This is a genomic window from Sphingopyxis sp. H073 (assembly GCF_001468395.1).
Taxonomy (GTDB): domain Bacteria; phylum Pseudomonadota; class Alphaproteobacteria; order Sphingomonadales; family Sphingomonadaceae; genus Sphingopyxis.
On the sequence record NZ_LNSG01000008.1, the window covers coordinates 1 to 57671 of the forward strand.

Genomic DNA, 57671 nt, shown 5'->3' on the forward strand with positions numbered 1-57671 from the left:
GGTCATGGCGACGGAGTTAGCACAGCGGGGGCGGCGCGCATGCCCGCCCCCGCCGACGTTGCGCGCCGCCCCCGCTGTGCTAACTCCGTCGCCATGACCAGTCACGAGATGCTCGATAGCGACTTCGCCACCCTGCCCGACCTCGTCCGCGCACATGCGACCGAGCGCCCGAATGCCATAGCCGCAGCCGATCCAGTGCGGCGGCTGAGCTGGTCCGAACTGGACGCAATGATGGACCGCATCGCGGCGCGGCTGCAGGCCGACGGCTTCGCCAAGGGCGATCGCACCGCGATCGCGGGCCTCAACAGCGTCGAGCAGATGGCGGTCATCCTCGCGACGCTGCGCGCCGGCGGCGTCGCGGGGCTGATCACCAACAGCGCGACGGGCGAGCAGATGGCGGCAATGATCGCCGACACCGGGGCGCGCCACCTGTTCCTCGATGCCGCCGCGTCGGCGAGCCTCGAAGGCCAGCATGTCACGGCGACAGACCGGATCGCGATGGACGGCAGCACCGTCGGCGCGCCGCTGGAGGCCTGGATGGCGCCCGACGGCGCGAAGCCCGAACCGGTCGCGATCGATCCGCTCGACGGCTTCAACATCATCTATTCGTCGGGGACGACCGGTACGCCCAAGGGCATCGTCCACAGCCATGCGATGCGCTGGCAGCATATCCAGCGCGGCAAGCCCGCCTATGGCGCGCAAGCGGTGACGATCCTGTCGACGCCGCTCTATTCGAACACGACAATGGCGAGTTTCCTGCCGACCGTCGGGTCGGGCGGGCAGGTCGTGCTGATGAAGAAATTCGACGCGCGCGGCTTTCTGGAGCTTGCCGAGCGCGAGCGCGCGACGAACACCATGCTGGTGCCGGTGCAATATCGCCGCATCATGGCGCTGGAGGATTTCGACCGCTTCGATCTGTCGAGCTTCGTCGTGAAATATTGCACGTCGGCGCCTTTCCCCGCGGCGCTCAAGGCAGAGGTGCTCAAACGCTGGCCGGGCGGGCTCGTCGAAATCTATGGCATGACCGAGGGCGGCGCGGCCTTCATCCTCGAAGCGCATCAATTCCCCGACAAGCTCCACACCGTCGGCAAGCCCGCGCCGGGGCATGTCGCCAAGGTGATCGACGAGGACGGCAACGAGCTGCCGCAGGGGTCGGTCGGCGAGGTCGTCGGCCGCTCGCCGGCGATGATGACGGGCTACAACAACCGCCCCGACGCGACCAGGGCGATGCACTGGTACGACGCCGACGGGAATCTCTTCTATCGCCACGGCGACATCGGGCGGATCGACGAGGACGGCTTCCTGACCCTGATGGACCGCGCCAAGGACATGATCATCTCGGGCGGGTTCAACATCTTTCCGAGCGATCTCGAAGCGATCCTGCTCGCCGACGAGCGCGTCGTCGAGGCGGCGGTCGTCGGGATGCCGAGCGAGGAATGGGGTGAGACCCCGGTCGCCTTCGTCTTGCTGACGCCCGGTGCGGATGCGGAAAGCGTGCGGGCCGACTGCAATGCGAAGGTCGGCAAGACGCAGCGGCTGAGCGGGATCACCGTCGTCGACGAATTGCCGCGCAGCGCGATCGGCAAAGTGTTGAAGCGCGAGCTCCGCGATGCCTATGCGGGGTGAGGCGCAGGGTTCGGGTGAAACCAGCCGTCGCCCCCGCCAAGGCGGGGCCGCCCTCGATTTACGCGGCGCGGCCGAGCAAGGCGGCTAGGGGCTCCCGCCTTCGCGGGGGCGCGGGTTAACGCACCATCCGCTCCCCACCCAAATCAGCCATCGACGCAGCCGTCACCCCATGACGAAGGCGTTGAGCTTGTTCCCGTCGGGGTCGCGGAAATAGCCCGCGTAAAAGCCCTCTCCGCGCGGTCCGGGAGGGCCTTCGCAGGTGCCGCCGTTGGCGAGCGCGATGTCGTAGAGCCGCTGCACCTGCGCCTCATCCTTCGCCTCGAGCGCCACCATCACGCCATTGCCGACGCTTGCGGCATTGCCGTCGAAGGGCTTCGTCAGGCCGATTCCGGCCCCGCCGCCCTCCTTGCCCCACGCGATGAAGCCGTCATATTCCATCATCCGCGGCACACCCAGTTCGCCCGCGATCGCGTCGTAAAATACCGCCGCGCGGGCAAGGTCGTTCGTTCCCAGCGTCACATATCCGATCATCGTTCCATCTCCCGACTCGTATCGATGGAACATAATAGGAACATATGCCGTCGCAGGCAACAAAAAGGGCGCCGGACCCGAAGGTCGCGGCGCCCCTGTTCCCGTGTTGGAAGAGGCCTCAGGGCTTGAGGCGGATCGCGATGAACTGCGACGGCCCGCCGCGGCGCAGAATTTCGAGCAGAACCGCGTCGCGGCCCGCCTTCTTCGCGTCCGCGACCACCTTGGCGAGCGCTTCGCTCGTCGTCACAGGCACGCGGTTGGCGGTGACGATCACGTCGCCGCGGCGCAGCCCCTTGCGACCGGCATCGCTGTTCGCCGACGCGGCACCGATCACCAGACCCTTGGTGCCGACATCGACCCCGACCGCGCGCGCGATGTCGGCGGTGAGCGTCTGAACCGACAGGCCAAGCTCGTTCTGGACCGCAGTGTCGGCGGTTCCCTTCGGATCCTCGGGCACTGCCTGATCGTCCTCGGGGTCGAAATTCGCGCCCGCGAGCTGGTCCTCGGGCGGGCGCGTCGCGACGACGGCGTAGAGCGTCACCGTCTTGCCGTCGCGCACGACCTCGAGCGGGATGCGCGAGCCGGGCTTGGTGTTGGCGACGATGTACGACAGCGTCTGCGAGGGTGTGACCTCCTTGCCGTCGACCTTGGTCACGACGTCGCCGCGCTTGAGCCCGGCCTTCGCCGCCGCGCCATCGTCCTCGACGCGCTGGACGAATTCGCCGCGATCCTTGGGCAGGCCGAGCGCCGCCGCCAGATCCTCGTCGACCGGCGCGATGCTGATGCCGAGATAGCCGCGCTGGATCTTCTCGCCCGCCTTAAGCGCGTTGATCACCGGGATCGCCGCTTCGGCCGGGATCGCGAAATTGACGCCGATGTTCGCGCCGACGGGCGAGATCAGCATGTTGTTGATACCGACGACATTGCCATGCAGGTCGAACAGCGGGCCGCCCGAGTTGCCGCGGTTGATCGCGGTATCGGTCTGGATGAAGCGGTCATAGGCGCCGCCCTGGCCAAGGTTGCGCTGCACCGCCGAGATGATCCCCGCGGTCACCGTCGAGCCGAGCCCAAGCGGGTTACCGATCGCGACGACCCAGTCGCCGACACGCGCGCGGCTCGAATCGGCAAATTTCACGAAGGGCAGGCCGGTCGCGCTGATCTTGAGCAGCGCAAGGTCCGACTGCACATCGCGCCCGACGATCGTCGCCTTATACTCTTTGCCGTTGGTCAGCGTGACCGTGACCTGGTTCACCGCCTCGCCGCGCGGGCCGCCGGTGACGACATGGTTGTTGGTGACGATATAGCCGTCGTCGGAGATCAGGAAGCCCGAGCCGCCGCCCTGCTGCTCCTGCGTCACCGGCTCGCGCGTCCCGGCGAAGGGATCGAGCCGGACGCCGAGCGTGACTTCCTGCTTGGTCGAGATATTGACCACCGCAGGCTGGAGCTGTTCGACGAGGTCGGCGAAGCTTTCGGGAGCGCCGGCGCGCGGCACAGCCTTGGCAATCTCGCTGCGCTCGTTCTGCGCAACCTGCGCGATCACGGGCGACTGGGTGACCAGCGCCAGCGCGGTACCGCCCACCAGCAGGGCCGAAGTGATGCCATAAACATAACGCACGATCGCAATTCCTTTTCTCTTGCGAATAATTCCAACCCCGGCACGGCGCTATCTGCGCACCGCAGGCTGAACGGTGTTTGAACATGAACGGAGCCTGCAGGTTCCGTTCATGCCCCAATTTTCAGGATCAGCCGCCGCGGAAGTGGCGCAGATACTCGTTATCGGGCGACAGGATCACCGACGTCCCGCCCTGGTTGGTTTCACCGAGGAAGGTCTGCCGGTAGCTCTGCATCGCGCGATAGAAATCATAGAATTCCGGATCCTTGCCGAAGCTCGCGGCATAGATGCGCGCGGCCTCGCCGTCGGCGGTACCGCGGATGATCTGCGCTTCCTTCTGCCCCTCGGCGCGGATCGTGATCGCTTCCTGCTCGCGCGCGGTCCGCATCCGGTTGTACGCCGCCTCGAGCGTTGCGCCCTCGGGCAGGTCGGCGCGCTTGATGCGGACGTCGATGATTTCGGCGCCATATTTGTTCGCCTCGCGGTTCAGCGCGACCTGGATATTGTCCATCACCGCCCCGCGTTCGGGCGACAGCAAGGTCGCAAAGGTCCGCTTGCCGAGCTCGTTGCGCAGCGACGACCCGAGGATGGTCGCGAGCTGCTGCTGCAGCCGCTCCTCGGTGCGGATCGCGGTGTACATCCGCACCGGATTGGTGATGCGGAAGCGCGCGAAGGCATCGACCTGCAAGCGCTGCTGGTCGGTCGAGAGCACCTGCTGGCGCTCCATGTTGATGCCGAGGATGCGCTTGTCGATATACTGGATGCTCTCGAAGAAGGGGATGCGCAGCGCAAGGCCGGCGCCCGAGCGACCGAATTCTTCCTTCGGCCTGTAGCGGTTCACGGTGCGCTCGATTTCGCCGAAACGCAGGATCAGCGCCTGCTGGTCCTCGCGCACGATCGAGACGGTCTGCGACAGGATCACGAGCAGCGCGAGCGCGCCGACGAGCCAGCGCATGGGATGACGGGTGAGACCTTCGAACATCACTGGCCTCCCTTGGTCGTCGCTTCGGGAGCCGGGGCGACGCGCCGCTGGACTTCATTCAGCGGCAGATAGGGGGTTACCCCTCGCGCCTCGACGATCGTCTTGTCGGTATTCGACAGCACGCCCTCCATCGTTTCATAGTAAAGGCGCTTGCGGGTCACGTCCGGCGCAAGCTTGTACTGTTCATAAATCTTGTCGAACGCCGCAGTGTCGCCGCGCGCGCGTTCGAGCACTTGCTGTTGATAGGCGCGCGCGAGGTTGATGTCCGATTCGCGCTTCTGGCGCGCCGCGGTCACTTCCTTGAACGCCTCGTCGACCTGGCTCGGCGGGTCGGCCTGACGGATCGCGATGCCCTGGATCGTCACGCCGGCGCGATACTGGTTGAGCAGATCCTGCATCCGCAGCTGCACCTGCCGTTCGATCTCGACGCGCCCGGGGCCGATCGCCTGGACGAGGTCGAAATTGGCGACGGTCGCGCGCATCGCGCTTTCGGCGACCTCGCGGATCGTCCCGTCGGGGTCGGCGAGCTGGAAGATGTAAAGCTCCGGATCGCGGATCGACCAGCGGACCTCATAGGCGAGATCGACGATGCTCTGGTCGCGGGTGAGCACGAAATTCTCGTCGGTCGCGTTCGGCGATCCGATCTGCATCGTGCGAATCGCGCGGACGTCTTCGAGGCGGATACGCTCGATCGGCGCCGGCCAGGTGAGTTTCACGCCCGGCCCGACGGTGCGCGAATAGCTGCCGAGCTGCGTCACCACGCCCTCTTTTTCGGGCGGGACGATGTGGAAGGAGGAAAAGAGGAACCAGGCGACAACCAGCGCGCCGACGCCCCATTTCCACAGGCCCGCCGAATCGCCGAGATTGAAGCCGCCGCCGGAACCGCCCGAACCGCCGCCGCCGAAGCTGCCGCGCCCCTTGCGCAGCAACTCGTCGAGCGCCGAGGGGCCGCGCGGCTTGCGCCCGCGCGCGGGATCGGCGGGATCGGGGGTCACCCACGGATTGCGCGGCCCCGTGCGGTCGCCGTCGCCGTCTTTTCCACCCTTGTCGCCCTTGGGGCCGCTACCCCAGGGGCTGTTCGCCATCAGGCTGATCTGGTGGAAAAATTGCCGCACACCCCCCGGGCTGCGGCCTCCCATGCTGCCTTCATTTTCGTTCGTCATGCCTGCTTTTATAGGGATGACCAGCGCGAATAACAGGGGGGCAAGTGAAAATGGCTGGCAATCCCCCGCGCCATGCCTATCTCGCGCGGACATGACCGACACTGCTCCCCTCGCCAGCATCGCGACCGACCTCAGCGGCGGCCGCACCTCGGGCCTCCGCTTCCTCGACGAAAACGGCACGCTCGCGATCGTCCTCGACGTGACGGGACTTGCCGAGGACGAGCGCAAACCGCTCGAGGACAAGCTGCGCGCCGGCCTGATGACGAAGCCGGGCGTCACGTCGGTGCGCGTCGCGATGACCGCCGAACGCAAGGGGCTGACGATCATCGCGGTCGGCAGCGGCAAGGGCGGTGTCGGCAAATCGACCCTCGCCGCCAATCTCGCCGTCGCGCTGCAGCGGCGCGGCGTGAAAGTCGGGCTGGTCGATGCCGACATTTATGGCCCCTCGCAGCCGCGCCTGATGGACAGCGAAGGCGTGAAGCCCGAAGCACGCGGATCGAAGCTCGCACCCGTCCCCAACGCTTATGGCGTTCCCATGCTCTCGACCGGCCAGATCGCCGCGCCGGGGCAGGCGATCGCGTGGCGCGGCCCGATGGCGGGGCGCGCGCTCGAACAGCTGATCGACGCGAGCTGGGGCGATATCGACACGCTGATCGTCGACCTGCCTCCCGGCACCGGCGACGTGCAGCTCACGATGATCCAGAAGCACAAGCCCGCGGGCGCGGTGATCGTCTCGACCCCGCAGGATCTGGCGCTGATGGACGCGACGCGCGCAATCGGATTCTTCGAGCAGGCCGATGTGCCGCTGATCGGGCTCGTCGAGAATATGGCGGGCTATGCCTGCCCGCATTGCGGCGAGGTCAGCGACCCGTTCGGCAGCGGCGGCGCCGAGGCGGCGGCGAAGGTGATGGGGCTCGACTTCCTCGGCCGCATCCCGCTGTCGATGGGCATCCGCCTCGCGAGCGACGGCGGGGTGCCGCCGGCGGCCGGAACCGATCCGCAGGGCGAGCCGTTCCACGCGATAGCGGCGAAGGTCGCCGACTGGCTCGCGGCACGAAAGGGCAAATGATGGCGATCAACGACGAAGGCGAAATCCGCGAGTTGCTGGGCCAGCCGCGCCGCATTGCGGTCGTCGGCGCCTCGCCCAACCCCGCGCGCGCGTCGAACGAGGTGCTCGCCTTCCTCATCAGCCAGGGCCATGATGTGATCGCGGTCAACCCCGGCCACGCCGGCAAAACGATCCACGGCGCGCCGGTCGTCGCAACGCTCGCCGATGTCGAACCCCCCGCCGAGATCGTCGACATCTTCCGCAACAGCGCGGAGGCCGGCGCCGCCGTCGACGAAGCGATCGTCCACGGCGCGAAGGCGGTGTGGTTGCAGATCGGGGTGATCGATCAGGAAGCGGCGCGGCGTGCGAACGACGCGGGGCTCGCCGTCGTGATGGACCGCTGCCCCAAGATCGAAATTCCCCGCCTCGGGCTCTTGCGCTGATTTTCTTTGCGCCGATTCCCGGGGCTGACTATCAGCAGCGGGCATGACCGGCATCAGGGACAAAGTGGGGCAAAACAGGTCGCGCCTGCCGCACGTCAGCCGTCGTTCCTTTCTGGTCGGCGCGACCGCCGCAGGCGGGCTTGCGCTTGCCTGGTCGGTCTGGCCGCGCAGCTACGATACCAACCTCACCGCCGCCGAGGGCGAGCATGTCTTCAACGCCTTCCTGAAGATCGGCGACGACGGCCATATCGGCGCGATCGTCCCGCAATGCGAGATGGGCCAGGGCGTCACGACGCTGCTGCCGCAGATCATGGCCGATGAACTCGGAGCCGACTGGCGCACGATCGCGGTCGAGAGCGCGCCGATCAGCCCGCTTTACGCCAACACGCTGCTCGTCGACGAGGACAGCGGTACCTTCATGCCGCGCAGCCTCGTTCCCGATTTCGTCGCCGATGTACGAAGCTGGGCACGCCGCGAATGGGCGGTGCGCCATGCGGTGATGCTGACCGCCAACTCGTCCTCGGTTCGCATGTTCGAGGGGCCGTGCCGCGCCGCCGCGGCGCAGGCGCGCGCGCTGCTGATGATGGAGGCGGCGCGGCGCTGGGACGCCGACTGGCAGGAATGCGACACGCAGGACGGCTTCGTCATCCACGGCAAGAAAAAACTCCGCTTCGCCGAGGTCGCGGCCGGCGCCGCCGCGCTCGAGCCGCCCCCCGAACCCGTCTATCGCGCGCCCGTCGCCGATCCGCTCTATGGCAAGGAACTGACGCGGCTCGACCTGCCGGCAAAGGTCGACGGTTCGGCGAACTATGCCGGCGACATCCGCCTGCCCGACATGGTGTTCGCGGCGATCCGGCAAGGCCCGCTCGGCGCGACTCGCCTCAAGAGCATCGACCGCAAGGCGGGGATGAAATCGCCCGGCCTGCTGCATATCGTCGAGCATGAGCGGTGGCTCGCAACCGTCGCGCGCAACTGGTGGGCGGCAAACCGCGCGCTCGACCGCTTTGCCCCGGTGTTCGAAACGAATGGCCCGCCGGTTTCGACGACGCGTGTCGACAAGGCGCTGAAGGCCGCACTAAAGGAGGACGGCTTCCGCATCCGCCAGCAGGGCGACGTCGGCGCCGCGATGGAGGCGCGCACGAAAATTTCGGCGCACTATGCCGTCGCGCCCGCGCTCCATGCGCCGATCGAGACGCGCACCGCGACCGCCGCGCCCGATCGCGGGCATGTGCGCGTCTGGGTCGCGACGCAGGCGCCAGCGCAGTGCCGGGACGCGATCGCCCGCGCGACCGGGCTTGCCCCATCCGAGGTCACGCTGTTCCCGATGATGGCGGGCGGATCGTTTGACGCCTGCCTCGATCACAGCGTCGCGGTGCAGGCCGCGATCATCGCGCTCCAGATCGAACGACCGGTGCAGCTCGCGTGGTCGCGCGCCGAGGAGATTATGCGAGATATCCCGCGCGCGCCCGCTCGCGCAAAGATGACTGCGACGCTTGACGCGGCGGGCGGGATCGACGCACTCGTCGCGCGCATCGCGGTGCCAGCGACGAACCACGAGTTTCGCGCGCGGCTGTTCGACGGCACGCCTGCCGACGTTGCGCAGCGCGAAGCGGCCGGTACGCCCGACGCGGTCTCGGTCGAGGGCGCACTCAGCACCTATGACATCCGCCATTTCGCGGTCGATCATTGCCCCGCCGACATCGGCCTGCCGACCGGCCGCTGGCGCGGCAACGCCGACAGCTACACGGCCTTCTTCACCGAGTGTTTCATCGACGAGATGGCGGCGCGCTCCGGGTCCGATGCGCTCTCCTATCGCGTCGCGATGCTCGGAGGATCGCCGCTGCTCGCGCGCTGCCTGCTCACCGCGACCAGCCTCGGCGGCTGGGAAGGCGGCGTCGCGGGCACCGCGCAGGGCCTGGCCTGCCATTCGATGCGCGGTAGTCACATCGCGCTGATGGCAACCGCGCGGCCGAGCGAAAACGGATTGCAGGTGCAGCAGCTCGTCGCCGTGGTCGACGCCGGCCGCCTCGTGAACCCCGCGGTCGCACGCCAGCAGGTCGAGGGCGGGCTGATCTTCGGCCTTGCCGCCGCGACCGGCGCGACGACCGACTATGCGGGCGGGATCGCCACCGCGCGCAAGCTCGGCCAACTCGGCTTGCCGCGCCTGTCGCAATCGCCCGAGATCATCGTCGAATTCGTCGACAGCGACCGCGACCCCGGCGGGCTTGGCGAGATCGGCGTTCCCGTCGTCGCACCCGCGATCGCCAACGCCATCGCCGCCGCGACCGGTCGCCGCATCCGCCGGCTTCCACTCTCGGCGAACCCCGCATGACGAGACGCCCCGACGATCATCCGGCGGTTCCCGACGCGCGCGTCGGCGTGCTGCTGGTCAATCTCGGCACGCCCGACGCCCCGACGGCACCGGCGGTCCGCCGTTACCTCGCCCAGTTCCTTTCCGACCGGCGCGTGGTCGAAATTCCGGCCCTGCTCTGGCAACCGATCCTGCGCGGCGTCATTCTGGCCGTGCGTCCCCGGAAGTCGGCCCATGCCTATGCGCAGGTCTGGACCGAACAGGGATCGCCGCTTGCCGCGATCACGAAGCGACAGACCGAAGCGCTGCAGCGCCTCTTGGGAGACGATATCAGCGTCGCCCATGCGATGCGATACGGCCAGCCCGCGATCGCCCCCGCGATCGACGCGCTGATGGCCGAAGGGTGCCGCCGTATCCTCGTGGCGCCGCTCTATCCTCAATATTGCGCTGCAACCACCGCGACGGTGGTCGACGCCGCCAATGCTCATCTTGCAACGCTTCGCTGGCAGCCGACCCTCCGCTTCCTGCCGCCTTATCCCGACGCGGCGGCCTATATCGAGGCCCTCCAAACGTCGCTGGAGCAGGGGCTGGAGGCGCTCGACTTCGTGCCGGACACAATCATCGCGAGTTTCCATGGGATGCCCGAGCGCACGCTCCGGCTTGGCGACCCCTATCATTGCCAATGCCGAAAAACCGCACGCTTGCTGTCGGAAGCGATCGGCCGCCCGGTCGAAGTCGCGTTCCAGTCGCGCTTCGGCCGCGCCAAATGGCTGGAGCCCGCAACAGACGTGACGCTCGAACGGCTGGGCCGCGAAGGACGTAACGTCGCGATATTCGCGCCCGGCTTTGCCGCCGACTGCCTCGAAACGCTGGAGGAAATCGCGATCCGCGGCCGCGAGCAGTTCGTCGCGGCCGGCGGCCAGAATTTCGCCTATCTGCCCTGCCTCAACGACAGTGCGCCCGGCATGGCAATGCTCGAAACGCTGGTTCGCCGCGAGCTGGCCGGCTGGCGCTGATTTTTCCGACGCTTACCTCCTGTTTAGGTCCGCTCGCTAGGGTCGATCCGCGCGGGGCCGGGATCGCGCGTTGGAAGGAACATCATGAGCGATCTGACTCAGGCGGCACTGATCCTCGCGGGCTTTACGCTCGCCTTTCTGTTTGTCGTCTATGCGGTCTACCGGAAGCGCAATCCACGCCCCGTGACCGCCGCACCACGGATGCCCAAATTGCCGAGCCTGGCGTTCGAGGCGCGCCTGCCGCGCCTGTCGCGCAAACCCGAGATTGAATTCGAACCGGTCGAAATCGCGCCCTGGCGGCTCGCACGCATCAGCAAGCGGCCGGTCTACGAGCCACTCGAAGAGCCGGTCGAAGCGGTCGAAGCGGAGGCCGTCGCCGCCGAGGTGCGCGAAGAAGCTTCGCCATTCGAGGCCGCTGAGGAGCCCTTGGCCGCCATCGAACCCGCAGCCGCGCTCGAGCCGGTGACCGAACCCGCAACCGAAGCCGCGGCCCCTGTCATCGACGAGCGGATTCTTCAGGCTCTCGCCACCGAAGTTGAGGCGCAGGCACACGAGACCGAATTCGCTGAACCAACGCATGAGCCACCCGCACCTCTTGCCGCCGTTCCAACCGGCCCGACCGTGCGGCTGGTTCCGCAGTTTCCGCCGCGCGACGTCATCTTGCGCAAGCACTGGCTCGGCGGGCGGCCGTATCTGCCTGCCGGTGCCGGCTGGCCAAAGGTCGACGGGCGCGACGGCGATTTCCTCGCCCAGATTGCCTGCACCGACCTCCCGGCCGGCTTGTGGGACGGGCTCGGCCCGCGTTCGGGGTCGCTCGCCTTCTTCGCCAATCCGGATACCGGTGCGGTCATGGCACTGCACCTCGTCGAAGACGGCGTGCCGCACGATCCGCCGCACCCGCCCGGCCCGGCCTATTTCCGCCCATGGGGCCTCGCATCGGCAACGCTTGCGCCACTCGCCGTACGCGCCTTTCCAGAATGGCCCGTCGACGCGGTCACCGCCGAGGCGTCCGTGGCGACGGCTGGCACCGGCCGAGCCGCGATTGAGGCGCTGTTCGCCGCCGACTATGATATCGGCGATCCGGCTTTCCATCCTTTCGACTGGCCGACCATGCTGGCAATGGCCGACATTCTCGAAAGCCATGTCATGGCAGCACCGACCGATGGCGCAGCTCCCCCGGATGCGAACGACGAGCTGGTGGAAGCGATCGCCGACGCCGCGGCGAGCAATCGCGAGGCGCAGGCCAAGCTGGCCGAGATCATTGCGATCATCCACGAAAGCGCCACCCCCGGCGCGAGCTTCGCGCCGTCCGACGCGACCGCAGTCATGGCGGCGCTGCATGCGATCCGCTGGACCGGCGTCACCGCAACCTCGAACCCCGAAAGCGGCGAGGACCAGGTCGAGACGCTGACGCTTCCGCTCACCCGTCGCCGCCCCGACAGCGACCTGTGGGTCGACGACTTCCGGCTGGTGCTGTTCGATCACGCCAAGCACGCCTGGTCGACGAACCCCGACCGGCTGTCGGCTCCTGCGCGTGCCTTTTTCGAACCTGTTTGGCAGGCCATGGCGGCGGACGAAACCGCATTGATCGGCGGCTTTCCGTCGCGTCATGCCCCCGGCTTCAATGACGAATTCGACGTCGTGATACTCGAACTCCCGGCGAGCGCGCTGCTCGGACTCGCGCACCGCGATGGCGGCCATCTCGTCCTCGCGATGCGCAAGGCCGACCTCGCGAGTGGCGATTTCACACAGCTCCGCGCGATCGCCTGCAACTGATTGGACAGTCTGCCCGAATTGTCGCCTGATTGACGTTACGGTCATCTTGCGGGGTGCGCGCGCGCACCTTAAGCATGGGACCGAGAACATTTGGGAGACCGGGAACATGGCACGTATCGCAGTCGTCACAGGCGGGAGCCGCGGCATCGGGGAGGCGATCAGCCTCGCGCTGAAGGATATGGGCGCCACTGTCGTCGCCAATTACTGCGGCAACGACGAAAAGGCGCGCGAGTTCACCGCGCGCACCGGGATCCCCGCCTATAAATGGGACGTCGGCGACCATCAGGCATGCCTCGACAGCTGCGCGCAGATCGCAGAAGAAGTCGGCCCGATCGACATCGTCGTCAACAACGCCGGCATCACCCGCGACGGCACCCTTGCGCGGATGCAATATTGCGACTGGGACGATGTGATGCGCGTCAACCTCGGCGGCTGCTTCAACATGGCGAAGGCGACCTTCCCCGGCATGGTCGAGCGCGGCTGGGGCCGCATCGTCAACATCGGATCGATCAATGGGCAGGCGGGCCAATATGGTCAGGTCAACTATGCCGCGGCGAAATCGGGCATCCACGGCTTCACCAAGGCGCTTGCGCAAGAGGGCGCGAAGAAGGGCGTGACGGTGAACGCGATCGCCCCCGGCTATATCGACACCGACATGGTCGCCGCAGTGCCCGCGCCCGTGCTCGAAAAGATCGTCGCGAAGATCCCCGTCGGCCGCCTCGGCCACGCCGAGGAAATCGCCCGCGGCGTTGCCTTCCTGTGCAGCGAGGATGCGGGCTTCGTCACCGGATCGACGATGTCGATCAACGGCGGCCAGCATATGTATTGAGCGGGCGGGATTGCATCCGCCCGTCAAACGCTCGATCACCATCGCCGGTCACCCGACGTCGATCAGCCTCGAGCCGATATTCTGGGAGGCTTTGGAGGAAGCGGCTACGCGCCGGTCGTTGCCGGTGAACGCGTTGGTCGCGCGGATTGATGTCGAACGAATGGAGGCGGAGGATCCGCCGAACCTGACGTCGGCGATCCGGCAATGGCTGTGGCGGAACCGGCGGACTGACTAGATCGCGGCGTAGATCGCCCTGCCGAACGCCGCCCCGCTGTCGGGCGCATGGTGGAGGAACAGTGACGGCTCGATCAGCTCCAACTCCATGATGTGGAGCTTGCCCGTCGCATCGCCGACCATGTCGACGCGCGCATAGACGGGGGGCGCGGGTGCGGCGGCGAGCGCAGCGGCGGCAAGCGCCTGCGCCTCCGCGCTCGCATCCCAGTCGCTCTCGCACCCGCCGAACTGTTCCTGCACGCGAAAGTCGCCCGAGGCGGGGCGCTTGACGATCGCGTGGCTGAACTGGCCGTCGAAGAAGAAGAGCGAATATTCGCCCTCGGTCAGGATGCCGGGCATCAGGGGCTGGACGAGCCGGCGCTGTCCGAGCGCGTCGGCGGGAACAGCCGCGCCCGCCGCGATGCGGTGCGTGCCGTCGGCGCCGCCCGAGATCGCGGGCTTGATCACGACCTCTTCGGCATCGAGCTCGGCGCGCGCGGCAGCGAGAACTGCGTCGTCGAGCGCGGCGACCTCGATCGTCGGCACCACCGCGACGCCCTTCGCGCCCAGTTCGGCGAGATAGGCCTTGTCGCTGTTCCAGCGCAGCACCGGTACCGGATTGACCACCGGCAGGGCTTCGGATTCCAACCGGTCGAGCAGCGCGTACCAGACCGCGACATCGCGCTGATAGCCCCACGCGAAGAGCGGCAGGATCAGGTCGTATCCCGACAAGTCGCCCGGATCGGTCCACACGCGCTGTTCGACGATCAGGCCGACAGCGGTGAGAGCAGCCGCCTTGCGTGCAAAGGCGGGCTGCCACTTCTCGTAATAGTCAGGCGTCGGGACGAGGATTGCGACGCGGGGCTGGAACGGCATTACCGCCCCAACAACCCGCGTGCCTGCCCCGCGATATGCGACAGCATCGCGCCGTTCGGATTCGGGATCATCCGCGCGCGATCGACGGTGGCCCGGAATTGCGCGACGCGCTGGCTGTTGTCGGCGAGCCATTTGATCACCGCCGCGTCGAGGTCGCCCTTCGGCAACCCGGCAAGGAAGGTCAGGCGCATCTGCTGGAAATCGCGCGCGAGGCTGTTGACGAGCAGGCGTTCCCACGGATCGGCGGGGCTCATATGCGCAGCGAGCGTCTGCGCCCAGTCGAGACCCAGCGCTTCGCCGAGGTGGGTGAAGGCGTGCGTCACCGCCACCTCATCATCCCCGCGCCGTGCCGCAAGGTCGACGATGCCGATGGCGCCGTCGGTCTTGAACAGCCGCACGACCGCCGAGGTCAATGTCTCCGGCGCGCCCGCGTCGAGCAATTGCTGCGCCAGCATGTCCCACTGGCGCCGCACCGATGGACTGAGCAGGCTGTCGACGCCGCTCATCAGGCGCTCGACGCCGGGTTCGAGCCGCGCAACGACCGGTCCCGGCTGTGCGAGCGTCGATGTCACGCGCAGCAGGTCGGCCATCTGCGAGGTCATCGCCGACGCCGCCTGGCTGAAGAGCGAGAGGCGGATGCTCTCGTCGATCTTCGCACTGTCGAGCGCCGACCAGATTTCGTCCATCCCGAGCAGCCGTTCGACCGCGACGAACGCCGCCGCGACGTCGCCGAGCGAACAGCCTTCCTCTTCGACGAGCTCGAAGGGATGAGCGACCCCCATGCGGTTGATCATCCGGTTCGCGAGCTTGGTCGCGATGATCTCGCGGCGCAGCTGGTGATCGGCGATCGCCTGCGGAAAATCCCGCTGCATTTCGGCCGGGAAGGCCGCCGCCAGATCGCTTCCGAGTGCGGGATCGTTCGGCAATTCGCTGTCCTCGATCGCATCCTGCAGCGCGAGCTTCGCGGTCGAGAGCAGCACCGCAAGTTCGGGGCGCGTGAAGCCGCGTCCTTCGGCCGAGCGGCGGAGCAGTTCGTCGTTCGCGGCGAGCCCTTCGACCTTGCGGTCGAGCCGGCCCGTCGCCTCGAAATTCTCCATGATCCGCACGAGCGAGGGCACCGCCGCCGCGCCGCCCTTTTCGGCGATCGACAGCGCGAGCGCCTGCAAGCGGTTGTCCTCGAGCACCAGCGCCGACACATCGTCGGTCATCCGCACGAGCAGCGCGTCGCGCGCCTCCTGCGGCAGGCGCCCTTCGGCCATCTCGCGGTTGAGCGCGATCTTGATGTTGACCTCGTTATCCGAGCAGTCGACGCCCGCGCTGTTGTCGATGAAGTCGGTGTTGATCCGCCCGCCCCTCGCCGAGAAGGCGATGCGTGCGGCCTGCGTGACACCGAGGTTCGCGCCCTCGCCCACCGCGCGGACGCGCAGATCCTCGGCATCGACGCGCAGCGCGTCGTTCGCGGGGTCGCCGACCTCGGCATTATTTTGACTTGCGGCCTTCACATAGGTGCCGATGCCGCCGAACCAGAGGAGGTCGGCGGGCGCCTTCAGGATCGCCGAGATCAAGGAGCCGGGGTCGATTTCGCTCACCGACAGGCCGAGCGCGGCCTGCACCTCGGGGGTCAGCGGGATGCTCTTCTGGCTGCGCGGGAAGACACCGCCGCCCTTCGAGATCAGCTTTTTGTCATAATCTTCCCAGCTCGACCGCGGGAGATTGAACATGCGTTCGCGTTCCTTCCAGCTTTTCGCCGGATCGGGATTGGGATCGAGGAAGATGTGGCGGTGGTCGAACGCCGCGACGAGCTGGATCGCCTTCGATAGCAGCATGCCGTTGCCGAACACGTCGCCCGACATGTCGCCGCAGCCGACGACGCGGATGCTGTCGGTCTGCACGTCGACGCCCAATTCGGCAAAGTGGCGCTGGACCGAAACCCACGCACCCTTCGCGGTGATCCCCATCGCCTTGTGGTCGTAGCCCTTCGAGCCGCCGCTCGCGAAAGCGTCGCCGAGCCAGAAGTCGCGCTCCATCGCGAGCGCGTTGGCGACGTCAGAGAAGGTCGCGGTGCCCTTGTCGGCCGCCACGACGAAATAGGGATCCTCGCCGTCGCGGACGACGACGCCCTTCGGATGCACGACCTTGCCGCCGACGAGGTTGTCGGTAATCGACAGGAGCGAGCGGATGAAGATGCGATAGCATTCGGTGCCTTCGGCGAACCACGCATCGCGGTCCTCGGCCGCGCTCGGCAAGGCCTTCGGATAGAAGCCGCCCTTCGCGCCGGTCGGCACGATCACGGCGTTCTTCACGCGCTGTGCTTTCATCAGTCCGAGAATTTCGGTGCGGAAGTCGTCGCGGCGATCGGACCAGCGCAGCCCGCCGCGCGCGACCGGGCCGGCGCGCAGGTGAATGCCCTCGACGCGCGGGCTGTACACCCAGATTTCGCGCCACGGCAGCGGCTTGGGCAGGCCGGGAACAAGGGCGCTGTCGATCTTGAATGCCAGCGCCTCGGCCGCAGCGGGCGCGAAAGCGTTGGTGCGCAGCGTCGCGCTGATCACGGCATGGAACAGCCGCAGGATGCGGTCGTCGTCGATAGACTGGATGTCGGCGAAACCCGCAACGATATCGGCTTCGAGCGCCTCGGCGCGCGCGCCGTCCTTCGCCTTCGGATCGTGGAGCGCCCGGAAGCGGTCGATCAGCGCAGACGTGAGCGCCGGCGCATGACGGAGCGCCGCAACGACGGTGTCCATGCCATAGCTCGCGCCGCCCTGACGCAGGTAGCGGAACCAGGCGCGAAGCCACACGATCGCCTGCGGATCGGTCTGGCTGACGAGGACGAGCTGGTTGAACGCGTCATTCTCCGCCTTGCCGTCGAGCACCGCGGCAATCGCAGTTTCGATGACCTCGGCAAAGGGAAGCAGCCCGAGTTCGTCGACCGACGGAGGCAGGCGCAGCGAGAAGTCGTGGATGAAGGCCGACCGGCCATCATCGCCTTCGCCATGCGCGCGCGCGACCTCGGTCGGGATTTCCTCGAGCACCTCGAAGCCGAAATGTTCGAGCGCGGGGACGACATCCGAAAGCGCGAGCGGTCCAGCGGCGCTGTACACCTTCAGCCGCAGCTCGTCGTCGCCGTCGAGAGTCTGACGGACGATCTGGACCCCGCGCGGACGGTCCGCGTCGAGATCGCGAAGCTGGAGGATATCGAGCGCCGCCTCCTCGGGGCTGTAGCTGTTGCGATAATTCGCGGGGAACAGCGGCGCGAAGCGCGCAGCAAGCGCCGCCGCGCGGCCAGCGTCGCCATGGCGCGCGAGCGCCGCCTCGACCTCGGGCAGCCAGCCGCGCACCATCTGTTCGAGCTGGGCATTGAGCGCGTCGGTATCGGGAACGACGCCCTCGCCGCGCAGGTCGAGCGTGAAGCGCATCAGCGCCGCGCCCCCGTCTTCCAGCACCATCGTCCAGTTGATCACGCCGGCCTTCGCCGCGCGCACCAGCATCGCCTCGACATCCTTGCGGCGGCCGGTCGATACCTCGTCGCGCGGCAACCAGACGAAAACGAACAGGTGACGGCCGAGCGCACTGCGCACCGCGACAATCTTTGGCCGCGGGCGGTCGGTGATCGACATCGAGGTGAGCACCAGATCCTCGAGTGCGGCGCTATCGAAGGCGATCAGTAGGTCGTGCGGCAACGCGGTCAGCGCGTGCGCGAGCGCCTTGCCCGCGTGCCCCGCCGGGTCGAAGCCGAATTTCGCCATCAGCGCGTCGAGCTGCGCGCGCAGCATCGGCACCTTCGCGGGCGGCGTCGACAGCGCGGCGCTGGTCCACAGGCCCGCATGGATCGACAGGCGCTCGACCTTCTTGCCCTTGAATTCCGGGACGATGACGAGGTCGAGCAACACGCGGCGATGTACCGACGACAAGCGGTTCGACTTGATCAGCAGCGGCGAGGAATGACCCTTGTCGAAATAGTCGAAAGCGGCGTCGAGCGCGGTCTGCGACAACAGCTGCTCGGTACGCGACGTCGAAATGCCGAGCGCGTCCTGAACCGCACCATCGCGGGTACGCCATTCGTGGCCGAGTTGCGTCATCGCGCCGCCCTCGAACCAGCGCAGCAGTTCGGCGGCTTCGCCGTCGGCACGCATCGCCGCGTCGGCGAGCATCGCGGCGCGCATCGCTTTCCAGTCGGTCACCGCGGCACGCACGTCGGCGAGCGCGGCTTCGAGCGCATCGAGCAAGCGGCGGCGCGCGCGCGCATCGCCGCGTTCGAGTTCCATATAGATGACCGATTCCCGATCGTCGCCCGTCCCCACGCCGGTCAGCCTGCCCTTCGCATCGCGGTCGACCGACACGACGGGGTGAAGAATGCGGTGAATCGCGAGGCCCTGCGCGCCGACGATCTGCGAGGTCGAATCGACGAGGAAAGGCATGTCGTCGTTGACGACGACAAGGCGCATCCGCCGGTCGGTGCCGTCGGCGACCACCGGTTCGAGAAGCAGCGAGGGCTTGCCTTCGCTCCGCTCCAGCGCGGCTCGCCCCGCAAATTCGCCCGCCGCCGCCAGCGCCTTGGTATCGAGGTCTTCGCCCTCGCCAGGAAGCGCACTACCGTGCAGCGCGGCGGCGAAAGCCTTGGAAAATTTTGCCGGCACTTGCAGGGCCGGCGAGGCTTCGGCTTCGGCGGCGTCGGACAGGGTGGAAGTCATAGGGGGCAGCATCCCGAACCAAGAAGGGCGGGCCTCTGCGGGGGATTCGGCCAGCCCGTTTGCAGGGCCCTCCTATGCGCCTGTGGCGCGCGCGGCTCAAGACCTTGTCGAGCGCCCGCGTAAAATAATTTCAATTTTCGGATTATCTATTACGCGGACTTGCGAAGACGGCCCGGCGGCGATCCTCCCGGCGATGAAGGTTGCGCATTCCGCACCTCCACCCCCGTCCCGTCCCGCAATTTTACGACGTGATCGCGATCGCCTTTTTCGCGAGCCTGGCGATCAGCGCCGGATCGTCGGCCGCCTTGGCGACGATACCGATATGCCCGCCCGGCATCGCGCGCGCGATCAGCACGACGAACTCGGCCTCGCCCGCATCATGTTCGAGGATCAGCGCGGGATGCGCGCGGCGGAGTGCCTCGACCGCATCCTCGCCCTTGTCGGAGGCGTCACCTTCGGGTTTGCGACGCGCGCGCGCGTCCTTGACCAGTCCCTTGAGGCCGCCCGGATAGCGGTCGAGATAGGCAGCGAGTTCGCCGCGTGCCACGCCCTCTTCCTTCGCGTGCCCAAGCACACAGGCATATTCGGCAAGCCGAGTCTTGTCGTAATTCGCCCCGAACACGAGCTTGACGACAGGGGTCATCGGCGCGCGGTCCTGCGCCTGCAGCCCGGCGTCCTCCAGCATCTCTGCAAAGGCTTCGGGCTGGGCCTCGGCCGCGAGCGCGAAGTCCCACGCCTTGCCCACCGCCTGATAGAGCGCGGAGCGACTGCGGCTGTCGGCGGCGATCGCGCGCTCGGCGGTCTCGCGCGCGAGCGCCAGCCAGTCGGCGAGTTCGGCGTCGGTGCCGGGATCGGCGGAGACGGGGACGTCTTCGTCGGCGGTCTCGGTCAGCAACATCTCGTCCTCGTCGCCAAGCGCCGCGAAGCCGGGCGCCGCGCCTTCGTCGATATGCTCGGAATCGGGACCATCGGCCCATACCGGAACCGGCGCGGTCAGCGGCGCGGCGGTGCGCAGCGCCTGCTCGACCGAAAGTTGCAGTTCGGCTTCCTGCTCGGCGGGAACGCCCTCCTTCCAGTTGATGACGCCCATGATGAAATCGATCGTGTCGTCGTCGGACGAGAAGGGCAGCAGTATGCCGCGATACATGATGGTCACGCCGCGATCGTTGACGAACTCGGCCTCGAAGCCGATCGGCGCGCGGTTGGCGATGATCTGGAGATAATGGTCGGTCAGCCGCGACAGCAGCGAGCGGCCGGGGATCTGGTTGATATAGTGCACGTCCTCGCCGATCTCCGATTCCTCGCGCAGCTTTTCGCCAAGGAAGGAAATGCCCGGATTCTCGATGCCGGTGGTGAAGTCGAGCAGCACCGCGTGCGGCCCGAAATCGGCGCCCTCGAGGTCGACATCCTCGACCGACGGATAGGCGCGGTCGGCCAGCAGCGAAGCCCAGTAATTATAGGCCCTGACCTGCATCCGCCGTTCGTCGACCCCGACCACCGGCGGCGCGTCGATCGCGCCATCGTCCTGGTCGTGGCTGCCCGAAAGCAGTCCGCGCAAGCTGTCCATCACATGTCCCCAGTCGCAAACATCGCCGGATGTCATGCAACAAGAGTGGTAAAGGCCGCGTAAACGATGCCTTGCGGGCGGCCCTGCGCGCTATCGTCCGTCAGGCGAGACGCGTATCGATCGGCAGGCCGTTCTTGAGCGTCAGCGTCACCGGCGTGCGCTCGGCAATATCGGCCATCCGCGCCCGCTGCTCGTCGTCCAGACCGGCGATCGTCAGCGTGCGGTCGATCCTTTTTTCCTCGACCCCGTGCAGCCGCAGCGCGACTTCGAGCGACTCCATCGGCCAGCCCTTGCGGTCGGCATACATGCGCAGCGTTATCGCGGTGCAGGCGCCAAGGCTGGCGAGCAGCAGGTCATAGGGCGCGAACCCCGCGCCCTGCCCGCCGAGCGCGGGCGGCTCGTCGGCGACGATGTCGCGGCCGCCGACGCTGATCTGGGTGCGATATTTGTCCTTGCCGATGCGGGCGGTGCCTTGAGCCATGGCGTGTCTCCTTCGTGCGCGCCGGCCCTGATAGCAAAGCGCGGCGCGGAAAGGCGATGAATCCTGCGCCCCGCTGCGGCCTGGTCGAACAGACGGAAACGGATCGCCGCGAACCCGAAACCCGCCCCCCCCCCTTTCGGGTGGGCGGGTCCCCCTTTTCGGGTCAGGCGGTGCGATCCGCGAGGTCCGGCGCCGGCCGCCGGGCATACACGCCGAAGGCAGCGATGATCGCGTAGCAGGCGGCGGGCAGCAACAGCGCGAAGCCGAGGTGCCCCGTGAGGTCGGCAAGCGCACCGGTCGCAAGCGGAACGACCGCGCCGCCGAAGATCGCGACATTGATGATCCCCGATCCGTCGGCCGCGCGCGGCCCGAGCCTTTCGGACGCGAGGCTGAAGATCGTCGGGAACATGATCGAGTTCATCAGGCCGATGGCGAGTAGGCTGTAACCCGACACGCTGCCCGTTGTGCCGATCGAGATCAGGATCAGGGTGATCGCACCGACCGCGACGCACGCAAGCAGCTTGCCGGGGCTGATGACGCGCATCACCGCCGAGCCGATGAAGCGGCCGATCATCGCGCCGCCCCAATAAAGGCCGATAAGCTTGCCAGCGGCCTGTTCCTGCAGTCCCATCACGCCCGGTTGCATGAGGTAGCTGACGATCAGCGAGCCGATCGACACTTCCGCGCCGACATAAAGGAAGATGCAGAGCGCCCCGAAACCGAAGCGCGGCCGTTTGAGGAGGTCGAATCCCGTCAGCCCTGCGCTCGCCTCATGCTTCTCGCCCTGCAGACGGTTGCGGAACAGCCACACCGCTCCCGCCACCACCGCCAGCGCGACCGCGATACCGAGATAACCGTGGACGATCGCCTGGCTCTCGGCCGTCCGATAGGCATCGAGTTCGGCGCCCGACAGCTGGTCGGCGCTCACTTTTGCCAGGCTGCCGAGGATCAGCGCCGACCCCGCGATCGGAAAGATCGTCGTGCCAAGCGAATTGAACGCCTGCGCGAAGGTCAGGCGGCTGTGCGCGGTCTCGGGCTTGCCGAGCAGCGAGATCAGCGGATTGGCGACGACCTGAACGATGACCACGCCGCTCGCGAGGACGAAGAGCGCGAGCAGGAAGAGGCCGTAGGTCGCGGTCCGCGACGCCGGGATGAAGAGCAGGCAGCCGACCATCATCGTCAAAAGCCCTGCGACCGCGCCGCGCATATAGCCGATCTTCTTGACCAGCTTCGCGCCGGGAATCCCGATCAGAAGATAAGCCGTGAAGAAGCAGAACTGCACGAGCATCGCCTGCGTATAGTTCAGCGTGAACAGTTCCTTCAGCTTCGGAATGATCACGTCGTTGAGCGATGTGATGCCGCCGAAGATGAAGAACAGCCCCATGACGAACAAGCGCAGTTCGGGAGCATCGACATGCTCCCCGGCGCCCTCTCGGGCAATGGAATCATTATTGGTCAGATCTGGCGTGACGGCCACGATGTCTCTCCCCGGAGAAGCTGCTCCGCCAACCCGTGTGCGGGTTTGGCTATTTCACGGTCGGCGGGCAAGCGAGATTCTCGCCGACCGCCTCGATCCGCGCCGACAGCAAGGTCAGCGCGAGTCCCTTGTCGCCGTGCACCGTCGTCGCGTAGCCGACCTTGGTGAGGTCGGCACCCGCGTCGGCGAAGCAGCGCAGCGGAATCTTGATCGTCGAAACCTGCCCGGTCGGCGCGGCCTTGACCCAGCCGCTGACGTCGAATGCCTTGCCGCCGAGTTCGACCTGCGTCAGCCCGCTGCCGACAGCATCGATCCGCCAGTCGATGCGTAGCGCGAAGCTGTTGTTCAGCTGGCGCGACATATCGGCACTGGGGCCGGTCAGATGGAAGGACGCCGGCCCGCTCCACGCGAAGCTCTTGCCATCCTCCTGCGCCGCGACGTCGACCGAACGCGTCTTGAGGAGGCCATAGCTGCTGTCGACCGGGCCCGATTCGACCTGACGCGATCCGCCTGCATCGGTGACCGAGAGCAACCACGGCGCGCGGGCGCGGCCGCCCGAGAAGAAATTCTCGACGTTCAATATGCCGGCGAGGTCGAGGCCGAGCTTTTCGGAAAGCTGCGGAACCTTTGCCTTGTCGCCGTAGGCGAGGCCGTAGCCGACCGGGAACTGCGCCTTCTCGACCGGCGAGCGCGCGTCCGAGGGCCAGGCGAAGGGCAGCTTGCCGGTGAAGCCGCGCGCGGTCTTGCCGTCCTTGCCCGCGACCAGCACGTCGGCGACGCCGGCGCCCTGCGATCCCGGCAGCCACGCGGCGACGAAGGCATCGGCGGCGTTGATCTCGGGGTTGGTGAACATCGGGCGGCCCGACAGGAAGACCGCGACGACCGGGATGCCCGCCGCTTTCAATTTCTTGAGCGTCGCCAGATCTTTCGCCTCGGCGGGCTGGTAGTCGAGCGTCGGGACGTCGCCCTGAAACTCGGCATAGGGATGCTCGCCGAACACCACGACCGCGACATCGGGCTTTTCCTTGTAGAAGCCGTCGTCGGACAACGTCGCGATGCCGCCCGCCTCGCGGACCGCCTTGTCCATGCCCTCCCAGATCGTCTGGCCGTTCGGGAAATCGGCATGAGTCACGTCGGTGCCCTGCCAGCTGATCGTCCAGCCGCCCGACTGGATCGCCATGCTGTTCGCGCCAGGTCCGGTGACGAGTACGCGCGCACCGGCCTTGATCGGCAGGACGCTTCCGTTGTTCTTGAGCAGCACGAGCGATTTCGCGACCGCTTCACGCGCGATCGCAAGATGCTCGGGCGCGCCGACGGCGGCGAAATTGCCGCGATCGACATGTTCGACGTCGAACAGGCCGAGCTTGTATTTGACGCGCAGGATACGGCGCACCGCGTCGTCGAGGCGCGCGGCGGGAATCGTCCCGTCCTTTGCCTGGCGGACCGTCGTTTCGTATAGGCCCTTCCAGCTGTCGGGCGCCATGAACATGTCGAGCCCGGCGTTGATCGACTGCGGACAGTCGGTGACGGTGCAGCCCGCGACTTGGCCGTGGCCGTTCCAGTCGCCGACGACGAAGCCCTCGAAGCCCATCTTGCCCTTGAGCGCGTCGGTGAGCAGCCCCTTGTTGCCGTGATTCTTGACCCCGTTCCAACTCGAGAAACTGGCCATCACGGTCAGCGCGCCGGCGTCGATCGCGGCGGGATAGCCCTGTGCGTGCTTGGCGACCAGCTCGGCCTCGCCGATCTTGGCATCGCCCTGGTCCCTGCCCTCGAAAGTGCCGCCGTCGGCGAGGAAGTGCTTCGCGGTCGCGGCGACATGGCTCGCGTCAACCGAGCGGCCCGGGACGAGCGGCCCCTGCAGCCCGGTCACCATCGCCTTCGCATAGGCGGCGACGAGCGCCGGGTCGGACGAATAGCCTTCATAGCTGCGGCCCCAGCGTAGATCCTGCGGGACTGCGAGCGTCGGGGCAAAGGTCCATTCGATCCCGCTGCCCGAAATCTCGGCCGCGGTGACCGCGCCGATACGTTGGATAAGCTCGGGGTCGTGCGCGGCGCCGAGCCCGATATTGTGCGGGAACAGCGTCGCGCCCGGAATATTGTTATGGCCGTGGACCGCGTCGACGCCGAAGATGATCGGAATCGCAACGCCGTTCGCCTGCGGGCGCTGCGACACGGCGCGAAATTCGCCGACCAGCCTTGCCCAATCGGCGGCGCTCGACCGTTCGTTGCCGTTCGGGCCGCTGTTGCCGCCCGCAAGGATCGATCCGAGCGGATAGGTTTCAAGGTCCTTTGGCGTGATCGTGCTAATGTCGGCCTGGACGATCTGCCCGACCTTCTGCTCGATCGTCATTTTCGCCAGCGTCGCATCGATCCGCGCCTCGGTCGCCGGGTCGGTGATCGCAGTGGGGCTCTTGGCGGCGGGCCAGAGATCGGGGTGGACCGCAGCCGACGCCGCCTCGCCCGGAGCTTCTGCCATCGCCATGCCGGCGGTTCCCGTCAGCAGCAGCGCGGTCGCCATCGCTATCGCCTGTCGACGCATCTTCACTCCCATCCCATTTTTATGTGAACGTTATCAATCGATCTGTCGCACAGCCCCCTCGCGAAATCAAGGGGCCACGGCGGAATTGCGATCAGGCGCGTCGCGGCAACGTTGCGAGCAGTAGCACTGCGCACCCTGCGAGCCCCGCAAGCAACAGGAAAAGCGTACTGAAACCGAAGCTGGGGACGAGCGAGATCGTCAGCCAGGGCATGATCAGCGACGGGATGGTATTGGTGAGGTTGAAGAGGCCAAGATCGCGTCCGCGCCGTTCGGGACGCGGCAGGACGCGAAGCATCTGCCCCGAATGAAGCGACAGGAAGACTGTGGTCGCGATTCCGAAGCCCAGATAGGCGGCCTTTGCCGATGCCGCATCGCCCGCCAGCGCCATACCGACGAGGCCGACCGATGACAGGGCGGCGGCAAGGATGAGCGGGGTAAACGGGCGGTCGTTGCGGTCGGCCCAGCGACCGGCGAGGAGGGCAACGGGCACCGCGATCGTCAGCGCGATGCTGAAGATCCCTGCCTTCTCATGGTCGCCCATTGCGGGATCGATCGAGCGGAACCAGAAATAGAGATAGGCGAAGAGCGCCGCCTCGGCGATCTGGACGAGCAGGCGGGCGAGCCACATGCGCACGGCAGGCTGCGCCGGCTGCTTCGCCGCTTCGCCCTTCGCTTGGCGCTGAATCAGTTGGGGAAAGGGCTGCGGACGCCCGGCGAGCAGCGCGGGCAGGATCGCGAGCGCCATCAGCGCGGCGATGACCACGAGCCGCTGTTCGAGCGACACGACCCCCGGTAGCGTCACCAGCGCTCCCGACCAGGCGCCGAGTGCGGGCGAGAGGGCGAGCAGCCCGCCGAGCAGGCCCTTCTGCTCGTCGGGCACGAGGTCGCCGCCCCACGCCGCAAGCGGTCCGAGCATCATGTTGAGCGCCAATTGCCACGCGACGATGATCGCGACCAGCGCCGTGACATCTTTCGCCAGCGGCACCGCCAGCAGCAGCAGGATGGCGAGCAGCAATCCCCCCGCGATCCAGCCGCGCCGCCCGCCCGTACGGTCGCTGAGCCAGCCGAAGACGATGCCGCCGACGCTCGCCGCGACCGCGCCGAGGAAGGTCGAATAGCCGAGCCATTCGACATCGGCGGCGCCTGCGAGCTCGGCCATGCGCGCGGGCAGCAGCAGGGTCAGGAAGGGAACATAGGCGATCGCGCCGCCCGCCGACGCGAGTGCGTAAAGCAGCAGAAAGCGGGTCGACTGACGCCGCGGCGCCGCGGCTTCAGCCGCCATGCGGAGCGGTCGATCCGCGCTCGACCAGGCTGCCGCTGACCACGGTCGGGCCATCGGGCAGCTTCTCGCCGCGCTGCGCCGCGATGATCAGTTCGACCGCACGCGCGACCGTCTCCGCCACCGGCTGGTCGACTGCGGTCAGCGGCGGCTGGCTGAAATGGACGATCGGCGTGTTGTCGAAGCTGACGATCGACAAGTCGCGCGGCACGTCGAGCCCGAGTTCGCGCGCGACCTCCAGCGTCGCGAGCGACATTTGATCGTTGCTCGCGATGATCGCGCTCGGCGGGTTCGGTCCGGCGAGCAACGCGCGCGCGCCCGCTTCGCCCGAGGCATAGCTGAAATCGCCCTCGGCGAGCAGGCCGTCGACGGGCAGCCCTGCTGCCGCCATCTCGGCCCTCCAGCCGTCGATGCGCCAGTGGCTGAGGTCATATTCGACCGAGCCCGAGATGAAGCCGATGCGCCGGTGCCCGAGATCGATCAGGTGCCGCGTCGCACGCGCCGCCGACCCCTCGTCGTCCATCGTCAGCGCGATCCCCGCCGCGCCGCCGTGCGAGCCGATCCGCGCAAAGGGTATCCGCTGGTGATGAAGCAGGTTCACGATCAGCGGATTGTCCGAGTGTGGCGGGGTCAGGATCACGCCATCGGGCTGCAGCGCGGCGATCGTCGCGCGGAGCTCGCGTTCGACATGATCGCTATGCGTATCGACCAGCTCGAAGATCATGCGATAGCCATATTCGGCGCATTTCAGCATCCCGCCGAACAGCATCTGGTCGACCCAGTCGGTGCCCTGCCGCGCCTTCCAGTCGGCGATCGTGCGTTCGCGGTCGTTGATCGCAAGGATCAGGTACGAGCGCGATCCGCTCATCCGCTGTGCAGCGATCGAAGGAACATAGCCCAGCTTGTCGATCGATGCCTGCACGCGCTCTTTCATCTCGGCGCGAACATTGGGTTCGTTGTTGATGACGCGGCTCACCGTCTGCAGCGACACGCCCGCGTCGGCCGCCACATGCTTGATCGTCACCGATTGCCGCCGCCGCCCCATCAGCCCCGCTGCCCCTCCGTTTCGCTCCACTGCGGACTGCTAGCGTTCCCATCGGCGCATTGCCAGACGCGAACCCGCTCGATTTCCATCTTTTTCAGGGCGCGGAGCCCGATCACGCCGCCTGCGGCTCCGCGGCGCCGCAATAGCGTGCGACATAGGCGTGATGATCGGGCAGCGTCGCGGCGGTGCGCGCGACATTTTCGCGCAGGCCCGCCATGAATTTCTCAAGCTCGTCGTCGCCGAACTTCTCGGCGATCGGGTGCCAGCTCTGCGGCTCGACCCCCTGCCCCATCATCACCTGCACCCAGCTGTTCTCGGCGAACAATTCCTCATTCTTGCGGAAGGTGCGGCCGGTTTCGCGGAACAGCTCGATCTTCTGTTGCAGGCTGTCGGGGACCGGCATGTTCGCAACATGGCGCCAGAACGGGCTGTCGCGGCGCTCGGTCGCCTTGTAATGCAGGATCACGAAGTCGCGGATCTGCTCGATATCCTGCCGCTGCTGCTCGTTGAACTCGATCGCGTCGCGCTCGCTGACGCGGCCGTTCGGCATCAGACGGATAAAGCGCAGCACCGCGCGCTGGATCAGGTGGACCGTCGTCGCCTCGAGCGGCTCGACGAAGCCGCCGGCCAGCCCGACCGCGACGCAGTTGCGATACCATTGCTTGCGGCGGACCCCGCCCTTGAACTTGATGTCGAACGGTTCGATCCGCGGCGTCCCGACGCTCGACATGAGCCGGTTCAACGCCTCATCGCGGGAGAGATATCCGCTCGAATAGACGATTCCCGCGCCCATCCGGTGCTGCAACGGAATGCGCCATTGCCAACCGGCGTCGTGCGCGATCGCCTGCGTATAGGGCATCGGCGGGCCGAGATGGTCCGACTGGACCGCGATCGCGCTGTCGTTCGGCAACCAGTGCGACCAGTCCTCGAACCCCGCGTGGAGCGCACCGTCGATCAGCAGGCCGCGAAAGCCCGTGCAGTCAACGAACATGTCGCCCTCGATCCGGCGGTCGCCGTCGAGCAGCAGCGCGGCGATGTTCCCGGTCTCGCCGTCGAGTTCGACCTTCTCGATCCTGCCCTCGACGCGCTTCGCACCGTCGGCCTCGGCGAGCTTGCGCAGGTAGCGGCCGTAGAGCGTCGCATCGACATGATAGGCGTAGTTCATCCGGTCTTCGGGCAGATGCGCGAACTTGCCCTGCAGCCCGGCGACAAGCTCCAGGCAATAATCGTCATAGCTGTGCGGATAGCCCTTCGCGCGCGCGGCGAGCCAGAAATGCTGGAAACCCGCCGACCAATGGTCCTTCCCGCTGAGCCCGAAGCTGTGGAAATAGCTGTGCCCGTCATATTTCCAGTTGTCGAACAGGATGCCGAGCTTGAAGGTCGCCTGCGCCGCGCGCATGAATTCCGGCTCGGCTATGCCGAGGATACGGTTGAAATTGACGAGCGGCGGGATGGTGGATTCACCGACGCCGATCGTGCCGATCTGTTCGGACTCGACGAGCGTCAGGTCGACCGTATGCCCCAGCGTCCGTGCGATGGCGGCCGCCATCATCCAGCCCGATGTTCCGCCGCCCGCGATCACCACACGGCGAAGAGGATTGTCCTGGTTCATCGGCTGAGAGTCCTTAGCAAAAAGGCGCGCAGCCGCCCCGCCGTCTCGGGAGTGAGCGGGGCGAGGATGCTACGCGCGGATTCGGGAATATGGTCGGTCACGCCGCCATCATTTTCGAAGACATAATGGTCGAACAGGTCGCGCCAGATCGCCTTGTCCTCTGGCGGCAGATCGCGGATGGCGAGGATCGCGTGATTGAGCGCTTCCTGCGGCTGGCCGAGCCACGCCGGGATGCGCCGCCACCAGTAATTGACGAGGATGTTGAAGTCCGCGAGCCCCTCGACATGGTGCCACCACATCGAGGGGATGAAGATCGCGTCGCCCGGTTCGAGCTCGACGGTCAGCGCATGCGCCATCGCAAGGACAAAGCGCGGATGCGCGGCGAGATCGGGGGCATCGAAATCGACCATGCTGACGACGCGCCCCGCAGGGGTGTGGTCGATCGGCCCGAGATAGAGGTTGCGGAACTGGTCGGGCGGAAACAGCGTGAAGCGCCGCCGTCCTGCCGCGCAGCAGGCAAGATTGTCGGGAAAATCATTATGCGCGGCGATGCGCGTGCGCGTGCCGATCCAGATGCTCTTCAGCGGATCGCGCGCGCCGAGATCGAGCGGATTGGCCTCGTCGAGCCCGTCGAAATGCGTCGGGATGTCGATCGAGGCGAGATAGACAGTGCGGATGTCGCCAAGCTGTTCGCCCTTGTCGATTCCGCCGAAGATATCGGCGAGCTTCCCAGTGCCGGCGCGGAAATTCATCGCCATATCGTGATCGTAGAACAGCCGCCCGTCGTGTCCGGGCGGCCCGATCGACACCATGAACGGACGGTCGCGCGCGTGATCGAGAAGATAGCGGCGGACGTCGCGCGCCGAGCGTTTCGCCGCGGCGACGAGCGGCCAGTCGGCGACGAGCCCGCGCAGCACGAAGGGTTCGCGCGCATCGTCGAGCAGCGAATCGAGCCCGGCGCCGCTCCACTCGCGCTCGGGTACGCGGGCCAGACGGTCGTAGATCGGGCCGTCGCGGTCAGCCATGGCGCCGCCTGCGGTTCTTGCGGTCGACGAGCGGACGAAGTTGCGAGAGCGACGCGAGCGCCATGAAGATCGGCATCAAATGGCCGCCCTCGTGGAGCTTGCCGACCGCCGCGGGGTCGAGCGCACGCAGCTTCGCCTCGTCGATGATGTGGAAACCGACGAGCGAATTGACCGATCCGTCGTCGAGCGTCACCTCGAGCGTGAAAGGTTCGAGCAGGTCATGCGCGACGAGCGCGTCGAAGAAAGCAGCGCTCTGGCGATAGCCGAGGTCGAGGTCGCCGAGCTTGCCCGCGATCTCCTCAAGATACGGAGTCGCGAGCCCCGCCGCGTCGAACAGCCGCACCCCTTCGTCGCCCGACGCGATGCGCGGGTGCGCAAGGTCGACATGCACCTGCGCGGGGCCGTCGCCGCTCGCGGGGCGGCCGACGAGGAAGGGCTGGATCGCGAGCGACAGCGGCCGGTATCCGGCATCCCAGCGCGCGCCGTCGAGGAACAGATTCTCGCCCGATTCGAAGCCGAGCAGCGCGACCGCGAAAAACTGGTCCTGTCCGGCCTCGCGGCGGAACAGGATCGGGAAATGGCCCTGGATGTTTCGGAACTCGGACGGCACGGTCAGCGTCGCCATCACTCCGTCGCCAAGGTCGGCCCCCGCATCGACACGCACGCGCAGATCCTGGTGGACAGTCTGGTCGAGAATAGCGTGGTTGGTCATGCGGGTCTTTCTATTCGGCGGCAGCTTCTGCTGCGCCAGGGCGCTCGCCGGCGAGTGCGTCGAGATAGGCGCGGTTGGTCGGCAGGCCGGCCGCGAGCGTGCGAGCGCGCTGGCGCATCTCGGCGAGCGCCGCCACCGCACCGTCGCTGGCGGGCCAGCCCGCGGGCGGCGGAAAGCCCATACCGTAGAGGATATATTGATGACTCTGCGCCGAGAAAATCTCGTCGATGTAGGGGAAATCCGACGATGACGGCGGCTGGTCGCGCCACAGCGTCAAGAGATCGGCGAGGTGCGGCGGGATATGGTCGGGGTCGCGGTGTGCGCGCCAATAGGGCTCCTCGCGTCGGCTCAGCACATAGTGGAGCTTCAGAAACTCGATGATGCGATCCCAGCGATAGCGGAACAGCTTGTTGAAGCGCCCGGCATGGATATCCATCGCCGCGCGGTCGGCCGGGAAATTGTCGATGAGCGCGCGTAGCGACAGCTCGATCAATACAATCGCCGAGGCCTCGAGCGGTTCGACGAAGCCCGCAGCGAGCCCGACCGACAGGCAGTTGCGTTCCCAGAAGCGCTCGCGGTGACCGGTCTTGAAACCGATATGCCGGAACGGCACCCCGAACACATTGCTGTCGGGCACGGCGCCCGGCAATTCGCGGGCTATATAGTTGCGAAGGATCGCCTCGGCCCGCTCGGCGTCCATGAAGCGGCTCGAATAGACGCAGCCGATGCCGCGCCGCGACGGCAGGCCGATGTCCCAGATCCATCCCGCTTCGTGCGCGGTCGCGATCGTCTGCGAGGCGATCGGGCTGCCCGGCGGCACCGGCACCTGCGAGGCGATCGCGCGGTCGTTGAACGCATGGTCGCTGCGGTCGACCCACTCGACCCCCAGCGCGCCGTCGATCAGCAGCCCCTTGAAGCCGCTGCAATCGATGAAGAGGTCGCCTTCGACCTCGCGGCCGCTGCGTGTCGTCAGCGCAGCGATATCGCCATTTTCGGCGTGCCGGACGCCGGTCACATGGTCGAGGATATGGGTGATCAGCGGGTTCCGCTTCGCGTGAGCGCCGAGCAGCGCGCCGAATTTCTCGGTCGCGAAATGATAGGCATAGTTGGTCGCGCCCTGATAGCCGGGCATCGCGCGCTGGCGCGGCGCGAGGTGGAGGTCGCAGACCGCGGCCTGCGCGCTCATCGCCGCCGCGAAGGGCTGGTCGGGCGCGGTCGCCTGCCAAGCCGCGAGCAGCTCGCCGATCGGCAGCGGCGGCGGTGTGGTGAAAGGATGGAGATAGCTGTCACCCGCCGACCCGTCGACCCAGCCGTCGAAGCGCGACGCCTGTTTGAACGCACCGTCGCACGCAGCCAGAAATTCGGCCTCGTCGAGCCCGATCGTCTGGAGCGTCGTGCGCATCGTCGGCCAGGTGCCCTCGCCGACCCCGACGATCGGCACATCGGGCGCCTCGACCACGGTCACCGACAGCGGCGCCGCCTTCGCGCGGCGTGATGTCGCGATCAGCGACGCCGCCAGCCACCCGGCGGTGCCGCCGCCCACGATCACAACCCTCTCGACCTTTTGCGTCATTGGGAACGTTCCTAAGCCACTCGCAACGATCCGTCACGCAAAAGAGCCGCACCCCATGGGAGGCGCGGCTCTCTCGCCAACGGGCGGACGGGGGACGCCGCGCCTAGAAGGTGAACCGGACCCCGGCAGCGTAGCGGGCATAGCCCGGCGACACGAAGCTCACGTTGTTCTTGCTGCGGAGATGCCCCCGCCGTCCTTCGCCCGTCAGGTTGATCGCCTCGACGAAACCCGTAAGGCCCGGGATGAACTCATAGCTCGCGCTGGCGTCGATCTGCCAATAATCCTCGACATAGAAGGGGTTGGGACCGGTGCCCGAAAGATATTCGTCGCGCCAGTTCCACGCCACACGGCCCTGGAGCGGCCCCTTGTCGTAGAAGACCACCGCGTTCGCGCTGTCGCTGAGCCCGGTCAGCGCGAACTGCGGGACCGACGACGGCTGCGTATTGTCGTAGGTCGCATCGCCATTGACGATCGTGTAGTTCAGGATGACGCCGAAGCCGGTGTCCCAGAAGCTGTGCTGGAGCGCGAACTCCCAGCCGTTCAGCGAGGCGGTCTGGTCGCTGTTGATCGGCGTCGTGATCTCGAAATTCAGCAACGGATCGCCGGGGGCGCTGTTGATGATGTTTCCGGTCACCGTGCTCGGGAAGTTGGTGATGATATATTGGCGGATCTGCGCCACCGTCGCACTGGCACCGAGCGCGGCGATCGCCGCGTTCCAGCGCGGGCCGCCGACCGGGGTCGTCAGTCCGAAGGCATTGGTGTCGATCCGCGTCGACGAGATGAAGTTGCTGACATCCTTGTGGAAATAGCCGACCGACAAATAGCTTGCCGGGGCGTAATACCATTCTGCCGACAGGTCGATATTCTTCGACTTATAGGGGATCAGGCCCGGGTTACCCTGTGCGCCGGTGCCGCCGCCGACGCGGAACAGCGTATCGATGGTGCGGCCGCCCTGCATGCTGGCATAGTCGGGACGCGTGATCGTGTGGCTGTACGATGCGCGCAGCTTCACATTCTCCATCGGCGAGACGTCGAGGTCGAACGCCGGCAGCCAATTGTCATACGAGCCCTTGAAGCGCGTGAACTGGCTGTCGCCCGAATAGACGACGTTGAACTCATTGTCGCCGACCCAGCGGGTATCGACCGGGACCGGAACAAGCGCCGCCGACGAAATGTCGGTGGTCTCGTAGCGGATGCCGGCAACGAAATGACCCGGATTGCCGAACAGGTCGAACACCGCCGAGGCCTGCAGATAGGGTGCGAGCGTCTTTTCGGTGATGCGGCGATCGGTGTTGAACTTCGCAAGGCAGGTGCCGGGCACGCCCTGCGCCCCCGTCTGCGGGCTGCTGCACGTGCCGTACAGCCCCTCGATCAGGTCGACCATCCGGCCGAAATCGAACTTGTAGAAGCTCTGGATCATCCCCGGCTGCGCCAGCCCCGGGAATTTGTCGGGAATGGTTTCGAGCTCGAAGATGTCGTCGGGAATATCCGACGCCGGACCCGCACCGCCCCAGGTGTCGTTCTGGATCGTACCGAAGGCCGAACGCACCTTGTTCTCGACATAGGACACGCCGAAGTCGATGGCATCGAGCAGACCGCTGTCGTGGTCGTATCGGCCGCGCAGCTGGACCTGGTTGATCTCGTCCCTGAAATAGGCGTTGCGGAAGGCGTTGCCCGTCGGCGTGATCAGCGCGGCATTCAGCGGGTCGATGCCCGGATGCATGTTGTACGAGATGACCGGCAAGTCATTCTCGAAATTGATCGTCTGGTTGGCGACGCCAAACACCGCGTTGCCGACCGAGATGCTCGACCCATAGTCGTTGACGGGCTTTACCGTCGCGGTCGAATGATGCGCGTCGAGTTCGAAGCTCACGCCATCGGAGCCCTCCCACTCGACGTTGAAGCCGAGCGACTTGTTCTCGGCGCGCGTTTCGGTGAGCGCGCCGCTGTACGACAGATCCTTGCCGATCGCGCACTGGTTCGGCGGCGGCGGCGACGGCGCGGCGCAGCCCGGTCCCGGGGGACCGAAGCGTTCGGTATAGAAGATCGGGCCCGCGACCGGACCGTCGGTCCACGCGCTCGACGTATCCTCATGGTTGAACCAGACGCCGACGTTGCTGTTGCGAGTCTGAACGGTGTTGCGCGAATAGGTATAGTCGATCGTCGCGGTCAGCCCGTCGGTCGGGCGGAATTGCAGCACGGCCTGGCCGTTGATGCGCTCGCGGTCGATATCGTTGAGGTCATAGGACGCGTTCTGCGGCACCTGATAGACATCGGTCGCGTCGGGACGATTGGTGATGTTCGGGAAGCGCGGGTCGCCCGGCTGCGCGAGTGAACCCCAATTATTCTCGCTGCCCAGATAGCCGTCGCGCCAGCCGACGTTCGCGGTGTTCGTGCTCGACTTGCGCTTCTGGTACGAGCCGCTGATCGCGAAGCCGATGGTGTCATCGGCAAAGGTCGTGCTGAAGATGCCCGACACTTCGGGCGTCACCGAATCGCCACTGTTGCGCGAGGAATCGACCACCGCCTTCGCCGACAGGCTGCCGTGCATGCCCGGCTTGTCGAGCGGGCGCGGCGTGCGGATATTGATCGACGAGCCGATGCCGCCCGACTCGATCGTCGCGCGGCCGCTCTTGTAGACCTCGACGCCCGAAATCGATTCCGACGCGAGGTTGGCGAAGTCGAACGAACGCGACGAGGGCGCGCTGCCGCCGTCGCCGATGAAGGCGGTCGGCATCTGGCGCCCGTTGAGCGTCACAAGGTTGAATTCGGGTCCGAAGCCGCGAACGGTGACGAGCGAACCTTCGCCGTTCGACCGGTCGATCGAGACGCCCGTAATGCGCTGAAGCGATTCCGCGAGGTTGGTGTCGGGGAATTTGCCGATGTCTTCCGCCGAGATCGCATCGACGACGCCCTGCGCATTGCGCTTGATATCGGCCGACGCCTCGAGGCTGGCGCGAATACCGGTAACGACGATCTCGTCGCCCACGCTATCGCTGCTGTCCGCCGGAGCTTCCTGCGCCATAGCCGCCTGGGCCGCGCCCATCAGCGACAGCGCCGACGTGCCGACCAAAAATTTGGCGAGCCAATGCTTGTGCGAAGCCTGCATCCCGTAACCCTCCCAAATGCGCCGTTCTGGTGACGGCATTCGAATAATGTGAACGTTCACCTAGATGATAACGTTCTCTTTGTCAATGCATATGCGGGCAGTTCCTCTTCTCGGCGCCCATCCTCACAGAAGGGTTCCGCGGCGTTTCGCGCCCTGGTTTTCAGCCAAAATGAGGCGAAAGGCGAGGGACCGGGGCAGCGAAAGGTCCCCGGCGCCTGCAGGCATGAAGAGGCATTGACTACGAATTCCATCGCGCCGGTGGGCGGCTGCCGCGCCGCCTTCGCGAGACGTGATCGCAGGGGCCATTAAGCTTATTCTTACCTTGTTCAGGCATCTGCCGAAGCATGATGAGCCGGCTTCTCTCATCCTGCTCGCCCATGGCCCGCACCGCAATCGCGGCGGCGGCAATGCTCGTGGCGACCGCGGCGCAAGCCGCGATCGACGCCGACGTCGCGAAAACCGGCAACGGAAAACCGGGCTGGTTCAATAGCGACACGTGCCACTCCGTCGCCAATACCGCCATCCCGGCATCGATCGCTTCGCCGACCGGTACGCCCTACCGGCAATTGAGCGCGCTCGACCGGATGCGCCTGCGCCAGGAGGGCGGCGTGCTGGAGCCCGCCGCCACGGGGCGCACTCCGTCCGCCGACGCCCTGCAGGCGATGGCACCGGCGAGTCCAGCCACTTGCTCCGGCCGCCCGGCCGTACCCGGCCGCATCTCGCGCCCCGATTTCTTCGAACCCGTTGCGAGCGATCCGGAGTCCGAACTCGGCACGGTGGCGCTCCCGGTCGCTCATACGCGCTTCGACGCCCGCTGGGACCGCGTCCGGCGGGCGGCGCCGGGGCCGCTGATGCACGCCGAACTGCGCAAGGCCGGCGTGACCGCCGGGATCGACGAGCGGGATTTGCTCCAGCGCGTCAACCAGGGTGTCAATCGGACGCTCGCCTATGTCGAGGACGAGCGCAACTACGGCCAGCGTGACTTCTGGGCGACCGCCGGGGAAACGCTCGCGCGCGGCCGCGGCGATTGCGAGGATTTCGCGATCCTGAAAATGCAGATGCTGCGCGCCGCCGGGATCGACGACGACCATATGAAGCTCGTTCTGCTGCGCGACCTCGCGCTGGGCGCCGACCATGCGGTGCTGCTCGTCCGGGCGAAGGACGGCTGGCTGGCGCTCGATAATATGACCGACCGTCTCTATAGCGGCCCGCAAGCCGGCGAGTTGCGGCCTATGCTGTCGTTCAGCGGCGCGCGACGCTGGATTCACGGCTATGCCGACAGCCAGCCCGCGCCAGCACAGCTCGCCGTTCCGGGAAATGCGGATGCCGTCCCGGCGCGGATAGGGAATTGGACGATGACAAGCCTTGGCCGACGGCCCGAAAAGACCGCCGCAACGCGCGACACCGCGACCGGCTTCGTCCTGGCCAGCCTGACGGCCGCGCGGACGGTGCGCGACATGGTCGGCCGACGGCGGCTGTTCGAAACGCGATAACAAGGCACGCGACCACCTTAACATTACCATCGATACGGGCAGCGATATCGTGCCAGTTCGGTAGCGTCGCGCGCGACGCGACTCGCCGCGTGCCGAGTCTTCGTGCGACTCGGGCGATGGCCTAAATGATTAAGAATTGTGACCGAACCGATCATATTTTGGGACACTTAGCTCGCACGCGGGCGCCGGCTGAGCTATCCATAGGGGTAGCACCGCATTGCTCGCTCCCGCACTCAGGCATCGTTTAACATTCTGCATTTCATGTGTTAAACAACGCCCACTCTTCGGAAGGGCCGACAGGGGACAAGGGGGGCGGGAACGGACGCTACCTCTTTGGGGGTAGAGGGCTGAATCCCGATGGAATCCCTAAGCAAATTGTATAACCATATTTGCAGTAAATCGATCACGAATCGAAAAAGTTAACGCGATTTAACAAAACAAGCGATCCGGGTTTGATGATCGGCGGGGACATGCGGTTCGAGTGACGTTGAAAAACAAAATGGGTTGCCTTGACTGAACTTTCAGGGAGGCGGGTGATGTTGGAGGTGGTTCAAATTTCGCTGGTGGCGAAAAACGAAATCGCAAGGGAGGGTTTGCGAAACATACTTTCGAGTGACAATTTTCGGATCGAGGCTTCGGTGTCGGATATCTCGGCGCTTCTCGACCCACAGGGGAATATCGAACGCGACGACGATCATCATGTGATCGTGATCGACAGCGGAAACGCCGGTTTCGGGCTCGACGCGTGCCGCAAGCTCGCCGCGAAGCGAAGCAGGACACGGTTGGCGCTGCTCATGGACCACTATTCCTTCGAGGACGTGGTCGAAGCGTTCCAGATCGGCGCCGATGGCGTCATCATCAAGGAAATTTCCTGCGCACCGCTCACCGAATCGATCCGGCTGGTGGCGCTTGGCGAAAAGGTTTTCCCGTCGCAGCTGGTCAACAATCTGACGAGCTGGATTCCGACCGCGATTGCGGGCGACTGGAAGGTCAGCGCGGCGTCGGTCGGCCTGTCCGACCGCGAGATCGAGATTCTCGAAAGCATCATGGCGGGCATGGCGAACAAGGTCATCGCGCGGCAATTCGGGATCTGCGAAGCCACGGTGAAGGTGCATGTGAAGGCGATCCTCCGCAAGCTGGGGGTCGAGAACCGCACCCAGGCCGCGACGTGGGGAGTCAAAAACGGTTTAGGTGAACCGGTGCAGCTCAATTTGCGGGAGGTACGGCCGGCGCGGGCTCTCCCCAGGCTGTCACCGGTCACGGGACGGGCGGCCTGATCGCCGCGACGATCTGAACGAGAGCCGCGCACGCTCTCGTTCGCTGCGACAAGCATCAAAAAGAGCGGGCTCCGGATCGAATCCGGGGCCCGCTTTCATTTTGGATCCCGACCGGCGGTGATCAGCGTTCGGTAAAGGCTTCCGAGCGCGCGCGCAGGAAGGGCTTGAACAAGTAGCTGAGCACGCTCTTCTTGCCCGTGATCACCTCGACGTCGCAGATCATGCCGGGGCTGATCGGCAGCTTGCGCTGCCCGCTCTTGAGGTAAGCGACGTCGGTCTCGACAACGACGGTAAAATAGGCCTCTTTTGCGACCTCGTCATAGATGCTGTCGGCCGAGACCTGCACGACGCGGCCCGCCAAGGCGCCATAGATGGCGAAGTCATAGGCCGTGACCTTTACATTCGCGCGGTCACCGACCTTGATGAACGCGATGTCGCGTGGCGCGACGCGCGCCTCGACGAGCAATTTGTCACCGACGGGCACGACCTGCATGATCTTCTGTCCCGCCTGGACGAAGCCGCCGACCGTCGTAACCTGCACGTCGTTGACGATCCCGTTCACGGGCGAGCGGATTTCGCTGCGGTCGCGGCGCCCGGCGGCACCGCGCAGCGACTCGGAATTCACTGCCATCTTGGCGATCAGCTGGTTGCGTTCGTTGAGCGCCTCCTGCCGGAATTGCAGCCCCGCCTCCGACATCTGCGCGCGCGCTTCGCTGATCGCGGCGGAGGCGCGCGAGGCCGCCTGTTCGGCGGCAGCGAGCTTGCCGCGGATTTCGGTCGCCTCGCGCCGCGCGTTGAGCAATTCGGTTTGCGGTACGATCGATTTCGCCGCGAGCGGCTCGAGCAGCTCGACCTGATTCTGCGCGAGGCCGAGGCTCGATTTCAGCGACGCGATCGTCGCCTGTGCCTCGTCATAATCGCGGCGGCGCTGCTCGACCGCGGCGGCGAGCGCGGCTTGCCGGCTCTTGAGCGCGGCGGCGCGCACCGATTGCAGGTCCGCCTCCTGGCTGCATTCGACCTGGCTCTGTCCGGGGCCGCAAGCGGCGCCCGCTCCGCTGCCGCTCCCCTCGCGCCCCAGGCGCGCCGCGCGCGCGGCAAGCGAGCGGTTCTCGGCCTCGATCTGGCCGAGCTGCGACGAGGATTCGGTGTCGTCGAGCCGCACGAGCAACTGCCCCCGGCGCACCGGCTGCCCCGGCCGGACGACGATGTCGAGGATCGTCGCCGGTTCCGACGACTGGACAACCTGTGCCTTGCTGGAAGGGATGACGCGGCCCTGTCCGCGCGTCACCTCCTCGACCTTGGCGAAGCTCGCCCAACTCACGAAAACGAACAGCCCGACGGCCGACGCCAGGATCACCCGGCGGGTGCCCACATAGGGGCGCGCTCTGATCACGAACCGCTCTCCTTCAATCCGATATCAAAGTCGCCGCCCTGTTGCGCGGCGATCATCCGCGACGCGCGGCTCGCTTCCTCGGGCGCCGGGATCGCGAGCTCCCAGCCCTTCGCAGTGTCGAGACGGCCGCCATTGTCGTTTTCGGCGCGCCGGTCCTGCAGCGCGGCGGTCGGATCGCCCGCCGCCGCAAGCGTCCGCCCGTCGCCACCTGCGCCTCCGCCGCCCTTCGCGAGCGAAGCACGCGGCAGGATCGCCGGTATGGCTTCCATTCCGCTATAGCGGCCCGAAAAGGCTCCCGGCGTGCCCCAGCGGCCCGGCCAGCGGTAAAAGATATGCGCGCCGATCTGCGCGAGCTTGACCAGCTTGGGCGCCCAATAGGGCGACACATAATTGGCGTGATAATGGGTCGCATAGCCGACCGACGGTTCGACATAGCCATTGAGGGCGGCGAGCGCGACTTCCTCGGCTTCCTTCCACGCCTCGGTATTGGGCCGCCGCTTCAACGAGCCGTCGCAGGTGAAGCTGAACTGGCACACCGGCCGGTTCACCCCCTGATAGACGACGCCGCACACCGATTTCGGAAAGGCAGGGTGCATCATGCGATTGAGCACGACCTGCGCGACCGCGCGCCGCCCCTTGACCGGTTCGAACCCGGCCTCGAAATAGACCGCCTGCGTCAGGCATTTGAGCGCGGTCAGCCGCGCAATCTGGTCGGCGGCCATCGGCTCGAAGGGCCGCGCTTTCACGACCGGGCCGTGGGCGAAGGGGATCGCCTCGTTGCGCGTGATCGCGGTCTCGGGCGCCTCGACGATCATCTGCGCGGGGTCTTCGGTCAGCTTGATCAGTTCGACCATCTCGCGGTCGAGCTTGGGCGGCCGAGCGTCTTCCTGCGCTTGATAGTCGGCTTCGCCGACGCCGAACAAGTCACCGAGCCGCGCCCACAGCGCGTTCGAGGTCAGCAACGACACGACGACGACGATGCCAAGCACCCACAGCGCGGTGCGACGATTGTCGTCGGGCGCGACAGTGCCGTAGCGGCGAGGGGCGACCGCGGCGCTCATGAAAGCGTCCGCTGCGCGAGGATCTCGTCGCGCGGGCCGTCGGCGACGATCCGGCCATTGTCCATCACGATCAGCCGGTCGACGAGGTTCAGCACCGCCATCCGGTGCGTCGCGAGGATCAGCGTCTGGTCGGCGGGGATCGCGGTCCGCAACCGGTCGACGAACAATTGCTCGGTCTGGCTGTCCATTGCCCCGGTCGGCTCGTCGAGGAAGAGCAAGTGCGCCGGGGTCACCAGCGCACGCGCCAGCACCAGGAAGCTGCGCTGCCCGCCCGACAGGCGCGATCCGCGCTCGCCGATGTGGAAATCGAACCCCGTCGCGTCGCGGCCGATGAAGGCATCGGCGCCCGACCACTTCACCGCTTCGATGATCGCGGCGTCGTTCGCTTCGTTCGCGCCGACGAGCAGATTCTCGCGCACCGTGCCACTGAACAGCTCGGCGTCCTGCCCGACGAAGCGAAGCGTTTCGCGGAGGTCGTGCGGATCATATTGCCGGCTTTCGAGGCCGTCGATGCGATAGCTGCCCGCGGTCGGGTCATAGAGGCCGCAAAGCAGGCGGCCGAGCGTCGATTTGCCCGATGCGACGCGGCCGATCAGCCCGATGCGCTCGCCGGGCTCGATCGTCAGGCTGATATCGGCCAGCGCCTCGCGCTCGGTATCGGGATAATGGAACCCCGCATGGTCGAGCTGCAAGCGCCCACTGCGGATCTCCGGCGTGATCGAGCGGCTGCCCTTCTCGCGCTCGTCCTCCTGGTCCATCAACAATTGCAGGCTGTTCAGCGTGACGAACGCCTGCCGCCCGCGCGTCATCAGGAAGGCGAGCTGCCCGACTGGGGCGAGCGAGCGGCTGGCGAGCATGACGATCGCGATGATCGCGCCCATCGAGATGATACCGGCGTTGAACAGGTAAAAGCCACCGATGATCAGCGCGATGCTCGTTCCCTGCTGGCAGAGCGTAGCGAGATTGACCGCGGTCGCGGTCAGCTTGCGCATCTCCTCCTGCGTATAGGCGTTCGATGCCGAGAGCCGCCGCCACTTGCCGAGCATCCGCCCTTCGGCGCGGCACGCCTTCACGGTTTCGAGGCTGCCGATCGATTCGATCAGCGTCGTCTGGAGCAGGCTGGTGTCGACCTGCGCGTCGGCGACCGCGAGGCTCATCCGCCGCTGGAGCAGCCAGCCCATGACGAGCATGATCGCCATCGAAACGATGGGGATCACCGCCAGCCAGCCGCCGAGCACCGCGATCAGGCCGACGAAGACGAAGAGGAAAAAGATGTCGGTGACCAGCACGACGGTGGTCGAGGCGAAGAAGTCGCGCACCTGTTCATACTCGGTCACCCGCCGCGCCAGTGCGCCGGTGCTGCCGCGCTGCGTCGCGAGCGGCAGGTTCAATACCTTGTCGAGCAGGCGCTGCGACAAGCGCGCGTCGATCCCGCGTCCGACCTCGTCGATCAGCCCGGTTCGCGCGAGCCGCAGTCCATATTCGACCGCGATCGCGAACATCGCGCCGAGCGCGAGCACCCACAGGCTCGACGCCGCCTTGTTCGGGATGATCCGGTCATAAACGTTCATCGTGAACAGCGGCATCGCGAAGGCGAGCAGGCTGATCAGGAACGACGCGAGCATGACATAGGCATATTGCCCGCGCTCTTTCCACACCTCGCTCCAGAACCAGTGATGCTTTGCCGCCTCGTCCCACGGCCGCTCGCGCGCCGCCTCGCTCGACGGATCGTGGCGCACGATCACGCCCTGCCCCGAATAGGCGGCCTCGAGCAGCGCGCGGTCGACGCGGACGTCGGCGCTCGCACCCGGCAGGCGCACCGAACAGGCGTCGCCATCGAGGTCGGTGAGGATCAGCGGCCGTTCGCCATCGACGAGCAGGATCGCGGGCACGTCCTGCGTGTTCCAGCCCGCCAGCGGCCGGCGCACGAGATGGCAGCGCAGCCCGACGGCATCCAGCGCATGGTCGATCTGGTCGAGCGGGACGAACCCGTCCTCGTCTAGCGCCAGCCCCTTCTTGACGCGCCCCTCGGCGAAGGGGCGCTCGAACATCGCGGCGATGCCCGCGACCGTATCGAGCAGTTCGTCGCCATCGGCAGGCGCGGCCCGCCAGCTATCGAACCCCGTCATCAGCGAAACGTCGCGAAGTCGGCGGGCACCACGCATATGACCCGGAAAATTCACCGCGGTTCCCGCATCGAGGCCGGATCGGTCTGCGGTGCGGGCTTGACCTTGAAACGCTCGCGCGCATCGGCGATCGCGGCCTTCGGCGGCGCGACCTCCATCGCCGCGAGCAGGTCGTTGAGCGCCGCCAGCAATTTGAACTCGGCGTAAAATTGCGCGAATTTGGCCGTCTCGGCGCGAACCTGGACATTGTAGCGGGTGTTCTGCGCGTCGAGCACGTCGAGCAACGAGCGGCGGCCCACGTTGAACTGGGCGCGGTACGAGCGCAGCAGTTCGTCCGACACGCGGCTCTGCTCTTCGAGTTCCTTGACCAGCCGGCCTTGCGCGTCCCACGTATTCCAGGCGATGCGCACATCCTCTTCGGCTTCGCGCACCATCTGGTCGACACGGAAGCGCGCCTCGCGCTCGCGGCGGTACATTTCCTGCACCTTCGACTTTTTGATGCCGCCGTTGAAGACGTCCCAGCGCATGACGACGCCCGCTTGCAGATCGTTGGTCTCGCCGCGGAAGCCGTCGATATCGTCGCCGATGCGCGCATTGCCCTCGAGCGCGAGCGTCGGCATCTGCTCGGCCTTCGCCTTGCCGACCATCGCGTGCGCCGCGTCGAGATCGGCCTGCGCCTCGCGCACGCGGGGGTTGCGCTCGCGCGCTCGGCCGAGCGCTTCTTCGAGCGAGGCGGGGATATTGCCCGCAAGCGACGGCGGCAGCGAAGCGCCGTCGACAAGTTCGAGACCGGTCAGCGTCCGAAACGACGCCCCCGTGTTGACGAGGTCGAGGTTGGATTCGGTCAATCGCGCCTGCGCCGCCTGCTGCCGCTCTTCGGCCTGCTGCTGGTCCGCGATGCTGAGCGAACCCTTCGCAACGCCTTCGCGCAGGTCCGCCACCAGCTTGCTGTGGAAATCGATATTGTCCTGCGACGCCGCGACAATGCGCTGCTGGAGCAGATAGTCGAGATATTGGCGCGTCACCTGCAGCGCGATGAACTGCGAGCGTTCCTCGACGCGAAAGGCGGCGCCGTCGGTCCGCGACGCCTGGCGCTTCACTTCCTTGCTCCGCACCCCTCCGTCGAACAGCATCTGTTCGATGCGCAGGCTGCCTTCGACCGGATAGAGCTTGTCATCGGCGATCCCGAGATTGCGCCGCGTGCTGTTTTCGAGCCGGCGGATTCCCGCCGATCCCTCGACCGAAACCCGCGGCAGGAACAGGCCCTGCGCCTGTTCGCGCTCGAATTCGATTGCGGTACGGTTTTCCACCGCCTGGTTGATTTCGGGGTTCGTCTGCATCGCCGTTTCGACCGCAGTCTTGAGCTCGACACGCTGCGCGCGCGCCGTTCCCGATATCGCGACGACGGCGACGGCGGTGAGCAACAAGGCTGCTGTACGGATCTTCGGCATCTTACTTCCCCTGCTTTTCCCTCGGTCGTCGTCGGCGGATAGCGGTCCCGGCCAGTCGGCCTGCGTTGCTTCCCCCGTTGCGCCCCTTGTCTTTTGTTCCGTCTTTCGTGCGGTCACGCGTGAACCGCCGCCGCCTGTTCGAGTTGCGCGGCGATATGCTGTTCGGCGAGACCCGCCATGAAGCCGTGCCCGGCACCCATCGCCCCACCATCGCCGAGCAACCCGTCGGTTGCACTCGCGAGCACGGGCACCTGCGGCAGCGCCTCGTTCGACGCCGGCGCCGCGCCGAGCAGCGCATCGAGATCGACCTGCGGCCCTTCGAGCGCTCCGGCGACGATCGCCTTGACGTCGTGCGCGGCCCCGTCGGCGGGAACGATCTGCGCCGGCGTCAGCACCAGGACCTGATCGACTGACGGCGCCGCATCGGGCTTGGGCGCCGCAGCCTCGGCGCGATCGATGTGCGTCTCTTCGAGCAGGCTCGCATAGCTGCGCTCGGGCGCCGGATCGGCGGCATGGCCGGTCGCGTCATTGTCTTCGCCGCCACGGTCGATCGCTTGCCGCGTCGGGGCGTCGTTATGGTGGCGGTCGCTGCCCGATTCATCCGATGCCAGATGCGAGGAGAGGTCGGCCCTGCTCGCCGGTTCGACGTCCTGCTGTTGCGAAGCGGCGCTCGTCGTCGCCTCGACCGCGAGGGTCGCCGCGACCGATTGTTCCGCCGGAGCAGATGCAGGCTCTTCGGCGGCGAGCGGGGTCGCCGCAGCGAGTCCGGCGACGAGCATCGCGGTCGACAGCCCCGCCGCGCTCCGCTGCTGGTCGGCGACGAAATTCGTCGCAAAGGCGGCGTCGGCGAGCTTGCCGGAGCTGCCGTCGGCGCGGGTATAGGTCGCCTCCCCGCGCACGACGACCTGGCCGTCCGCAGCCGTGTAGCCACGATTGTCGGAGACCAGCGCTATGCTGATGATCCCGGCATCGATCAGCGAGCGATACTCGCCGGGATCGGTCACGCCATTGCCATTGGCGTCCTGCCAGACGCCGAACTTCGCGAAATCCTTGTCTGCCGCGTCGAGCCTGCCATCGCCGTTGCTGTCATAGGCGGCAGCGAGTCCCTGCAGGTCGGACAATCCCTTGCCACCGAAAACCAGTTCCGACCCGTTGTTGACCTTGCCGTCCCCATTCTTGTCGATCGCGAGCAGCGCATCGTCGCGGCCGACCCATGCGGTCGTCTCCGCCACCCCGTCACCGTCATAGTCGAAGCGGACCGCCGCGTCGGACGACACGAACTCGATCCCGTCGCCATCGAGGTCAAGCGCGACCGGCGGCGCCAGCGCGTTGATCGTGATCGACAGGTTCGCCGTCGCGGTGTCGCCATCGCGGTCGGTCAGCACATAGGAAAAGACCTCGGTCGCGGTGACGGTGATCGGCGTCGGCGGCTGGTAGGTATATTGGCCGGTCGCAAAGTTGAGCGTCAGCGTGCCGCCCATCGGCGTAGCCACGGCATTGAGGCTGGTGCCGGCGATCGACCCGCCGGTCGACACCGATATGCTCGATGCGCCGTCCCAGCTGTAGGTGGTCGTCCCGACCGTGATCGACAGCAGGCGGCCGCCGTCGGCGCCGAACGCATCGTTGGTATCGAGATCGCCCACCACCGCCGACGGCACGATGACCGACAGCAAGGTGCCGACCAGGTCCTGGAAATCGTCGACGAGGATCGGCTGGTTGTTCGGCGCGTCATTGAGGTCGACGTCGCGCAGCCGCTGGATGTTGAGCGGCTGGAGCGGGTTGTTGTCGATCCCGATCGCGGTGACGTTGATGTGATTATTGTCGACGAAGCTGTTCCACGCCGACGCGGTCGATGCGGCGAGCGAATTGATGACCTGCGGCGGGATGCCGCCGAACTGCACCCCCTGGTTCGGGTTGCCGTCGCTCAGGAAGAAGACCTGGTTGCTGGCGCCCGAGATCGCCGTGAAATTGGCGAGCGCGGTCTGGATCGCGCCGGTATAGTTGGTGTTGAGCCCGATTTCCTCGTTCGACGGACGTTCGCCGCCCGCCGCCGGGTTGAGCGAGTCGAGATAGGCGTTCGCATCGGCAGCGCTCGCGAAGGAGGGCGAGGCGAAGGAGCCCGACGAGAAGATCACGAAGCGGATCGTCATCACGCCCGATGCCGCGTTGTCGAGCTGGCTGAGCGCGCCCTGCACCGCGCTGATCATCGTGTTCAGCTCGCCATTGTCGATGCTGTCGCTGAAATCGAGGATGAAGAGCGTGTTCACATCCTGCGTCGGCTGCGAAGTCGATCCGGCCTCGCCGACCGCGTTCGGCGCATCATCCTCGATCACGACCTGGATCGCCGCCGCGTTGGTCGTCGTCGTGGTGCCGTCGGACACCGACACCGGAACCGAGAAATTCTTGAGATCCTCCAGCGCAACGGTCGGATGGTCGACCGCGTTCGACAGCGTCACCGTATAGGCGCCGTTCGGCGCCAGCGTGACGCGGATGATTTCCGCCCCGCCGGCCGAACCGATCAGCGTTCCGGTGCCGACGCCCGTCCAGGTCACCGGCACCCCGCCCGCGGTCAGCACCGCGCCGGGATCGCCCAGCGTCGCGGTCAGCGTCTCGCCCGCATCGGCGTCGCCGATCGCGAGCGTCCCGCTGGCTGTTGTGCTGTTCGTGGTATCAAGCGTCGCATCAGGCAGCGCATCGGGCACCCCGCCAGCCAACCCTTCTTCCGACACGCGCGCGATCGCAGTGCCGATCGTCGGCGCATCGTTGGTCCCGAACACGGTGACCGACAGCGTCGAGGCGACCGAAAGCGCGCCGTCGCTGATCATATAGGTGAAGGTATCGACCAGCGTCTGGCCCGCGTCGAGCGCGTTGACCGCCGCCTTGTCCTCGTCGAGCGTGTAGGTGTAGCTGCCGTCGGCGGCGATCACCAGCGTGCCATAAAGGCCGACATAGGTGCCTGCCGAGGTGACGGTGATCGGCTCGAGGTCGGGGTCATTGTCGGCGACGTCGGCGAAGAGGCCGAAGGGCGCGCCGGGATGCGCGATATCCTGCAGCACATTGCCGGTGGCGCTCGGATCCGACCCGCTCGGTCCGTCGAGCACCCAGTTGGTGTCGGCGCGCGCGACGGGAAAGTCGTTGGCGCCGGTGATCGTGATCGTGATTGTCGCGGTCGAGCTGTCGCCGTCGGCGTCCTGCACGGTGTAGTGGAAGGTTTCGGTCAGCGTCTCGTTCGCGCCGAGCGCGATGACCGCCGGGTCGGCCGGGTCGAGATCGTAATGATAGCCGCCGTCGGCAGCGATGGTGATCGCACCATAGTCGCCCGCCAGCGCCGCGCCGATCGATCCCGTCGTCGCGCCGAAGGCGACCCCCGTGACATGCAGCCCGCCATCGGCGCCCGCAGTGTCGGCCGACCCGTCCATGCCATTCTCGTCGGTGCCACCGATCCCGGTCAATACATTGCCGTCAGCGAAATTCTGGCCGTCGCGCGCGACATTGTCCTCGTCATGGACGGCAAGCGGGGCGTCGTCGCGGATCGCGAACTGGCCGGTGATGTCCGCGGTCGTCCGCGCCGTGTCGCCGTCGCCATCGGTGACGATCGCGGTCAGCGTGATCCGGTTGCTGCCCGCGAGGAACAGCGCCTGGTCGGGGCCACTGTCGGGCGTATGAAGTACCGCGCGCGACTGGTCGAAGGTGACGAGGCCGCCGGGGCCGACCGAAATGCGGAACACCTCGTGCGACGCGGTGCGGCCATAGACGACGCCGCCGACGATCGAGAGGATCACCGGCTCGCCGGTCAGCGAATCGATCAGCCCGCTCGGTCCGGCGGTCACCCCCAGCTCATAGGCGGTGGTGCCGGGGCCGTCGGCGCCGAAATCGGTCGTCGGTGCGAACAGGCTCGACAAGTCGGCCGTCGTATCCACGGCGAGATTGCTCTCGTCGAGCTCCAGCACCGGCGCGCTGCCGCCTGCAGAGACGGTCGGACCATCGTCTGCAAAGCGGATGTTGCCGCCAAGGTCGACGGCGACCGTGTCCGATACGCTGTCGCCATCGCGGTCGGTGATCGTCGCGGTGCCGCGCAGCTCGATCAGATTTGCGCCCAGCTCGACGAGCTGCGCCGCATAGTCGGCCGGAGACCCCGGCAACGGATGGTCGATTTCGGCGAACTGGGTGAGTGTGACGATGCCCGTCGCCGCATTCACCGACACGGAAAAGACCGGCGTGCCGCCCGCGCTGCCCACAATCTGTCCGGATACAAGGGCAAGCGTGACCGGCACGCCATTGCTGGTCAGGGCGGTGGTCGCAGCCGCCGTGCCCAGCGCAAGCGCATAACTCCATGTGACCTGACCCGCCCCGGCGGGGCCGTCGGCGCCGAATTGCACCGACGCTGCCGAGAAAGCCGATGACAGGTCTGCGGTCGCGGTGTCGAAGGCCGCGCCGCGCGTGTCGGCATCCTGCGTGGTGAGCAGGATGCTGTTCGTGTCGACATTCGTCGCGTCGATCGACGGGCCATCATCGCGAAACGCCAGCGTGTTGCCGACGAATGCGATCGCCGACGCCTGGTCGCCATCGCCGTCGGTGACGGTGGCGACGAGGCGGATCAGCGTCGACGACAGCGTTGCGATATCGTCGGGATTGGTCGCATCGCCATGTTTGATCGCGCGCATCTGGTCGAGCGTCGCCTGCCCGTTGGCGTCGATCGTCAGCCGGAAGGCGACGGTCGAGAGCGAGTCCTGCAAGCGCCCTTCGACGACATTGCCGTTCGCCTGCAGGATGATCTTCGACCCCGTCGCGACATCGACCAGCCCCGAAGCGGTCGTGACCTCGAAGGCATAGCTGACCTTGCTTCCCGCGGCGTCGGCGCCGGTAACGACGTGGAAGAAAATCGCGAAATTGGCGGTCGCGTCGGCCGCAAGATTGGTCTCGTCGACCATCAGCGCGCCGGTGGAAGAGGTCACCGCCATGATCGAGGGAACATCGTCGGACACCGAAAGATCGACCGTGCCCGCCACCTTGTCGCCGTCGGCGTCGGTGGCGATCACCTCGACCGAGCCCAGTTCGGCAAGGTCGTCGGCGAACGTGTCGGGGTGCATGCCGTAGTTGGACTCGAGCGTCATCGTGACGGTCGCGACATTCCCCGCGACGCTGAGGTCGAGGATGACGACGACATTGTCGTCCGCATCGCGGCCGATGATCTGCGTATCCGACTCGAGCGTCCAGATCAGCCCGCCGTCGAGGCCCGAGGGATCGCCGAAGCCGATCGACGCGATCGCATCGGAGCCCGGCGTGAACGCGATCTGACCGCTTGCGGTCACCGGCTGGAAAATCGACGGTGTCGATCCGGTCGTCAGATGCTGGTCGTCGACGGTCAGGCTGATCGGCGCGCCGACCTTTGGCTCCGTGCCGTCCGCAAGGCGGATCTGCTGCAGCGCCGAGGACTGGTCGCCATCGCCATCGGTGATCGTATAGGTGAAATCGGCCGCGATGGGGAACTGGCTCGTCTGGGTGACGGGATCGAAAGTCCACGCGCCATCGGCACTGAAAGTATAGGTGCCGTTCGCGTTGGTATAGCTCGTCGTTCCGCTCGCCGCGACTGTCACCGCCACGCCGCCGATCGTCACTCCGGTCACCACCGCGCCGTCAGCGCCCCGCGTGTCGTTCGCCAGCAGATTGCCCGAAATCGGCGGCGCATCCTCGGCGACCGTGATCGACGGCGCCGACCGCGCGACCGGATTGTCGTCGAGCACGCGAACGTCGAGGCTCGCCGTCGACGTCGTTCCGTCGCTGTCGGTGATCGCCACCGCGAAGCTATCGGTCAGCGATACCCCGTTGGCGCCGCTGTGCAGCAGGCTGTTGTCGACCAGTTCGTAACTGTAGCCGATCGTGCCGCCGATGATGTCGCCGGCATTGTCGTAGACGGGTTCGAAATCGGTGATCGTCAGGATACCGAGCGCAGTGCCGATCGACGTGCCGACGATGATGTCGCCGTCGAAGAGCGGCTCGCCGCCGACGGTCAGCGCCGCGATGCCGTCGGGCGCGTCGAAGCTGAAGCTGCCGGTGCGGACCAGGGCATCGCTGTTCGGGTCAGACCCGTCGGCGAGATTGGTCTCCGACACGGTGACTTCGCCGCCATCGGCATTCAGGCCGGTGAAGCTGATCCCGTCGTCGCGGCCGCGGATCGTGATCGTCAGCGTTGCGGTCGCTTCGTCGCCATCGCTGTCGGTGATGACATAGTCGAAGGTTTCGGTAAGTTCCTCGTTTCCGCCCAGCCCCGCGACATCGGCGTTTTCGGGATCGACGACATAAAGGTAGCTGCCGTCGGACGCGATCTCGAGCGTGCCATAGGCGCCAAGGGTCTGGCCGTCGACAGCGCCGGTCTCGCCGCCGAACGATACCGCCGTGACGGTCGCACCATCGGCGCCCTGCACGTCGGCGGCGCCATCGGTGGCATTCGCATCGTCGCCGCCGATGCCCGTGAGCACATTGCCGTCGGCACCCTGTTCGCTGCCCGCATCGACCGCGTCGACATCGTCGATCGCGGTCGGGACATCGTCGATGATCGCGATTTCGAGCGACGCATTCGCGCTGTCGCCGTCGCTGTCGCTGACGGTGATGCCGAAGCTGTCGGTCGCATCGTCGCCATAGCTCGCCGTGGTCAGCGCATAGGTGTAGCCGATCGCCGTCGGGCTGAGGCTCGTGATGGTGAGCGTCCCGAAGCTGCCCTCGATCGCCTGCCCGACTGCCGTGACCTCGATCCCGTTGATCCGGATCGTCCCGAGCCCGTCGGGGGCCGAGATCGCGATCGAACCGCTGGTCGCGGCACCGCCGCTATCGGGGGCTGATCCGCCGGGCAGGCCCGCCTCGGCAACCGTCAGGCCGTCGTCCGAGCCGCTCGGTACGCGAATCCGGACCCCGCTGTCGGCGATGTTGATCGTCAGCGTCGCGGTCGTGCTGTCGCCATCGCCATCGGTCAGACGATAGGTGAAGACATCGGCGACGCCGCCCGGCGCCTCGGGATCGCGGGCATAGCTGTAGCTGCCGTCGACATTGAGAGTCAGGACGCCATAGAGTCCCGCGACCGGCGTTCCCGCGGGCACCGGATCGCCGCTGCCGGTCACGAACGACACCAGCGCGCCATCGGCGCCGACGGTGTCCCGGCCGCCGTCATTTTCGGCGTCGGTGATCACATTGCCCGTCGCCGTGTCGCTGCCGCTGACGATCGTGTCGAAATCGGCGATCGCGATCGGCGCATCGTCGATGATGTCGATTTCGAAACTCGCCGAGACCGCATCGCCATCGATGTCGGTGATTCCGACCGTAATCGTCTGCGACGCCGGATCGCCGATCACATTGTCCTCAAGCGCGAAGGCATATTCGATCGAATCGGGGTTGATCGCGACAATGTAGAAGGTGCCCGTAGGCAGCGCGATCGCCTGTCCCTCTTCGGTCACTGCAATCCCGTTGATCGTGATCGCCGCCGGGCCGTCGGCCGCCCCGAACTGGATCGTGCCGAAGCTGAAATAGGAATCGTCGCCGGTGCTCGATCCGGCCGGCTCGCCGGGACGCTCGGGTAGCCCCGCCTCGTTGACGAAGGTGCCTTCACCCCCCGCGACCGGAACCGCCAGCGTCGGCGTGCTGTCGGCGATGTTGATCGTCAACGTCGCGGTCGATGTGTCGCCGTCGCCGTCGGTCAGGCGATAGACGAATGTGTCGGAGACGCCACCCGGCGTCCCCGGATTTCGGACATAGACATAGCGGCCGTCGGTGGTGATCAACAGCCGACCATATTGGCCCTCGATCGGCGCCCCCGGCGCCAGGAAGTCCGTCCCCGCCTCGGTCCGGATGCCGGTGACGAGCCCCCCATCGGCGCCCAGCGTGTCGGCGCCGGCCGCGCCGCTGGTGGTGCCCTCGCCGGTGATGACATTACCGGCAGCCGGATTGCGGGTGCCGGCTTCGGTATCGTCGACGTCGGGACGCGCGATCGCCGCATCGTCGGCGATCGTCAGCGTCAGCGTTGCCGTGTCGACGTCGCCGTCGGCATCGGTCACCGTCACCGTCACGACATCACGCGCGTCGGGAACGGTCGCATTGTCGGTCAGCACGTAGCTGTAGCCGATCGCATCGGGCGTAATGCTGGTGATGGTGATCTGGCCGTAGGTCGTGGCGACGGTCTGGCCGACCGCGGTGATCACCGTACCGTTGACCGATACACTGCTCGGCTGGTCGAGCGCGGTGATCTGGATCGTGCCGGTGATCGTTTCCTGCCCCGACGCCTCGTCCGATCCCGGCGGTTCGGTGCCGCGCGCAGGCAGCGCAGCCTCCGACACCGTCGCGGTCGCGTCGGCGGCACCGGCCGGCTGATCGGGGGTAATGATGACGATATCGGGCTTGTTGTCGATCGCGTCGGGAATGATTTCGCGCGCCTGTCGATCGGGCAGGCCGAAGTCGGTCGGCGGCAGCAAATTGCCGATCGCGAAGGGGTCGCCGATGTCACCCGGAGTCTGGGCGAAATTTCCGCCCGAGCTTTGCAGCGTTCCCGCCGCGGGCTCGGGCTCCTGCGTCGCGATCAGCGCCGCGATCGTCGGCGCGGGAATATTGATCGGGCCAATCCGGAACTGCGGGATATGCAGCGCGCCGTCAACGATCAGCAGAACCTGCCCGTCGGGCAGGGTGATCACAAGGTCGTTGCCCGAAAGCCTGATGGCGTCGAGCCGCGTTCCCGGCGGCAGCTGGACAACGTCATTGGCGGGCACAATACGCATCGCGCCCGCCGGAACGGCCCTTGCGGTACCAGCCACCTCCTCGGGTCGCTGAATTGCCTGTCGCTCCATCGCCTTTCGGCCCCCCTGCACTTCATCCCCCGCCCCGACGTCCGGCGAAGACCTGTACGGAGGTCACACCGGACTAAGGCGAGCGGCATCGCGTTCGCGCCAGATGGCCGTCCGAATGCGCAATGTTCGCTTTTGTGATCTGCTAGGTTCTCTTTGGCGACCGATGCCCGTGCGTCATCACTGACCCGGGAAATACAGACCCAGGTCACTGATTCTGCAATGGCAATTTTCGGTATGCGGCCCTATACTTTCGGGTAGATCGAATAACTTAAGGGTTAAAACTTCCTTAATCTTCACAGATATGGACATCAGGAAACGTCAAAAACGGGACACTTCGTCTTAAAGGCGAATTTTCTCGGGCAATTTAGATCAAATTGGCGAAATAGTTATGGTTTATTCTCCAATTTGATGAAGACTATACTTGAATTTTCAAGTACGCCTCCACCTTATTCGATCACGCCTTCAACGTCGAACTCCGCGACGATATCCGACCCGCGCCGCAGGATATAGCGCCCGCTATACTGCCCTGCCGGCCAGCCGCCGGGCGGTGCGCGCTTGCCGCTATAGGCGAACCAGCTGAGGCCGCCCCCGGCCACGACGCTCTCCTGGCTGTGCACGATCCCGCGGTCGGGGCCCGCGATGGCGAACGTCTGGCGGTCGCCCGACTTCGCACCCATCGCGTCGACCCACAGGATCAGCGGCGCATCGCGGCCCGCGAGCCGCGGGGACGGATCCCGGCCGGTGACGGCCTTTGCGGGCACGGCGGAGGCAAGGCCTGCGGCGATCACGGCCGTCGGCCGGTAACCGAGCTGCAGCGCGGCAGCGGGGGTCCAGAGGCCCGATGACGCGCCCGCCGCGGCGCAGGATGCGTCCGCGGCCCCGCCGGTGAAGGGGTCGATCGGCTGCCCGCGATGCCGGATCGCGAAATGCAGGTGCGGAAACTCGCTGTTCCCCGACAGCCCGATCAGGCCGATGCGTTCGCCCGCCGCGACGCGCTGCCCCGGGCGGACGGCGACGCTGCCGCGCTGCAAATGGCTGTACTGCGTTTCCCAGCCGTCGCCATGGTCGATCACCACGCCATTGCCCGCCTGTTTGTCGGCTGGCGCGGTACGTTCGGTCACGCTGATGTCGGGCTCCCCGTCGCGGGTGCGGAGCACCAGCCCGTCGCGCGCCGCAAGCACCGCATAGCCCGTCCGCATGTCGGCCATCGTCCGAAGCCGGATATCGATCCCGTCGTGCCCGTCGGTCGTCAGCGTCCCGCAGCGATAGTCGCTCCGCCCCGGCCCCGGATCATGATCGACCAGCTTCTGGATCAGGCAGGATTCGCCGACGCGGCAGTCGACGGGAAAGGCGAAGGCCGGCTGGTCGCCGGACGCCGACACCGCGAACAGCGCCATGGCGAAAGGAAAGGAGAGAATGGTCGCGATCATCGGGATGACATCTGCGTTGCGGCAGGGTGCCAAACCCCGCCTGCGGATGGCCCGGAGGCCCGACGCCGGCCGCCGCCCGGGGGGTCTGGGCGGCGGACACGGCTAGCCGGCCGAGGGACCGACTGAACTCGGGAACCTGCCAGAAGCCAGAGAATAGTACGGAATTCCCTCGATTTGCCGGCAGAAAATGCCGTTGACGTTTACTCTGCAAGCCCGCTTGGCCAAAGCGAGCATCTTGAGGATGATTCTGACCGCCACCCTGCAACCGGAATGGCGGAAACCCACGTTTCCCGCCATTCCCAGATGGGGACATTGGGAAATTCGATGAAAAAAAGATGGCGCCGACGCCTCGCGAGAGGGGCCGGCGCCGCGCATAAAAAGGAGGGCAGGCCGCGGCCTGCCCTCCAGTCTGCAGAGGTCCGTCGAGGAAACGGGCTCCCCGTACGAAGCCTTGTCCTCAGACGAACGTGATCATGTCATAGGACGCATTGCCCTGGCTGTACGCGTTGATCGCGGCAACCGAGTCATAGGCGCCCAGTGCAGCGAGCGCCTGGATCGGAGCCGAAGCGCCTTCCCAGAAGTCTTCGATCAGCACCGCACCGGCCGAGGTGAAGACATAGACGTCGAGCCCGTCGCCCTGGCCGTCGAAGTCGCCGGTGACGACGCCCATGTCGTTCGCCGGGTCGAAGCCCGCGTCGACATCGAACACCAGCGTGTCACGGTTCGCGAGGTTGAAGTCGCGGCCGTCACCCAGGTTGAACGGAGCACCGATCACGTCGTTGCCAAATCCCGGCGAGTTGTCGGTCGAGTCGAACTTGAACAGGTCCTTGCCTGCGCCGCCCGACATGTGATCGTCGCCTTCGCCACCGGTGATGGTGTCGTTGCCCGATTCACCTTCGAGGTTGTCATCGCCCACGCCACCATTGATGGTGTCGTTGCCGGTGTCGCCGCGAATGGTGTCGTCGCCTTCATCGCCGTTCATGTTGTCGTTGCCGAAGCCACCCGACATATAGTCGTTGCCATCGCCACCGAACATGGTGTCGTTGCCGCCACCCGGGTTGCCCAGGTTTTCGTACAGCGTGTCACCATACATGATGTCGTCACCGTCACCACCGTACATGGTGTCGTTGCCGGCATCGCCAGCGAGTTGGTCATCCCCGTCGTTGCCGCTGACAACATCGTTTCCGGCACCACCATAGATCAGGTCGTTGCCGTCATCGCCCGACAGATTGTCGGCACCGTTGTTGCCCTGGATCAGGTCGTCGTCGTCGCCACCCGAAACAACGTCGTTGCCGTTGCCGCCGGTGATGTTGTCGAAGCCCGAGCCACCCGAGATGACGTCGTTGCCTTCGTCGCCCGACAGGGTATCGTTGTCGTCATTACCTTCGATGACGTCGTCGCCTTCGTCACCGTTGATGATGTCGTCGCCGTTGCCGCCCGAGATGAAGTCGGCATCGGTGTTGGACGGATCGAGCGGATCGAAGAAGGGATCCCCGTTGCCGCGGATCACGTCGTCGCCGTCGTCGCCATACAGGTCGTCGTCGCCACCTTCGCCCCAGATCACGTCGTTGCCGCCGTCACCATGGACCAGGTCGTTGCCGTCGTTGCCGTTCAGCGTGTCATCCTCGGCACCGCCGCCGATGTCGTCGTCGTCGGCGCCGCCCTGGACGAAGTCGAGACCCGCGCCACCACGGATGTAGTCGGCCCCGGCATCGCCGTCGATTTCATCGTCGCCGTCTTCACCGAGCAAGACGTCGTCGCCTTCACCGCCGTCGAGCTGGTCGAAGCCGGTGCCGCCGAGAACAACGTCGTTGCCGTCATCGCCCCAGAGCAGGTCGTCGCCCGTGCCGCCGAGGATGGTGTCGCCGCCGCCCTGGCCAAAGACCTGGTCGTCGCCATCACCGCCCTCGATGTAATCGGCGTGGCCGTTACCCGGATTGTAGCCGCTCTGGTTGTAGGCGAAGTCCGGATCGGCCTTGCGGTTGACACCATTGTCGCCGAAAATGACGTCGTTGCCGTCGCCACCGTACAGCTGGTCGACACCGTTGCTGTTGGTGCCGCCTTCAATATAGTCGTCGCCCGTCCCACCGAGGACCACGTCGGTTTCGGTGCCGCCATAGAGGTTGTCCTGGCCGCTGCCGCCGTCGATATAGTCGTTGCCGGCATTGCCTTCGACGCGGTCATCGCCCGACTGGCCGTAAAGCGTGTCGTTGCCGGCATCGCCACGGATGTAGTCGTTGCCGCCACCGCCGTAGCCGGTGTCGTCACCCGCGCCGCCGAGCAGCGTGTCATTGCCGTCGGCCACACCATTGTCGATGCCGACATATTGGACGTTTCCGGGGCCGATGACGACGAAATCGGCCTGGTCACCGATCAGCGTGTCGTTGCCGGTACCGCCGTCGATACGGTCGTTGCCATAACGACCGATAACAGCGTCATTGCCGGCGTCGCCATAAAGGTCGTTGTCGAGGTTGTTGCCGTAGACGGTGTCGTTGCCGCCGTTGCCACGTGCGTTGTACGGCAGCGTGGCGGTCGAAACGATCGCGTTCAGATCGATGAAGTCGACCGCATTGGTGCCCAGAACCTGACCGCGGGCGGTCGGATTCTTGGCCGCAGTCGGTGCGTTCGAAGGAGTCACAGTTGGCATTTCGCTATCCTCTTCATTGTTGGGTCGCAAAGATGCGGTCTCACCGACTCGGGCGAAATCACACCCCCATGGCCCGATCCAAAGCCGAGCCATGAAGCTTGGATATGGCGGGGGCGGAGGGGGGCATATTCCTGCTTGGGGACATGGCCGAAGATTTTCCGAACTGCTTCATTTTGGGGCAGTTCTTGTGGCTGAACTGTCACGGGCACAGCACGCTCCGCGCCGTCCCGAAGGGCGGCCCGCCGCGCTGTTTCGACGCGATCCGGTACTATTTGACGCGGCGTCCGAGTGCGGATGCCGACGGCCTGCCGCCAAGCGACGCGGCCGGCGTCGCCGCCTCGCCGCCAGAAGATGGAACAGCGGGCGCCGACGCGACGGGCGCACTGCCAAGCGTCGACTGTCCAGGCCGCACAGGAGTGGCGGAGGCCT

At 66.4% G+C, this 57671-nt stretch carries 35 protein-coding genes (1 of these 35 running past the window's edge); 10 read left to right on the forward strand and 25 right to left on the reverse strand.

All coding sequences use genetic code 11. The annotated features are described in order from the left end of the window. Positions 1 to 93: 93 nt before the first annotated feature. The gene (locus ATE64_RS15145) at positions 94 to 1626 is read left to right on the forward strand and encodes a class I adenylate-forming enzyme family protein (protein WP_058457040.1); all 1533 of its coding nucleotides are present in this window, start codon (positions 94 to 96) and stop codon (positions 1624 to 1626) included. Positions 1627 to 1788: 162 nt separating this feature from the next. Here the strand turns inward: ATE64_RS15145 and ATE64_RS15150 are convergent, their stop codons facing one another. The 4 genes from ATE64_RS15150 to ATE64_RS15165 form a co-directional block, all read right to left on the reverse strand. Next, on the reverse strand, positions 1789 to 2157 hold the full coding sequence (locus ATE64_RS15150) for a VOC family protein (RefSeq protein ID WP_058457041.1): 369 nt from the start codon (positions 2155 to 2157) through the stop codon (positions 1789 to 1791). Positions 2158 to 2275: 118 nt separating this feature from the next. Continuing rightward, on the reverse strand, positions 2276 to 3772 hold the full coding sequence (locus ATE64_RS15155; RefSeq protein ID WP_058457042.1) for a trypsin-like peptidase domain-containing protein: 1497 nt from the start codon (positions 3770 to 3772) through the stop codon (positions 2276 to 2278). Positions 3773 to 3899: 127 nt separating this feature from the next. Further along, positions 3900 to 4751 (reverse strand): protease modulator HflC, encoded by an 852-nt coding sequence (locus tag ATE64_RS15160; RefSeq protein WP_058457043.1) that lies wholly within the window; start codon positions 4749 to 4751, stop codon positions 3900 to 3902. Beyond that, complete coding sequence (locus ATE64_RS15165; protein WP_082657865.1) at positions 4751 to 5914, reverse strand: protease modulator HflK; 1164 nt, start codon at positions 5912 to 5914, stop codon at positions 4751 to 4753. The genes ATE64_RS15160 and ATE64_RS15165 overlap by 1 nt, the downstream gene beginning before the upstream one ends. Positions 5915 to 6005: 91 nt before the next feature. On the opposite strand from ATE64_RS15165, the gene ATE64_RS15170 reads away from it, so the two are divergent. The 7 genes from ATE64_RS15170 (at position 6006) to ATE64_RS15200 (ending at position 13572) form a co-directional block, all read left to right on the forward strand. After that, positions 6006 to 6983: an Mrp/NBP35 family ATP-binding protein gene (locus tag ATE64_RS15170; protein WP_058457044.1), complete on the forward strand. Its 978-nt coding sequence runs from the start codon at positions 6006 to 6008 to the stop codon at positions 6981 to 6983. Beyond that, the gene (locus ATE64_RS15175; RefSeq protein WP_058457074.1) at positions 6983 to 7405 is read left to right on the forward strand and encodes a CoA-binding protein; all 423 of its coding nucleotides are present in this window, start codon (positions 6983 to 6985) and stop codon (positions 7403 to 7405) included. The genes ATE64_RS15170 and ATE64_RS15175 overlap by 1 nt, the downstream gene beginning before the upstream one ends. 43 nt (positions 7406 to 7448) lie before the next feature. Continuing rightward, positions 7449 to 9737, forward strand: a complete 2289-nt coding sequence (locus ATE64_RS15180; RefSeq protein WP_058457045.1) for a molybdopterin cofactor-binding domain-containing protein — start codon at positions 7449 to 7451, stop codon at positions 9735 to 9737. After that, positions 9734 to 10732, forward strand: a complete 999-nt coding sequence (gene hemH / locus ATE64_RS15185) for a ferrochelatase (protein WP_058457046.1) — start codon at positions 9734 to 9736, stop codon at positions 10730 to 10732. The genes ATE64_RS15180 and hemH overlap by 4 nt, the downstream gene beginning before the upstream one ends. An 84-nt stretch (positions 10733 to 10816) precedes the next feature. Beyond that, complete coding sequence (locus ATE64_RS15190) at positions 10817 to 12508, forward strand: DUF1963 domain-containing protein (RefSeq protein ID WP_058457047.1); 1692 nt, start codon at positions 10817 to 10819, stop codon at positions 12506 to 12508. Positions 12509 to 12614: 106 nt separating this feature from the next. Beyond that, positions 12615 to 13337 carry an acetoacetyl-CoA reductase gene (gene phbB, locus ATE64_RS15195; protein WP_058457048.1) on the forward strand — a complete coding sequence of 241 codons (723 nt, stop codon included), beginning with the start codon at positions 12615 to 12617 and terminating at the stop codon, positions 13335 to 13337. Next, positions 13327 to 13572, forward strand: a complete 246-nt coding sequence (locus ATE64_RS15200; protein ID WP_058457075.1) for a ribbon-helix-helix domain-containing protein — start codon at positions 13327 to 13329, stop codon at positions 13570 to 13572. The genes phbB and ATE64_RS15200 overlap by 11 nt, the downstream gene beginning before the upstream one ends. Here ATE64_RS15200 and ATE64_RS15205 read toward each other — a convergent pair. The 13 genes from ATE64_RS15205 to ATE64_RS15265 all read right to left on the reverse strand — a co-directional run bounded on the left by ATE64_RS15205 (position 13569) and on the right by ATE64_RS15265 (position 35536). Continuing rightward, on the reverse strand, positions 13569 to 14426 hold the full coding sequence (locus ATE64_RS15205) for a hypothetical protein (protein ID WP_058457049.1): 858 nt from the start codon (positions 14424 to 14426) through the stop codon (positions 13569 to 13571). The genes ATE64_RS15200 and ATE64_RS15205 overlap by 4 nt on opposite strands. Then, entirely contained in the window at positions 14426 to 19117 is a 4692-nt protein-coding gene (locus ATE64_RS15210; RefSeq protein ID WP_082657869.1) for an NAD-glutamate dehydrogenase domain-containing protein, read from the reverse strand. The genes ATE64_RS15205 and ATE64_RS15210 overlap by 1 nt, the downstream gene beginning before the upstream one ends. A 241-nt stretch (positions 19118 to 19358) precedes the next feature. Further along, positions 19359 to 20684 (reverse strand): hypothetical protein, encoded by a 1326-nt coding sequence (locus tag ATE64_RS15215; protein ID WP_058457050.1) that lies wholly within the window; start codon positions 20682 to 20684, stop codon positions 19359 to 19361. A gap of 100 nt (positions 20685 to 20784) precedes the next feature. Further along, a complete protein-coding gene (locus tag ATE64_RS15220) occupies positions 20785 to 21165 on the reverse strand; it encodes an OsmC family protein (protein ID WP_058457051.1) in 381 nt (126 codons plus the stop codon). 163 nt (positions 21166 to 21328) lie between these two features. Next, the gene (locus tag ATE64_RS15225; RefSeq protein ID WP_058457052.1) at positions 21329 to 22642 is read right to left on the reverse strand and encodes a sugar MFS transporter; all 1314 of its coding nucleotides are present in this window, start codon (positions 22640 to 22642) and stop codon (positions 21329 to 21331) included. A gap of 49 nt (positions 22643 to 22691) precedes the next feature. After that, positions 22692 to 25160 (reverse strand): glycoside hydrolase family 3 protein, encoded by a 2469-nt coding sequence (locus ATE64_RS15230; protein ID WP_231729112.1) that lies wholly within the window; start codon positions 25158 to 25160, stop codon positions 22692 to 22694. Between the two features lie 112 nt (positions 25161 to 25272). Next, positions 25273 to 26463 carry an MFS transporter gene (locus tag ATE64_RS15235; protein WP_058457053.1) on the reverse strand — a complete coding sequence of 397 codons (1191 nt, stop codon included), beginning with the start codon at positions 26461 to 26463 and terminating at the stop codon, positions 25273 to 25275. Then, on the reverse strand, positions 26453 to 27505 hold the full coding sequence (locus ATE64_RS15240) for a LacI family DNA-binding transcriptional regulator (protein WP_058457054.1): 1053 nt from the start codon (positions 27503 to 27505) through the stop codon (positions 26453 to 26455). The genes ATE64_RS15235 and ATE64_RS15240 overlap by 11 nt, the downstream gene beginning before the upstream one ends. Positions 27506 to 27617: 112 nt before the next feature. Further along, the gene (locus tag ATE64_RS15245) at positions 27618 to 29117 is read right to left on the reverse strand and encodes a tryptophan halogenase family protein (RefSeq protein ID WP_058457055.1); all 1500 of its coding nucleotides are present in this window, start codon (positions 29115 to 29117) and stop codon (positions 27618 to 27620) included. Continuing rightward, the gene (locus ATE64_RS15250) at positions 29114 to 30142 is read right to left on the reverse strand and encodes a cupin-like domain-containing protein (protein WP_058457056.1); all 1029 of its coding nucleotides are present in this window, start codon (positions 30140 to 30142) and stop codon (positions 29114 to 29116) included. Before ATE64_RS15250 ends, ATE64_RS15245 begins: the two co-directional genes overlap by 4 nt. Continuing rightward, positions 30135 to 30854: a SapC family protein gene (locus tag ATE64_RS15255; protein WP_058457057.1), complete on the reverse strand. Its 720-nt coding sequence runs from the start codon at positions 30852 to 30854 to the stop codon at positions 30135 to 30137. Before ATE64_RS15255 ends, ATE64_RS15250 begins: the two co-directional genes overlap by 8 nt. A 10-nt stretch (positions 30855 to 30864) precedes the next feature. Next, positions 30865 to 32427 carry a tryptophan halogenase family protein gene (locus tag ATE64_RS15260; protein WP_058457058.1) on the reverse strand — a complete coding sequence of 521 codons (1563 nt, stop codon included), beginning with the start codon at positions 32425 to 32427 and terminating at the stop codon, positions 30865 to 30867. Between the two features lie 103 nt (positions 32428 to 32530). Continuing rightward, positions 32531 to 35536, reverse strand: a complete 3006-nt coding sequence (locus ATE64_RS15265; RefSeq protein ID WP_058457059.1) for a TonB-dependent receptor — start codon at positions 35534 to 35536, stop codon at positions 32531 to 32533. Between the two features lie 377 nt (positions 35537 to 35913). Between ATE64_RS15265 and ATE64_RS15270 the strand changes: the two genes are divergently transcribed. Both ATE64_RS15270 and ATE64_RS15275 read left to right on the forward strand, forming a co-directional pair. After that, entirely contained in the window at positions 35914 to 37029 is a 1116-nt protein-coding gene (locus ATE64_RS15270) for a transglutaminase-like cysteine peptidase (RefSeq protein ID WP_058457060.1), read from the forward strand. A 638-nt stretch (positions 37030 to 37667) separates the two neighbouring features. Beyond that, complete coding sequence (locus ATE64_RS15275) at positions 37668 to 38306, forward strand: response regulator transcription factor (RefSeq protein WP_167541773.1); 639 nt, start codon at positions 37668 to 37670, stop codon at positions 38304 to 38306. A gap of 121 nt (positions 38307 to 38427) precedes the next feature. Here the strand turns inward: ATE64_RS15275 and ATE64_RS15280 are convergent, their stop codons facing one another. The 8 genes from ATE64_RS15280 to ATE64_RS15315 all read right to left on the reverse strand — a co-directional run. Beyond that, positions 38428 to 39699: an HlyD family type I secretion periplasmic adaptor subunit gene (locus ATE64_RS15280; RefSeq protein WP_156416558.1), complete on the reverse strand. Its 1272-nt coding sequence runs from the start codon at positions 39697 to 39699 to the stop codon at positions 38428 to 38430. After that, on the reverse strand, positions 39696 to 40760 hold the full coding sequence (locus ATE64_RS15285; protein WP_058457063.1) for a cell wall hydrolase: 1065 nt from the start codon (positions 40758 to 40760) through the stop codon (positions 39696 to 39698). Before ATE64_RS15285 ends, ATE64_RS15280 begins: the two co-directional genes overlap by 4 nt. Continuing rightward, positions 40757 to 42889 carry a type I secretion system permease/ATPase gene (locus ATE64_RS15290; RefSeq protein WP_058457078.1) on the reverse strand — a complete coding sequence of 711 codons (2133 nt, stop codon included), beginning with the start codon at positions 42887 to 42889 and terminating at the stop codon, positions 40757 to 40759. Before ATE64_RS15290 ends, ATE64_RS15285 begins: the two co-directional genes overlap by 4 nt. 50 nt (positions 42890 to 42939) lie before the next feature. Then, positions 42940 to 44337, reverse strand: coding sequence for a TolC family outer membrane protein (locus ATE64_RS15295; protein WP_058457064.1), 1398 nt, complete (start codon positions 44335 to 44337; stop codon positions 42940 to 42942). A gap of 113 nt (positions 44338 to 44450) precedes the next feature. Next, the gene (locus tag ATE64_RS15300) at positions 44451 to 53096 is read right to left on the reverse strand and encodes a DUF5801 repeats-in-toxin domain-containing protein (RefSeq protein ID WP_058457065.1); all 8646 of its coding nucleotides are present in this window, start codon (positions 53094 to 53096) and stop codon (positions 44451 to 44453) included. A 515-nt stretch (positions 53097 to 53611) separates the two neighbouring features. Continuing rightward, a complete protein-coding gene (locus ATE64_RS15305) occupies positions 53612 to 54595 on the reverse strand; it encodes a M23 family metallopeptidase (RefSeq protein WP_058457066.1) in 984 nt (327 codons plus the stop codon). A gap of 457 nt (positions 54596 to 55052) precedes the next feature. After that, on the reverse strand, positions 55053 to 57272 hold the full coding sequence (locus tag ATE64_RS15310; RefSeq protein WP_197410187.1) for a calcium-binding protein: 2220 nt from the start codon (positions 57270 to 57272) through the stop codon (positions 55053 to 55055). 238 nt (positions 57273 to 57510) lie between these two features. Then, positions 57511 to 57671 carry the 3' portion of a TolC family protein gene (locus ATE64_RS15315; RefSeq protein WP_058457068.1) on the reverse strand. Its footprint extends 1450 nt past the window's final position, so the window shows 161 of its 1611 coding nt (coding positions 1451-1611); its start codon lies beyond the right edge, outside the window; the stop codon is at positions 57511 to 57513.

Excerpts from the sequence above, each read along its gene's own strand:
- ATE64_RS15255 (WP_058457057.1), bottom strand. The coding sequence starts at position 30,854 with ATGACCAACCACGCTATTCTCGACCAGACTGTCCACCAGGATCTGCGC.
- ATE64_RS15270 (WP_058457060.1), top strand. The coding sequence starts at position 35,914 with ATGGCCCGCACCGCAATCGCGGCGGCGGCAATGCTCGTGGCGACCGCG.
- ATE64_RS15260 (WP_058457058.1), bottom strand. The coding sequence starts at position 32,427 with ATGACGCAAAAGGTCGAGAGGGTTGTGATCGTGGGCGGCGGCACCGCC.
- ATE64_RS15285 (WP_058457063.1), bottom strand. The coding sequence starts at position 40,760 with ATGAGCGCCGCGGTCGCCCCTCGCCGCTACGGCACTGTCGCGCCCGAC.
- ATE64_RS15210 (WP_082657869.1), bottom strand. The coding sequence starts at position 19,117 with ATGACTTCCACCCTGTCCGACGCCGCCGAAGCCGAAGCCTCGCCGGCC.
- ATE64_RS15295 (WP_058457064.1), bottom strand. The coding sequence starts at position 44,337 with ATGCCGAAGATCCGTACAGCAGCCTTGTTGCTCACCGCCGTCGCCGTC.
- ATE64_RS15180 (WP_058457045.1), top strand. The coding sequence starts at position 7,449 with ATGACCGGCATCAGGGACAAAGTGGGGCAAAACAGGTCGCGCCTGCCG.
- ATE64_RS15290 (WP_058457078.1), bottom strand. The coding sequence starts at position 42,889 with ATGACGGGGTTCGATAGCTGGCGGGCCGCGCCTGCCGATGGCGACGAA.
- ATE64_RS15160 (WP_058457043.1), bottom strand. The coding sequence starts at position 4,751 with ATGTTCGAAGGTCTCACCCGTCATCCCATGCGCTGGCTCGTCGGCGCG.
- ATE64_RS15240 (WP_058457054.1), bottom strand. The coding sequence starts at position 27,505 with ATGGGGCGGCGGCGGCAATCGGTGACGATCAAGCATGTGGCGGCCGAC.
- ATE64_RS15165 (WP_082657865.1), bottom strand. The coding sequence starts at position 5,914 with ATGACGAACGAAAATGAAGGCAGCATGGGAGGCCGCAGCCCGGGGGGT.
- phbB (WP_058457048.1), top strand. The coding sequence starts at position 12,615 with ATGGCACGTATCGCAGTCGTCACAGGCGGGAGCCGCGGCATCGGGGAG.
- ATE64_RS15205 (WP_058457049.1), bottom strand. The coding sequence starts at position 14,426 with ATGCCGTTCCAGCCCCGCGTCGCAATCCTCGTCCCGACGCCTGACTAT.
- ATE64_RS15230 (WP_231729112.1), bottom strand. The coding sequence starts at position 25,160 with ATGGCGACCGCGCTGCTGCTGACGGGAACCGCCGGCATGGCGATGGCA.
- ATE64_RS15245 (WP_058457055.1), bottom strand. The coding sequence starts at position 29,117 with ATGAACCAGGACAATCCTCTTCGCCGTGTGGTGATCGCGGGCGGCGGA.
- ATE64_RS15265 (WP_058457059.1), bottom strand. The coding sequence starts at position 35,536 with ATGCAGGCTTCGCACAAGCATTGGCTCGCCAAATTTTTGGTCGGCACG.
- ATE64_RS15175 (WP_058457074.1), top strand. The coding sequence starts at position 6,983 with ATGGCGATCAACGACGAAGGCGAAATCCGCGAGTTGCTGGGCCAGCCG.
- ATE64_RS15235 (WP_058457053.1), bottom strand. The coding sequence starts at position 26,463 with ATGGCGGCTGAAGCCGCGGCGCCGCGGCGTCAGTCGACCCGCTTTCTG.
- ATE64_RS15305 (WP_058457066.1), bottom strand. The coding sequence starts at position 54,595 with ATGATCGCGACCATTCTCTCCTTTCCTTTCGCCATGGCGCTGTTCGCG.
- ATE64_RS15145 (WP_058457040.1), top strand. The coding sequence starts at position 94 with ATGACCAGTCACGAGATGCTCGATAGCGACTTCGCCACCCTGCCCGAC.
- ATE64_RS15300 (WP_058457065.1), bottom strand. The coding sequence starts at position 53,096 with ATGCGTATTGTGCCCGCCAATGACGTTGTCCAGCTGCCGCCGGGAACG.
- ATE64_RS15190 (WP_058457047.1), top strand. The coding sequence starts at position 10,817 with ATGAGCGATCTGACTCAGGCGGCACTGATCCTCGCGGGCTTTACGCTC.
- ATE64_RS15150 (WP_058457041.1), bottom strand. The coding sequence starts at position 2,157 with ATGATCGGATATGTGACGCTGGGAACGAACGACCTTGCCCGCGCGGCG.
- hemH (WP_058457046.1), top strand. The coding sequence starts at position 9,734 with ATGACGAGACGCCCCGACGATCATCCGGCGGTTCCCGACGCGCGCGTC.
- ATE64_RS15215 (WP_058457050.1), bottom strand. The coding sequence starts at position 20,684 with ATGGACAGCTTGCGCGGACTGCTTTCGGGCAGCCACGACCAGGACGAT.
- ATE64_RS15170 (WP_058457044.1), top strand. The coding sequence starts at position 6,006 with ATGACCGACACTGCTCCCCTCGCCAGCATCGCGACCGACCTCAGCGGC.
- ATE64_RS15220 (WP_058457051.1), bottom strand. The coding sequence starts at position 21,165 with ATGGCTCAAGGCACCGCCCGCATCGGCAAGGACAAATATCGCACCCAG.
- ATE64_RS15250 (WP_058457056.1), bottom strand. The coding sequence starts at position 30,142 with ATGGCTGACCGCGACGGCCCGATCTACGACCGTCTGGCCCGCGTACCC.